Source organism: Lentzea sp. NPDC004789, assembly GCF_053601075.1.
The window spans coordinates 1-55,106 of record NZ_JBSGBE010000037.1 but is presented as its reverse complement, the minus strand read 5'-3'; the positions used below and the strand labels follow the sequence as shown (position 1 = coordinate 55,106).

At 69.8% G+C, this 55,106-nt stretch carries 48 protein-coding genes and 3 tRNA genes; 20 read left to right on the top strand and 31 right to left on the bottom strand.

The window, feature by feature from the left end; translation table 11 throughout:
• The first annotated feature begins 124 nt into the window (after window positions 1-124).
• A complete protein-coding gene (locus ACWEIJ_RS44485; RefSeq protein WP_449843336.1) occupies window positions 125-1,240 on the top strand; it encodes a tyrosine-type recombinase/integrase in 1,116 nt (371 codons plus the stop codon).
• Here the strand turns inward: ACWEIJ_RS44485 and ACWEIJ_RS44480 are convergent.
• Window positions 1,202-1,275: transfer RNA gene (locus tag ACWEIJ_RS44480), tRNA-Lys, on the bottom strand. The genes ACWEIJ_RS44485 and ACWEIJ_RS44480 overlap by 39 nt on opposite strands.
• Window positions 1,276-1,556: 281 nt before the next feature.
• Here ACWEIJ_RS44480 and ACWEIJ_RS44475 point away from each other — a divergent pair.
• Complete coding sequence (locus ACWEIJ_RS44475; protein ID WP_449843331.1) at window positions 1,557-2,690, top strand: L,D-transpeptidase; 1,134 nt, start codon at window positions 1,557-1,559, stop codon at window positions 2,688-2,690.
• A 72-nt stretch (window positions 2,691-2,762) separates the two neighbouring features.
• Entirely contained in the window at window positions 2,763-4,763 is a 2,001-nt protein-coding gene (locus tag ACWEIJ_RS44470; RefSeq protein WP_449843330.1) for a PQQ-dependent sugar dehydrogenase, read from the top strand.
• A gap of 1 nt (window position 4,764) precedes the next feature.
• Here the strand turns inward: ACWEIJ_RS44470 and ACWEIJ_RS44465 are convergent, their stop codons facing one another.
• From ACWEIJ_RS44465 to orn, 3 genes are all read right to left on the bottom strand, one after another.
• Window positions 4,765-6,390 (bottom strand): ABC-F family ATP-binding cassette domain-containing protein, encoded by a 1,626-nt coding sequence (locus tag ACWEIJ_RS44465; protein ID WP_449843329.1) that lies wholly within the window; start codon window positions 6,388-6,390, stop codon window positions 4,765-4,767.
• A gap of 152 nt (window positions 6,391-6,542) precedes the next feature.
• A tRNA-His gene (locus ACWEIJ_RS44460) sits at window positions 6,543-6,615 on the bottom strand.
• Window positions 6,616-6,681: 66 nt separating this feature from the next.
• The gene (gene orn, locus ACWEIJ_RS44455) at window positions 6,682-7,287 is read right to left on the bottom strand and encodes an oligoribonuclease (RefSeq protein WP_355442337.1); all 606 of its coding nucleotides are present in this window, start codon (window positions 7,285-7,287) and stop codon (window positions 6,682-6,684) included.
• A 72-nt stretch (window positions 7,288-7,359) separates the two neighbouring features.
• On the opposite strand from orn, the gene ACWEIJ_RS44450 reads away from it, so the two are divergent.
• Complete coding sequence (locus ACWEIJ_RS44450; protein WP_449843328.1) at window positions 7,360-8,877, top strand: helicase HerA-like domain-containing protein; 1,518 nt, start codon at window positions 7,360-7,362, stop codon at window positions 8,875-8,877.
• Here the strand turns inward: ACWEIJ_RS44450 and ACWEIJ_RS44445 are convergent.
• A complete protein-coding gene (locus tag ACWEIJ_RS44445) occupies window positions 8,809-10,074 on the bottom strand; it encodes an MFS transporter (protein WP_449843327.1) in 1,266 nt (421 codons plus the stop codon). The genes ACWEIJ_RS44450 and ACWEIJ_RS44445 overlap by 69 nt on opposite strands.
• A 71-nt stretch (window positions 10,075-10,145) precedes the next feature.
• On the opposite strand from ACWEIJ_RS44445, the gene ACWEIJ_RS44440 reads away from it, so the two are divergent.
• Window positions 10,146-11,087, top strand: coding sequence for a GlxA family transcriptional regulator (locus tag ACWEIJ_RS44440; protein WP_449843326.1), 942 nt, complete (start codon window positions 10,146-10,148; stop codon window positions 11,085-11,087).
• Here ACWEIJ_RS44440 and ACWEIJ_RS44435 read toward each other — a convergent pair.
• Window positions 11,066-12,607, bottom strand: a complete 1,542-nt coding sequence (locus tag ACWEIJ_RS44435; protein ID WP_449843325.1) for a PH domain-containing protein — start codon at window positions 12,605-12,607, stop codon at window positions 11,066-11,068. The genes ACWEIJ_RS44440 and ACWEIJ_RS44435 overlap by 22 nt on opposite strands.
• Window positions 12,604-13,086 (bottom strand): PH domain-containing protein, encoded by a 483-nt coding sequence (locus ACWEIJ_RS44430; RefSeq protein ID WP_449843335.1) that lies wholly within the window; start codon window positions 13,084-13,086, stop codon window positions 12,604-12,606. The genes ACWEIJ_RS44435 and ACWEIJ_RS44430 overlap by 4 nt, the downstream gene beginning before the upstream one ends.
• A 284-nt stretch (window positions 13,087-13,370) precedes the next feature.
• Between ACWEIJ_RS44430 and ACWEIJ_RS44425 the strand changes: the two genes are divergently transcribed.
• Window positions 13,371-14,609: a helix-turn-helix domain-containing protein gene (locus ACWEIJ_RS44425; protein WP_449843324.1), complete on the top strand. Its 1,239-nt coding sequence runs from the start codon at window positions 13,371-13,373 to the stop codon at window positions 14,607-14,609.
• 213 nt (window positions 14,610-14,822) lie between these two features.
• Here the strand turns inward: ACWEIJ_RS44425 and ACWEIJ_RS44420 are convergent, their stop codons facing one another.
• The 3 genes from ACWEIJ_RS44420 to ACWEIJ_RS44410 all read right to left on the bottom strand — a co-directional run bounded on the left by ACWEIJ_RS44420 (window position 14,823) and on the right by ACWEIJ_RS44410 (window position 18,061).
• The gene (locus ACWEIJ_RS44420) at window positions 14,823-16,151 is read right to left on the bottom strand and encodes a response regulator transcription factor (protein WP_449843323.1); all 1,329 of its coding nucleotides are present in this window, start codon (window positions 16,149-16,151) and stop codon (window positions 14,823-14,825) included.
• A 156-nt stretch (window positions 16,152-16,307) separates the two neighbouring features.
• Window positions 16,308-17,807 (bottom strand): AMP-binding protein, encoded by a 1,500-nt coding sequence (locus ACWEIJ_RS44415; protein WP_449843334.1) that lies wholly within the window; start codon window positions 17,805-17,807, stop codon window positions 16,308-16,310.
• A gap of 53 nt (window positions 17,808-17,860) precedes the next feature.
• Window positions 17,861-18,061 (bottom strand): hypothetical protein, encoded by a 201-nt coding sequence (locus ACWEIJ_RS44410; RefSeq protein WP_045317853.1) that lies wholly within the window; start codon window positions 18,059-18,061, stop codon window positions 17,861-17,863.
• A 189-nt stretch (window positions 18,062-18,250) separates the two neighbouring features.
• Here ACWEIJ_RS44410 and ACWEIJ_RS44405 point away from each other — a divergent pair, with 189 nt between their 5' ends.
• Window positions 18,251-19,438 carry an NAD(P)/FAD-dependent oxidoreductase gene (locus ACWEIJ_RS44405; protein ID WP_449843322.1) on the top strand — a complete coding sequence of 396 codons (1,188 nt, stop codon included), beginning with the start codon at window positions 18,251-18,253 and terminating at the stop codon, window positions 19,436-19,438.
• On the opposite strand, the gene ACWEIJ_RS44400 is transcribed toward ACWEIJ_RS44405, so the two are convergent.
• On the bottom strand, window positions 19,435-19,917 hold the full coding sequence (locus ACWEIJ_RS44400) for a MarR family winged helix-turn-helix transcriptional regulator (protein WP_449843321.1): 483 nt from the start codon (window positions 19,915-19,917) through the stop codon (window positions 19,435-19,437). The genes ACWEIJ_RS44405 and ACWEIJ_RS44400 overlap by 4 nt on opposite strands.
• A 73-nt stretch (window positions 19,918-19,990) precedes the next feature.
• Between ACWEIJ_RS44400 and ACWEIJ_RS44395 the strand changes: the two genes are divergently transcribed.
• From ACWEIJ_RS44395 to ACWEIJ_RS44385, 3 genes are all read left to right on the top strand, one after another.
• Complete coding sequence (locus ACWEIJ_RS44395; RefSeq protein WP_449843320.1) at window positions 19,991-20,572, top strand: FMN-dependent NADH-azoreductase; 582 nt, start codon at window positions 19,991-19,993, stop codon at window positions 20,570-20,572.
• A 10-nt stretch (window positions 20,573-20,582) separates the two neighbouring features.
• Window positions 20,583-20,969, top strand: coding sequence for an NUDIX hydrolase (locus ACWEIJ_RS44390; RefSeq protein ID WP_449843319.1), 387 nt, complete (start codon window positions 20,583-20,585; stop codon window positions 20,967-20,969).
• A 62-nt stretch (window positions 20,970-21,031) separates the two neighbouring features.
• Window positions 21,032-22,882, top strand: a complete 1,851-nt coding sequence (locus ACWEIJ_RS44385) for a glycoside hydrolase family 97 catalytic domain-containing protein (protein WP_449843318.1) — start codon at window positions 21,032-21,034, stop codon at window positions 22,880-22,882.
• Here the strand turns inward: ACWEIJ_RS44385 and ACWEIJ_RS44380 are convergent, their stop codons facing one another.
• Window positions 22,883-24,076: an MFS transporter gene (locus ACWEIJ_RS44380; protein WP_449843317.1), complete on the bottom strand. Its 1,194-nt coding sequence runs from the start codon at window positions 24,074-24,076 to the stop codon at window positions 22,883-22,885.
• A gap of 89 nt (window positions 24,077-24,165) precedes the next feature.
• Here ACWEIJ_RS44380 and rox point away from each other — a divergent pair, with 89 nt between their 5' ends.
• The 6 genes from rox (at window position 24,166) to ACWEIJ_RS44350 (ending at window position 30,667) form a co-directional block, all read left to right on the top strand.
• Window positions 24,166-25,587 carry a rifampin monooxygenase gene (gene rox, locus ACWEIJ_RS44375; RefSeq protein WP_449843316.1) on the top strand — a complete coding sequence of 474 codons (1,422 nt, stop codon included), beginning with the start codon at window positions 24,166-24,168 and terminating at the stop codon, window positions 25,585-25,587.
• Window positions 25,588-25,632: 45 nt separating this feature from the next.
• Window positions 25,633-26,586 (top strand): tetratricopeptide repeat protein, encoded by a 954-nt coding sequence (locus ACWEIJ_RS44370; RefSeq protein WP_449843315.1) that lies wholly within the window; start codon window positions 25,633-25,635, stop codon window positions 26,584-26,586.
• A complete protein-coding gene (locus ACWEIJ_RS44365) occupies window positions 26,586-26,909 on the top strand; it encodes a hypothetical protein (protein WP_449843314.1) in 324 nt (107 codons plus the stop codon). Before ACWEIJ_RS44370 ends, ACWEIJ_RS44365 begins: the two co-directional genes overlap by 1 nt.
• 81 nt (window positions 26,910-26,990) lie before the next feature.
• Window positions 26,991-29,111, top strand: a complete 2,121-nt coding sequence (gene secD / locus ACWEIJ_RS44360; protein ID WP_449843313.1) for a protein translocase subunit SecD — start codon at window positions 26,991-26,993, stop codon at window positions 29,109-29,111.
• 10 nt (window positions 29,112-29,121) lie between these two features.
• The gene (locus tag ACWEIJ_RS44355; protein WP_449843312.1) at window positions 29,122-29,493 is read left to right on the top strand and encodes a VOC family protein; all 372 of its coding nucleotides are present in this window, start codon (window positions 29,122-29,124) and stop codon (window positions 29,491-29,493) included.
• Window positions 29,494-29,506: 13 nt separating this feature from the next.
• Window positions 29,507-30,667 (top strand): lactate 2-monooxygenase, encoded by a 1,161-nt coding sequence (locus tag ACWEIJ_RS44350; protein WP_449843311.1) that lies wholly within the window; start codon window positions 29,507-29,509, stop codon window positions 30,665-30,667.
• A 57-nt stretch (window positions 30,668-30,724) separates the two neighbouring features.
• On the opposite strand, the gene ACWEIJ_RS44345 is transcribed toward ACWEIJ_RS44350, so the two are convergent.
• The 4 genes from ACWEIJ_RS44345 to ACWEIJ_RS44330 are packed head-to-tail and all read right to left on the bottom strand — an operon-like array spanning window position 30,725 to window position 33,805.
• Entirely contained in the window at window positions 30,725-31,501 is a 777-nt protein-coding gene (locus ACWEIJ_RS44345) for an ESX secretion-associated protein EspG (protein ID WP_449843310.1), read from the bottom strand.
• Window positions 31,502-31,510: 9 nt separating this feature from the next.
• Window positions 31,511-32,806 carry a PPE domain-containing protein gene (locus ACWEIJ_RS44340; RefSeq protein WP_449843309.1) on the bottom strand — a complete coding sequence of 432 codons (1,296 nt, stop codon included), beginning with the start codon at window positions 32,804-32,806 and terminating at the stop codon, window positions 31,511-31,513.
• 5 nt (window positions 32,807-32,811) lie between these two features.
• The gene (locus ACWEIJ_RS44335; protein WP_449843308.1) at window positions 32,812-33,372 is read right to left on the bottom strand and encodes a DUF3558 domain-containing protein; all 561 of its coding nucleotides are present in this window, start codon (window positions 33,370-33,372) and stop codon (window positions 32,812-32,814) included.
• 28 nt (window positions 33,373-33,400) lie between these two features.
• Complete coding sequence (locus ACWEIJ_RS44330) at window positions 33,401-33,805, bottom strand: hypothetical protein (protein WP_449843307.1); 405 nt, start codon at window positions 33,803-33,805, stop codon at window positions 33,401-33,403.
• 148 nt (window positions 33,806-33,953) lie between these two features.
• Between ACWEIJ_RS44330 and ACWEIJ_RS44325 the strand changes: the two genes are divergently transcribed.
• Complete coding sequence (locus ACWEIJ_RS44325; protein ID WP_449843306.1) at window positions 33,954-34,775, top strand: hypothetical protein; 822 nt, start codon at window positions 33,954-33,956, stop codon at window positions 34,773-34,775.
• Here ACWEIJ_RS44325 and ACWEIJ_RS44320 read toward each other — a convergent pair.
• From ACWEIJ_RS44320 to ACWEIJ_RS44305, 4 genes are all read right to left on the bottom strand, one after another.
• Entirely contained in the window at window positions 34,757-35,398 is a 642-nt protein-coding gene (locus ACWEIJ_RS44320; protein WP_449843305.1) for a helix-turn-helix domain-containing protein, read from the bottom strand. The genes ACWEIJ_RS44325 and ACWEIJ_RS44320 overlap by 19 nt on opposite strands.
• A gap of 175 nt (window positions 35,399-35,573) precedes the next feature.
• A tRNA-Val gene (locus ACWEIJ_RS44315) sits at window positions 35,574-35,645 on the bottom strand.
• A 51-nt stretch (window positions 35,646-35,696) separates the two neighbouring features.
• Window positions 35,697-37,067, bottom strand: a complete 1,371-nt coding sequence (locus tag ACWEIJ_RS44310) for a carbohydrate-binding protein (protein ID WP_449843304.1) — start codon at window positions 37,065-37,067, stop codon at window positions 35,697-35,699.
• Between the two features lie 124 nt (window positions 37,068-37,191).
• Window positions 37,192-38,832: a bifunctional 3'-5' exonuclease/DNA polymerase gene (locus ACWEIJ_RS44305; protein ID WP_449843333.1), complete on the bottom strand. Its 1,641-nt coding sequence runs from the start codon at window positions 38,830-38,832 to the stop codon at window positions 37,192-37,194.
• Window positions 38,833-39,005: 173 nt separating this feature from the next.
• Between ACWEIJ_RS44305 and ACWEIJ_RS44300 the strand changes: the two genes are divergently transcribed.
• Window positions 39,006-41,429: a hypothetical protein gene (locus ACWEIJ_RS44300; protein WP_449843303.1), complete on the top strand. Its 2,424-nt coding sequence runs from the start codon at window positions 39,006-39,008 to the stop codon at window positions 41,427-41,429.
• On the opposite strand, the gene ACWEIJ_RS44295 is transcribed toward ACWEIJ_RS44300, so the two are convergent.
• Both ACWEIJ_RS44295 and pruA read right to left on the bottom strand, forming a co-directional pair.
• A complete protein-coding gene (locus ACWEIJ_RS44295; protein WP_449843302.1) occupies window positions 41,416-42,339 on the bottom strand; it encodes a proline dehydrogenase family protein in 924 nt (307 codons plus the stop codon). The genes ACWEIJ_RS44300 and ACWEIJ_RS44295 overlap by 14 nt on opposite strands.
• Before the next feature lie 15 nt (window positions 42,340-42,354).
• Window positions 42,355-43,980 carry an L-glutamate gamma-semialdehyde dehydrogenase gene (pruA, locus tag ACWEIJ_RS44290; protein WP_449843301.1) on the bottom strand — a complete coding sequence of 542 codons (1,626 nt, stop codon included), beginning with the start codon at window positions 43,978-43,980 and terminating at the stop codon, window positions 42,355-42,357.
• Window positions 43,981-44,165: 185 nt separating this feature from the next.
• On the opposite strand from pruA, the gene ACWEIJ_RS44285 reads away from it, so the two are divergent.
• Window positions 44,166-45,674 (top strand): PucR family transcriptional regulator, encoded by a 1,509-nt coding sequence (locus ACWEIJ_RS44285; RefSeq protein WP_449843332.1) that lies wholly within the window; start codon window positions 44,166-44,168, stop codon window positions 45,672-45,674.
• On the opposite strand, the gene ACWEIJ_RS44280 is transcribed toward ACWEIJ_RS44285, so the two are convergent.
• The 8 genes from ACWEIJ_RS44280 to ACWEIJ_RS44245 form a co-directional block, all read right to left on the bottom strand.
• Window positions 45,656-46,273: a YidC/Oxa1 family membrane protein insertase gene (locus ACWEIJ_RS44280; protein WP_449843300.1), complete on the bottom strand. Its 618-nt coding sequence runs from the start codon at window positions 46,271-46,273 to the stop codon at window positions 45,656-45,658. The two genes, ACWEIJ_RS44285 and ACWEIJ_RS44280, sit on opposite strands and share 19 nt — an antisense overlap.
• A 40-nt stretch (window positions 46,274-46,313) precedes the next feature.
• On the bottom strand, window positions 46,314-46,625 hold the full coding sequence (locus ACWEIJ_RS44275) for a DUF6412 domain-containing protein (RefSeq protein ID WP_449843299.1): 312 nt from the start codon (window positions 46,623-46,625) through the stop codon (window positions 46,314-46,316).
• 10 nt (window positions 46,626-46,635) lie between these two features.
• A complete protein-coding gene (locus ACWEIJ_RS44270; RefSeq protein WP_449843298.1) occupies window positions 46,636-47,352 on the bottom strand; it encodes a hypothetical protein in 717 nt (238 codons plus the stop codon).
• Window positions 47,349-47,894: an RNA polymerase sigma factor gene (locus ACWEIJ_RS44265; RefSeq protein ID WP_449843297.1), complete on the bottom strand. Its 546-nt coding sequence runs from the start codon at window positions 47,892-47,894 to the stop codon at window positions 47,349-47,351. The genes ACWEIJ_RS44270 and ACWEIJ_RS44265 overlap by 4 nt, the downstream gene beginning before the upstream one ends.
• A 62-nt stretch (window positions 47,895-47,956) precedes the next feature.
• The gene (locus ACWEIJ_RS44260; RefSeq protein WP_449843296.1) at window positions 47,957-48,544 is read right to left on the bottom strand and encodes a uridine kinase; all 588 of its coding nucleotides are present in this window, start codon (window positions 48,542-48,544) and stop codon (window positions 47,957-47,959) included.
• A complete protein-coding gene (locus tag ACWEIJ_RS44255) occupies window positions 48,541-49,083 on the bottom strand; it encodes a DUF402 domain-containing protein (protein ID WP_449843295.1) in 543 nt (180 codons plus the stop codon). Before ACWEIJ_RS44255 ends, ACWEIJ_RS44260 begins: the two co-directional genes overlap by 4 nt.
• The gene (locus ACWEIJ_RS44250; protein ID WP_449843294.1) at window positions 49,061-50,335 is read right to left on the bottom strand and encodes an FAD-dependent oxidoreductase; all 1,275 of its coding nucleotides are present in this window, start codon (window positions 50,333-50,335) and stop codon (window positions 49,061-49,063) included. The genes ACWEIJ_RS44255 and ACWEIJ_RS44250 overlap by 23 nt, the downstream gene beginning before the upstream one ends.
• A gap of 57 nt (window positions 50,336-50,392) precedes the next feature.
• Window positions 50,393-51,787 carry a GAF domain-containing protein gene (locus ACWEIJ_RS44245; protein WP_449843293.1) on the bottom strand — a complete coding sequence of 465 codons (1,395 nt, stop codon included), beginning with the start codon at window positions 51,785-51,787 and terminating at the stop codon, window positions 50,393-50,395.
• A gap of 158 nt (window positions 51,788-51,945) precedes the next feature.
• Here ACWEIJ_RS44245 and ACWEIJ_RS44240 point away from each other — a divergent pair, with 158 nt between their 5' ends.
• The gene (locus ACWEIJ_RS44240) at window positions 51,946-53,283 is read left to right on the top strand and encodes an aldehyde dehydrogenase family protein (protein WP_449843292.1); all 1,338 of its coding nucleotides are present in this window, start codon (window positions 51,946-51,948) and stop codon (window positions 53,281-53,283) included.
• Here the strand turns inward: ACWEIJ_RS44240 and ACWEIJ_RS44235 are convergent, their stop codons facing one another.
• Window positions 53,284-54,783 carry a beta-N-acetylhexosaminidase gene (locus tag ACWEIJ_RS44235; protein ID WP_449843291.1) on the bottom strand — a complete coding sequence of 500 codons (1,500 nt, stop codon included), beginning with the start codon at window positions 54,781-54,783 and terminating at the stop codon, window positions 53,284-53,286.
• Window positions 54,784-55,106: the final 323 nt, after the last annotated feature.

Sequence of the window (55,106 nt, the reverse complement as noted above, 5' to 3'; positions counted from 1 at the left end):
GGCCATGACCGGCTGAACGTCCACCGGTCGCAAGTGACACCACTGTCACCCCCTTGCCCCGCCAATACTCTTGATCATTACGGGACAACCTTTAGACGAGTTGGAACGCGGCGACTTCAAGTTCATGTTCGAGCGGATCGAGGAGTTCAACGACCGGATCGAAGAGATGCGCAACAGCCGTGACCCTGAGCAGCGGGCGTTGGTGAGGTACCGGCGTCCGGTCGGCATCGCGTCGATGCACCGGATCATGGCCACGGCACGGAAAGCACTCAACGACGCGGTCCACATCGATGGCCTGATCCCCGTCAACCCTGCGGTGAAGGTGGAGCTGCCCCCTGAGGTGCGGCCCAAGCCGCTCGTGTGGACCGACGCGCGTGTCGCGCGCTGGCTGGAGACGGGGGAGATCCCCGGCAAGGTGATGGTCTGGACGCCGGAGCAGACCGGCACGTTCCTCGACTTCGTTGCTCACCACCGGCTGTACGCGTACTTCCACCTGCTCGCCCACTCCGCGCTGCGCCGGGGCGAGGGCCTTGGCCAGCACTGGACTGACCTCGACGATGACACCGGGGCACTCGCCATCCGGTTCCAGTTGCTGCAAGTCGGCTGGGAAACCGAGTTCGACACCCCGAAGACCGACAGCAGCGTGGCGATCATCACGCTCGACCGGGGGACAGTTCTCGAACTCGGTGCCCACCGCTCTCGTCAGCAGCGGGAGCGTGAAGCGGCCGGAGACGCATGGGCTGACCTCGGTCTGATGTTCACCGAGCCCGACGGCTCACCGCTGCACCCCGCGGCCGTGACCGACCTGTTCAACGCACTCGTTGCGGAGGCGGGGCTGCCTCCGATCCGCCTGCACGACTTGCGGCACGGTGCGGCGACCCTGGCACTCGCGTCCGGAGCGGACATCAAGGTCGTGTCCAGCATGCTGCGGCACTCCTCAATCACCATCACCGCGGACACCTACACCGGCGTGCTGCCCCAGGTTGCACAGGCCACGGCGGAGGGCATTGCCCGCTTGGTGCCGCGCAAGGTCGCCTCGTACCGGGTGATGCCGGAGCGTCCGGCGATCGAAGATCATCCGCGTCTCGGGCTCGTCTCGGGCTCGCAATCCATGATCCACAGCGAAGAAACGGAGAATGAAGATGAGTACGGAAAATGCAAAGAAGCAGGTAGATACGAATCTCTACCTGCTTCTCTGGAGTACGCCGCCAGGGACTCGAACCCCGGACCCGCTGATTAAGAGTCAGCTGCTCTAACCAACTGAGCTAGCGGCGCCTGTTTGTGTGCCGGTCACTTGCCGTTCCGACGTGAAGAACGTTAGCACAGCGGATCGGCACACTCCCAATCGGCTGGTCAACGGCCGTTTGAGCGACACCGTCCACGTAACGATCCGGCCACTCGCGCAACTTCGGGGTACCCCGTGTCGTCACCTTGTCGGGGGACGCCAAAACGACTTCGTGCAGGCAGTCTCGGGAGCGGGCGACAAGTAGATCGGAAGTACGTCGATGGGGATGTGGAGCAGGCGCGGTCGTGGGGTGGTCACGGCGGGACTCGCTGTGATTCTGATCGCAGGCTGTTCAAGTGGCGGCGGGGACTCGAAGGGGGCCGCGGGCACGTCGTCGAGTGCGCCGCCGCCGCCGAAGCCCGTCACGTTGACGCTGGCGTTGAACAACGGCGCGGTCGACGTGTCGCCCGGGCTGCCGGTCATCGCCACGGCGGCGGACGGGAAGCTGACCGAGGTCAAGCTGACCAACCCCGACGGCAAGGTCGTCGAGGGCAAGATGAACGCCGAGTCGACGCAGTGGACCAACACCGAGCCGCTCGGGTACGCGAAGACGTACAAGCTCACCGCCACGGCGACCGGTGAGGACGGCAAGCCGCAGACCAAGGAGTCGTCCTTCACCACGGTGAAGCCGCGGACGTTGACGTACGTGTCGACGAACCCCATGGACGGCACCACGATCGGCGTGGGCCAGCCGCTCGCCTTCTACTTCGACGAGCCGGTGGCCGACAAGGCCGCGGCCGAGAAGATGCTGGAGATCACCACCGAGCCCAAGGTCGAGGGCGCCTTCTACTGGTTCAACAAGAAGGAGGTGCACTGGCGGCCGGAGAAGTTCTGGAAGCCGGGCACCAAGATCACGATGAACATCAAGGTCTACGGCAAGCACATCGGTGACGGCATCTACGGCCAGGAAGACCGCACGATCACCACGACGGTCGGCGACGAGGTCATCTACGAGGCCGACGGTCAGACGCACCAGGTCAACGTCAAGGTCAACGGTCAGGTCGTGCGGACCATGCCGACCTCGATGGGCAACGCGGCCAACACCACGCCCACCGGCACGTACGTGCTGATGGAGAAGCACGACCGCATGATCATGGACTCGACCACGTACGGCCTGGCGCTGGAGAACGGCGGCTACAAGGTGCCGGTCAGCTGGGCGTTCCGGATGTCGAACAGCGGCATCTTCTTCCATCAGGCCGAGTGGTCCATCGGTGACCAGGGCCGTCGCAACGTGAGCCACGGCTGCCTCAACCTCTCGCCGGAGAACGCCAAGTGGGTGTACGACAACAGCAAGCAGGGTGACGTCGTCATCGTCACCAACTCCGGTGGGCCCGCGCTGGAGCCGTGGGACGGCTTCGGCGACTGGCAGGTGCCGTGGACCCAGTGGGTGCAGGGCAACCGCTGAGCCCTGGCGGGCTGAAAACGTTTGTGAAAGGCTGAACGCCGCCACCGCCGCCCGACCTACCTGGGAGGCATCGTGGCTCCGCTGCGAAGACTGATCGCGGTCATCAGCGCCCTGGCGCTCACGGCGGTGGCGGCACCACCAGCACACGCGGACGACGTGCTGCTCTCGTTCGCCCGACCGGCGACGGCGTCGAGCGAGAGCGACGCGAGGCACGTCGCATCGAAAGCAACCGACCTCGACCGCCGGACCACCTGGCGCAGCGAGGGCGGAGACCGGCAGTGGATCTCCATCGACCTCGGTTCGATGTCCACGATCAACCGGGTCGTGCTGCGCTGGGGTTTCCTCTGCGCGAGGAGCTACACCGTCCAGACCTCGCCGGAAGGCGTGTACTGGCGCGACGTCTACCACACCGAGAAGGGCGACGGCGGCGACGACAACCTCGAACTCACCGGCTTCGGCCGGTGGGTCAGGGTCTCGCTGACCAGGCCGTGCTTCCGCGACTACGAGCTGCGGGAGTTCGAGGTCCACGGCACGCCCGGCGTCGTCGACACGGCACCGCCCTCGGCTCCCGGCACCCTGAGCGTCAAAGCCTTCACCGCCACCTCGGTGAACCTGCAGTGGGGCCCGGCGAGCGACAACGTGGCCGTCGCGAGCTACGAGATCTACCAGTCCGGCCAGTTCGTGAAGTCGGTCGCCGGTGACGCGCTCTCCAACAACGTCACGCGCCTGAGCCCGAACACCACGTACTCCTTCTACGTCAACGCGAAGGACGCCGCGGGCAACCTCTCGCAGGCCGGCAACACGGTCACGGTCACCACGCCTGCCGCGGTCGTGGACGTCGAACCGCCTTCCACGCCCTCCAACGCCGTAGTCACCAAGATCAGTGCGAACAGCGTCTCGCTCGCGTGGGACGCGTCGAGCGACAACGTCGGTGTCGTGAGCTACGCGGTGTTCTCGAACAACGTCCAGGTCGGCACCACCACCGGCCGGCAGACGACCATCTCGGGCCTCGAAGCGCGGACGCCGCACCAGTTCCAGATCAGGGCGATCGACGCCGCGGGCAACGTCTCGCCGTTCACCGCCCCGCTCGCCGCCACCACCCGCCCGGGCCGTGACGCCGTCGGTGAGGTCACCAAGGTGACCGACGACAAGGACGTGCCGTGGGGACTCGAATTCCTCAGGGACGGCACGGCTTTCTACGCGCAGCGCGACACCGGCGACATCATCCGCATCGCACCCGACGGCACCAGAACCGTTGCGGGGCACGTCCCGAACGTCGTCAGCACCGACGGCGAGGGCGGTCTCCTCGGCATCGAGTACCGCGACGGCTGGCTCTACGCCTACCACACCAGCCCGGTCGACAACCGGCTCGTCCGGTTCCGGCTGGTCGACGGCAAGATCGACGTGAGCACGCACCAGGTGCTGCTCACCGGTGCCCCGCGCAACAAGTTCCACAACGGCGGCCGGCTGCGGTTCGGCCCGGACGGCAAGCTCTACATCGCGACCGGCGACGGTCAGGTCGGCTCGAACGCCCAGGACCTGAACTCGTTGGGCGGCAAGGTGTTGCGGGTCAACCCGGACGGCAGCGTGCCGCGCGACAACCCGTTCCCCGGCAAGTACGTCTACAGCTACGGCCACCGCAACGTGCAGGGCCTGGCGTTCGACTCGCGCGGGCGGCTGTGGGAGGCCGAGCTCGGCAACTCGGTGATGGACGAGATCAACCTGATCAGGCCGGGCGGCAACTACGGCTGGCCCGCCTGCGAGGGCACGTCCGGTGCGTGCGGCGACCCGACCTTCCGGAAGCCTCAGCACACCTGGCCGGTGTCGGAGGCCTCGCCGAGCGGCCTGGCCGTCGTGGACGACGTGCTGTACCTGGCGGCGTTGCGCGGCCAGCGGCTCTACCGGATCCCGATCGGCGGTGAGCCGCAGGTGTTCTTCGAGGGCGCCTACGGTCGCTTGAGGACGGTCGAGAAGACGCCGGATGGCGACCTTTGGCTCACGACGTCCAACGGTGACAAGGACTCCATCCCCAACAACAGCAACACCCAGATCTACCGGGTGGAGCTGAGGTAGCTCAGGAAACCGTCACCTGGCCGTTCGCGACGGTCAGGTGACGGTTCACCTGCACCGCCTCCAGCATCCGCCGGTCGTGGGTCACCAGCAGCAACGTGCCGGGGTAGTTCTCCAGCGCCTGCTCCAGCTGCTCGATCGCGGCCAGGTCGAGGTGGTTGGTCGGCTCGTCCAGCACCAGCAGGTTCACCCCGCGCCCCTGCAGCAACGCGAGCGCCGCCCGCGTCCGTTCGCCGGGGGACAGCGACGCCGCCGGCCGCAGCACGTGCGCCGCCTTCAGCCCGAACTTCGCGAGCAACGTCCGCACGTCGGCGGGCGTCAGGTCCGGCACGGCCTCCTGGAAGGCGTCCACCAGCGGCAGGTCGCCCAGGAACAGCCCGCGCGCCTGGTCCACCTCGCCGACCACGACCCCGGAGCCCAGCGTCGCGTAGCCCGAGGTCAGCTCTGCCCTTCCGAGCAGTGCGGCGAGCAGCGTCGACTTGCCCGCGCCGTTCGCGCCGGTGATCGCGACCCGGTCCGCCCAGTCGATCTGCAGGTCCACCGGGCCGAGCCGGAACGAGCCGCGTTCGACGACCGCCGCGCGCAACGACGCCACGACGGCACCGGAACGCGGGGCCGCGGCGATCTCCATCCGCAGCTCCCACTCCTTGCGCGGCTCCTCGACGACCTCCAGCCGTTCGATCATGCGGTCGGTCTGGCGGGCCTTCGACGCCTGCTTCTCGGTGGCGTCGGCGCGGAACTTGCGAGCGTTCTTGTCGTTGTCGCCCGCCTTGCGCCGGGCGTTCTTCACGCCCTTCTCCATCCACGCGCGCTGCATGCGCGCACGGGCCTCCAGCGAGGCCTTGGTGTCGGCGTACTCGTCGTAGTCGTCTCGCGCGTGCTGACGGGCCCGTGCGCGTTCTTCGAGGTACGACTCGTAGCCGCCGCCGTAGAGGTGCACGGCGTTCTGGTGCAGGTCGAGCTCCAGCACGCCGGTGACCGTGCGGGCGAGGAACTCGCGGTCGTGCGACACCAGCACCGTGCCCGCGCGCAGCCCGGTGACGAACTTCTCCAGCCGCTCCAGACCGTCGAGGTCGAGGTCGTTGGTCGGCTCGTCCAGCAGGAAGATGTCGTACCGGCTGAGCAGCAACGACGCCATGCCCGCCCGCGCGGCCTGACCACCCGACAGCGACGTCATCAACGCGTCCAGGCCCACGCTCAGTCCGAGCTCGCCGATGACCTCCTCGGAGCGTTCCTCCAGGTCGGCACCGCCCAGCGCGAGCCACTGGTCCAGCGCGTCGGAGTAGCCCTCGTCGTTGCCGGCGGTCAACGCCTCGGTGGCGGCGTCCAGCGCACTTTGAGCCGCGGCGACACCGGTCCGGCGGGCCAGGAAGTCGCGGACGGTCTCGCCCGCACGCCGTTCCGGCTCCTGGGGGAGGTGCCCGACGTTGGCCGACGGCGGGTTCAGCGACACGCGGCCCTCTTCGGCGGGGATCAGCCCGGCCAGCGTCCGCAGCAACGTCGACTTGCCCGCGCCGTTCACGCCGACGAGCCCGATGACGTCGCCGGGCGCCACCACCAGGTCCAGTCCGGAGAACAGGACGCGGTCACCGTGCCCGGCGGCGAGGTCCTTGGCGACGAGCGTGGTCATGAACACTCCCGAAACACACAGGGAAAGGCCGCCAAGGCAGGCCGGGGGTCCGGGGGCTTGCCCCCGGCGTGGGGTCTGGGGGCTCGGCCCCCAGGAAACACAACGAAGCCGGATTATGTCTGCGCTTTTTGCAGACATAATCCGGCTGTCAGGGTGAGTGACGGGACTTGAACCCGCGACACCTGGGATCACAACCCAGTGCTCTGCCAGCTGAGCTACACCCACCATCACCGGTCCGTGACCGGCGAGGAAAGCATAGCAACGGCAGCTACCGATATTGAAATCGGGGGTCTACTCAGCCTTCTTGAGCAGCTCAGCGGCCACGGCCTGGGCCTGTTCGGTCGTCGGGCCGGGCTGCGGCACGAACGCCGTGCGCCGGTAGTACGCGAGCTCCCGGATCGACTCGACGATGTCGGCGAGCGCCCGGTGCGCGAGGCCCTTGCCCGGCTGCGCGTAGTAGATGCGCGGGTACCAGCGCCGGCACAGCTCCTTGATCGACGACACGTCGACCATGCGGTAGTGCAGGTGGGCGTCGAGCGCCGGCATGTCGCGGGCGATGAACCCGCGGTCGGTGGCGATGGAGTTGCCGGCCAGCGGCGCGGTCCTGGGGTCCGGGACCCACTCCTTGATGTACGCCAGCACGGCCGCCTCGGCCTCTTCCAGCGACACCGAGGAGGCGCGCACCTCCTCGGTCAGGCCCGACTTGGCGTGCATCTCCATGACGACTTCCGGCATCGAGGCGAGCACGTCGTCGGAGGCGTGGATCACTATGTCCACGCCGTCGCCGAGCACGTTCAGCTCGGCGTCCGTGACCAGTGCCGCGATCTCGATCAGAGCGTCCTTGCCCAGGTCGAGTCCGGTCATCTCGCAGTCGATCCACACCAGACGATCCATCACGCCCGGAACATTACTGCGCGGAGCGTCAACTTCGAGTGGCGGCGTGCAGCAACCTGGTTACGCTCCCCGTGCATGACGGCTCAAGCTGAGATCGCTGCCGGGTACGCGTCCGAGAGCGCGGCCATCGAGCTCGGCGCTGTGCTGGTCGACGGAACCGTGGAGTCGACGGCGCACGTCCGCATCCCGTTGTCCATGGTCAACCGGCACGGACTCGTCGCGGGGGCAACGGGTACCGGCAAGACGAAGACGCTGCAGCTGCTCGCCGAACAGCTGTCGAACAACGGCGTGCCGGTGCTGATGGCCGACGTCAAGGGCGACTTGTCCGGTCTGTCGCGTGAAGGCGAGCGCAGCGACCGCACGGACACCCGTGCCAAGGAGACCGGCGACGACTGGCAGCCGCGGGCGTACCCGACGCAGTTCCTGTCGATCGGCACGGGAGGCCTCGGTGTGCCGCTGCGGGCCACGGTCACGAGCTTCGGGCCGATCCTGCTGTCGAAGGTGCTGGGCCTGAACGACACCCAGGAGTCGACGCTCGGCCTGATCTTCCACTGGGCCGACTCGAAGGGGCTGCCGCTGCTCGACACCAAGGACCTGCGCAGCGTCATCCAGCACCTGACCAGCGACGAGGGCAAGGAGGACCTGAAGGGCATCGGCGGGGTGTCGAGCTCGACGGCGGGGGTGATCCTGCGGGCGCTGGTCAACCTGGAGGCGCAGGGCGGCGACCGGTTCTTCGGCGAACCGGAACTGGACCCGGCCGACCTGATGCGCGAACGCGACGGCAAGGGCGTCGTCAGCCTGCTCGAACTGGCCGAGCTGCAGGGCAACCCGCAGCTGTTCTCCACGTTCCTGATGTGGCTGCTGGCGGAGCTGTTCCAGACGCTGCCGGAAGAGGGTGACGTCGAGAAGCCCAAGCTCGTCTTCTTCTTCGACGAGGCGCACCTGCTCTTCGCGAACGCGTCGAAGGCGTTCCTCGACCAGATCACCCAGACCGTGAAGCTCATCCGGTCCAAGGGAATCGGCGTGTTCTTCTGCACGCAGCTGCCGACCGACATCCCGAACGACGTGTTGTCGCAGCTCGGCGCGCGCGTTCAGCACGCACTGCGCGCGTTCACGCCCGACGACCAGAAGGCGTTGTCCCGCACGGTGAAGACGTACCCGAACACGCCGCACTACGACCTGGAGAAGGCGCTCACGTCGCTCGGCATCGGCGAGGCGATCATCACCGTGCTGAGTGAGAAGGGCGCGCCGACACCGGTCGCGTGGACCCGGCTGCGGGCGCCGCGGTCGTTGATGGACACCATCGGCAACGACGCGATCAAGCAGGCCGCACAGGCGTCAGATCTCCACGGCAAGTACGCGGAGACCGTCGACCGGGAGTCGGCCTACGAGCAGCTGATGCAGAAAGTCGCCCCGCCCCAACAGGAACAGCAACAAGCCCCGGAGCCTCAACGGCACGAGAAGGAGGAACCGGGGCTCGTCGAGAAGGTGCTCGGCAACAGCGCCGTGAAGTCGTTCCTGCGGTCAGCCGGCAGCGCCCTGGCGCGCGAGATCACGCGGGGCATCTTCGGCACTTCGCGCAAGCGACGCTGACAGCACCGCCGCACCGAGGCAGAGCGCGCCCGCGACGTACCAGGCCAGGTCGTAGCTGCCCAGGTGGTCGCGGGTGAGCCCGGCCGCGGACGCGGCGATCGCCGCGCCGAACTGGTGCGACGCGAACACCCAGCCGAACACGACCGGGCCGGACACGCCGAAGTACTGGCGGCACAACGCCACCGTAGGCGGCACGGTGGCGACCCAGTCCAGGCCGTAGAAGATGATGAACACCAGCATGGACGGGTGCGCCGACGCGCCGAACAGCTGCGGCAGCAGCATCAGCGACAGCCCGCGCAGCGCGTAGTAGGACGCGAGCAGCAACCGCGAGTCGATCTTGTCGGTCAGCCAGCCGGACACGATCGTGCCCACGATGTCGAACACACCGACCAGCGCCAGCAACCCGGCCGCGGTCGTCGTCGGCATGCCGTGGTCGTGCGCCGCGGGGATGAAGTGCGTGCCCACCAGACCGTTCGTCGAGGCACCGCAGATCGCGAAGCCGCCCGCCAGCAACCAGAACGGCTTCGTGCGCGCCGCCGAGCCCAACGCCGTCAGCGCCCGGCGAGCCGCGCCACCGGACGGCGGCGGGGGAGTGTCCTCCACGGCTCCGAGCGGCAGCAGGCCGACGTCGCGCGGGTACTCGCGCAGGAAGAACGCCGCCAGCGGCACCACGGCCAGCGCGGCGATGCAGATGACCAGCGACGCCGGCCGCCAGCCGTAGGTCGCCGACAGCCACGCCACCAGCGGCAGGAACACCAGCTGCCCGGCCGCGCCGCCCGCCGTCAGCACGCCCGTGACCAGGCCGCGGTGCCGCACGAACCACCGTCCGGTGATCGTCGCGACGAACGCCAGCGCCATCGAGCCCGTGCCGAGCCCGACGACGACACCCCAGAGCAGCACCAGCTGCCACGACGCGGTCATGAACACCGTCAGCCCGCTGCCGATCGCGACCATCGTCAGCGCGTACGTCACCACGACCCGCACGCCGAACCGGTCCATCAGCGCGGCCGCGAACGGCGCGGTCAACCCGTACAGCAACAGGTTGATCGAGATGGCGAGCGAGATCGTGCCGGTCGACCAGCCGAACTCCGCCCGCAACGGCTCGATCAACGCGCCGGGTGCCGCGCGGAACGACGCGGCACCGACCAACGCGATGAAGGACACCCCAGCGACCACCCAGGCCCAATGCAGTCTCACGGCGACAAGGTTCGGTGATGGTGGACCCGACAACCAGTGGCCGAGAAGCCAACATGTGAAAGAATCGGGCCATGGCCCACCGGATCGCCGTGCTCGCGCTGGAGGAGTCGGTCGCCTTCGACCTCGGCACCGCGACGCACATGTTCAACCGCCTGAACGACCGCTACGAGGTGCTGGTCTGCTCGCCGGACCGCCGGCCGATCGCCACGAGCGGCGGCTACTCGATCACGCCGGACCACGGGCTGGAGGTGATCCGCGACGCCGACACGGTGCTCGTCCCCGGCACGCGTTACGTGCCCGCGCGAAAGGCGGGGACGCTGGAACCCGCGGTGCACGAGGCACTCACCACCACTCGTGCCGAACGGATCATGTCGATCTGCACCGGCGCGTTCGTGCTCGCGGCCGCGGGCATCCTCGACGGGCGGCCCGCGACGACGCACTGGGGCACGACCGAGGAGTTCCGGGCGCTCTACCCGAAGGTCAGGCTCAACCCGGACGTGCTGTGGGTCGACGACGGCGACGTGCTCACCTCGGCGGGGGTCGCGGCGGGCATCGACCTGTGCCTGCACGTGATCAGGTCCGACCACGGCAGCGAGGTCGCGAACCGGGTGGCGCGCTACTGCGTCGTCCCGGCGTGGCGGCAGGGCGGCCAGTCGCAGTTCATCGACCGGCCGGTGCCGCACGACCCAGATTCCTCCACCGCGCCCGCCCGCGCGTGGGCGCTGGACCGGCTGGACGAGCCGCTGGAACTCGCCGCGCTGGCCGGGCAGGCCAGCATGAGCGTGCGCACGTTCACCCGGCGGTTCCGCGCGGAGACCGGCATGTCGCCCGGCCGGTGGCTGACCCAGCAGCGCGTCGAACGGGCCAGGCACCTGCTGGAGTCCACCGACCTGCCGATCGACCAGGTGGCGCGGCACGCCGGGTTCGGGACGGGGGCGGCGCTGCGGCAGCAGCTGGCGGCGTCGATCGGGGTGTCGCCGTCCGCCTACCGTCAGACGTTCCGCTCGGCTTGACCCTCCACAGTGGACGTATCAATCAGGAACGGCCGCAGCAGGTCCGGCACCGCCGCATCGGCCAGCGCCAGCCCGTCGGCCTCACCGACGTCCGTCACGTGGTAGACGCCGGCGCCCGCCGCGGTGGTCGCGCCGATCGTCATCAACCCGCTGCGGCGCTGGAAGAACGACCGCCGGATGCGCCAGCCGATGATCCCGGTGCGCTGCAACGCCACCGTGCTGCGGACGAGGGAGTTGTTGCGCGTAACCAGATAGCGCTCGTCGAGCGCGTTGCCGAGCGAGCGGTAGTTGTCCCAGCCGACCAGCGCCGCGAACGGGATGATCACCGCCGGGACGGGCCACGCCCACGACGGCGCCCAGATCGCGAGCCCGAGAGTGATCACCGCCCACGGCAGCACGTGCCGGACCACGCTGCGGCGCAACGCGGCGAACGGGTGCCTGCGCAGCTTGCGCGTGGTCGGGTCGTCCTCGACCTTCAGCACGTCCCGCGCGACCTGGTGCGCCACGGACAGCGGCGCGGGCGGCAGCAGCAGGTTGCTCTCGCCCTTCGTGCCCAGACCTGTCGTCACCGCAACGGTTTTCGCGCCGCGGCCGGCCCGCACGAGCAGCGGTTCCTGGATGTCGACACCGCGCAGGCGCTGCTCCTCGACCGTCACCGAGCGGGTGGTGAGCAGGCCGCGCTGCACGTGCAGCGTGCCGTTGGGCTCGCGGGTCAGCCGGTAGTTCCAGAACTGCAGCACGTAGAGCGGCACCGACAGCACCAGGCTGAGCACGGCCAGTGCGAGCACGGCGCCACCGATGAACGTGACGCTCGGGTGCGAGAACACCCACTCCCACAGGTCCTGGACCGGGTGCAGGCCGAGGTCGTCGGCGTAGTTGGACAGCACACCGAACACGGCGCCGATCGCGACCAGCCCGGACAGCGACAGCGGCGCGAACCTCAGCCACCTCAGGTCCAGCTGGGAGATCACCTGGGACGGCTGCTCCACCGCCGCGCTCGGCTCGCCCGCCGCCCGTGGCGCGACCACCTTCCGCAGCAACAACTGCCGTAGCCGGGCCGCCTCCTCGGACGTGACGGCGTCGAGCGTGAGGCCGTCCGTGCCCTCCGTGTGCTGCTGCCCGGTGCCGATGCGCACCGCGGACAGCCCGAAGATGCGGTGACCCGGCTTGGAGGTCAGGTCGACCGTCCTGATGCGATCGCGCGGCACGGCGAGCTGCTTGCGGGTCAACAGGCCCGTGTGCAGCTCGACCTTCTCGTCGGTGATGCGGTACTTCGTGGTGCGCCAGGCGAAGTAGCTCACCGAGAGGATCAGCGCGACGGTCACGCCGCTGGCGCCGAGACGCCACGGTTCGCCGTTGCCGGTGAAGAGCAGCACCGCGATCGGCACCAGCAGGGCGATGCCCTCGTTGAGCGGGCGCACGAGCAGCATCCGCACGTTCAGCCGGTGCCACTCCGGCACGGGCTCGGTGAGCTCCGGTGCGGCGGGGAGGCCGGTGGGCACTTCCGGGGGAGTGCTCACGTGGCATCACCCGGCGTGGCCTGGGTGGTGTTGGTCAGTTCCACCACGAGTTGCTGCGCCACCTCGTGGTCCAGGCCCTCGATCTCGACCGGACCCGCGGCCGACGCGGTCGTCACCGTGACCGTCGCGAGGCCGAGCAACTGCTGGAACGGCCCGCGTTTGGTGTCGATGGTCTGAATGCGCGACACGGGCGCCACCCGCCACTCCTGGTTCAGCCAGCCGGAGAGGGTGTACACCGCGTCCGGCGTGGTCTCCCAGCGGTGGACGCGGTAGCGCCAGCTCGGCTCGACCGCGGTGTGCACGACACCGACGACCAGCGTCGCGATCAGGAGCGCCAGCTCCCAGGCAGGAGGCGAGGGCACCAGCAGGAACACCACGAGCTGTGGCACGAAGAGCACCAGCCAGAACGCGGCCGCCTGCATCGTCCACAGCAGGACCGACCTGGAACTCACCTGGTGACGAGGCGTGCGCAGTTGCAGAGTCACCCCACAAGGGTGCCTCACGCACCTCTGGCGATGTGGCCAGGTGTGCCAATTGATGCGGAGGTGGCGAGGCGGTCTTGCTTGCGAGGGAGGCAAGACCACCTCAACCGGGCATAACGATCAAGGCTTGGCGCAGTACGGCGGGAGGAAGGTGTCAGGTGTGTCCGCCGCGGCCGCACCGGCCGCCGTCGTCAGGACCCCCAAACTGAGGATCACTGCTGCGACGATTCGAGCGATAGTGTTCAACTTCATTGAGGGGCTCCGTTCGATTGGTGGCGGCCGTGGATGAGGGCAGGAAGTCGTTGACGAGGTTCGGGGCGCGGTTGCGTGCGGTCCGGTTGCAACGCGGCTTGTCGCAAAAGGACCTCGCGTGCCCCGGCGTCTCCATGAGCTACGTGTCCCGGCTGGAGTCCGGCGAACGGGTGCCGTCGCCCGCCGTGGTGCGCAGGCTGGCCGAGGTGCTCGGCGTCGACCCGTCCGAGCTCGTGGTCGACGAGGACCGCACCGCGATGCAGGACGAGGCGCTGGCGTGGTGCGAGGCGCTGCTCGCCTACCACGACGGCGACCTGGTGATGGCCGTCGACCTGCTGGAAACGCTGGGAAAGCGGTCCGATGAGGAGATGTTCGGCTGGTGCGTGCGGTGGACGCGCCTGGTGATGCTCGCGCGGCAGCGGGACCACGAGGGTCTGCTGCTGGCGGCGGCGAAGCTGCGCAAGTCGTGGTCTCCCGGTCCGGCGGTGGACGCGTTGGTGGAGATCCTGCGCGCATCCTCGTTGCGGCGCCTCGGCCGGACGGCCGAATCCGTGCGGGCCGCGAGCGAGGCCGTTGAGCTGGCCAGCGGTGACGGTGAACGGGTGCGCCGGGTCAACACGCGCGCGCTCATCTCGTTGTGCGCGGAGCTCACTTCGGCCGGGCGGCTGGCCGACGCCGAACAGGTGGTGGACCAGCTTTCCGCGCGGCTGCCCGAACTCGGCCGCGACCGGCTCGCGATCTCCACGTGGTGGGCGCGGGCCAAGGTCGCCGACCGGCTGGGCGACCGCACCGAGGCAGCGCACTGCATCCGCCAGGCCGTCGGCATGCTCGACGACTTCGACGGCGATCCCGAGTACCGCTGCCGTGTTCGCCTTGCGGGAGCGTCGATCGCGCTGCGCACGCCCGGTGCGAACCTCGACGAGGTGGTGGCGTTGCTGGACAACGTGGAGACGACCGTCGCCGCGATGCGCCGGCAGGACGGTCTGCTCGCGCACGCACGGGCGTTGCGCGCGGAGCTCGCGTTGCGCGACGGCGAGGTCGACCGGGCGCGTGAGCTCGCGGAGCAGGCCATCGCGACCGGGCAGCTCGACGCCGAGCAGCAGCTGCGGTGCCACCTGCTGCTCGTGCGGGCGGCGGACGAGGTCGACCCGGAGGGCAGCGCCGGCGCGCGCACGGCACTGGCCGCGCTGCTGGAGCACATCAACCCCGAGGGCGTCGACCCGCTCCTGTGGCGCGACGTGGCGCGGATCGCCCTGCGCAAGCACTGACGGGGCGAGCAGGCGACGTTGCCCGGTCATGACCGCCCCTCGCTCGTTAACTGGACATGTTGTTAACGGAGCATGACACAGACCAGTTACCCGTCACATCACCTAATTCCACGCCGCCGACATGGGTAAATCACCCAAGAACCGCGACCACCCCGTAGGCGGCAAGCGGCCGAACGGGCGATCGCACCTCGGTCTGCTCGGACTATTTGTCAATCACTTGACAATAGATGACTGCTCGGCCGTCAGGCTCATCCACCACACGACGGCACCGGCGCGGTCGTTGACGTCAAGGGTCGTGTAGATGCGCTGGAGGTGGTTCTGCACGGTCTTGGGCGACAGACCGAGCGACTCCGCGATCATCGCCGTGCTCGCCCCGGCCGCCAGCAGCCGCAGCACCTCGATGCCGCGTTTGGTGAGCCCGGCCCGCAGCGCGCGGGCGATCCGGGTGTTCGTGTGCTCCGCGGTGCCCGTCTCGTGCAGCTCGCCCGCGTGCGGGACCCGCACCACGGCGTCCTCGCGCTTGGGCTCGAAACGCCTGTGCGCCAACTGTTCCACGAGTCGTGACGACAGGTCGTGCTCGCGCATCCTGAGCAGGTCGCGGCCCTCCTGCAGTTCCCACAGGCGGTACTGCTCCAGCTGGAGCCGGGCGTGCCGCAGCGCCCGCTCGAAGTCACCGGACCGTTCGTAGGCCTCGCTCAGCTGCTGGTGCGCGTGCACCGCGACTTCCCGGGCCAGACAGCTCATCGCGAGCTCCGCGGCCTGGGTCAGCTGGCTGATCTGGTCCGGGTACCGCTTGCGCGCACCCGACAACCTGGCGCGCGCCATCAACGCCTCCGCCCGCGCCACCGGCCGGTTCCTTCCGGCAAGCAACTGGTCAGCGCGCTGCCAGCTGCGGTGCGCGCGGTCAAGTTCACCCAGATCGATGCGCACGTGTGTCAGCAGCACGTTGACCATCGCCATCCGCACCGGGTCGCCGACCTGCTTCCACCGGTCGCGCACCTGTGCGCACAAGGATTCCGCGCGCCGCAGCTTGCGCACGCACGGTTCGCCGTCGAGGCTGCAGCGGCTCTCCTCGGTGCGGATCATGCAGTGCTCGTGGTACTGCATGCGCATCACGCGGGCCTGTTCGAACAGCACCGAGCCGATCAGCTCGTTGTCCCCGGTGAGCTCGGCCAGCCCGAGCGCGCGAGCGAACGAGTTGAAGCTGCGTTCGCGCGAGTCGAGCCGCAGTTCCACGACGGCACGGGAAAAGCTGCACCGGGCCTGCAGTCCGATGTGGCGGTTCGCCGCCGCGATCTCCTGCACCCGGTCGATCGTGTCGAGCGCGCTCGGCCACAGCCCGCGCTTGCCGAGCGCCACGGACTGCGCCAGCACGCCCTCCGCGACGCCCTCGGCGTCGTCCAGCCAGGCGAACGCGGCAACCGCTTTCTCCGCGTACTCCAGCGCCTCGCCCGGTCGGCCCTCGTCCAGTGCGATGCGGGCCTCGCGCAGGTTGTGCACGGCGTTGGACCGGGGATCTGCGGTCCGGCCGGGAACCGTCATGTCGGATCAAGCCCCCTCTTCCGGGGGTGAGCTTAGTGCCGTGACCGGCAGCCTTTGCCCGGTATTTCGACGGCCGGACGGGCACCTCGCGGTGCCGGTGCGGCGAGGTGTCCTGCTGAGCGCCGGAAGACGCGGTGAAGGTTGCCGGTCACGGCACTAACACTGTTCGCGCAGCTGGCGTTTGAGCACTTTCCCGGCCGCGTTGCGGGGCAACTCGTTGACGAAGAAAACATCCCGCGGCACGGAGAACCGGGCGAGGTGCGCCCGCACGTGTTCACGTACGTGTTCGGCCGTCAGGGTTTCGTCGCCGACGACGAACGCCGCGAGCCGCTGCCCGAACTCCTCGTCCTCCACGCCGACCACCGCGACCTCGGTGACGCCGTCGAGGTTCGAGAGCAGGTCCTCGACCTCGCGCGGGTAGACGTTCTCGCCGCCCGACACGATCATCTCGTCGTCGCGGCCGGCGACGAACAGCAGGCCGTTGCGCACGTAGCCGAGATCGCCGGTGGACATGAGGCCGTTCAACGACTCCTTGCTCGTGCCGTTGGTGTAGCCGTCGAAGAGCATCTCGTTGCCGACGAAGATCCGGCCGGTCTCGCCGGGCGCCACCGGGTTGCCCTGGTCGTCCACAATGGCCAGCCGGGTGCCGAGCGGCGGCCGGCCCGCCGTTCCCGGCTCGGCCAGCATCTCCTCCGGTGTCGCGATGCTCGCCCAGCTCACTTCCGTTGAGCCGTAGAGGTTGTAGAGCACCGGACCGAACTCCCGCAGGGTGCGCGTGGCGACGCGGGGCGGCAGCGCGGACCCGCTGGAGGCGATGACCCGCAGCTTCGGCCGGTGCGGGGTCTCCAGCATGCGTTGCAGCATCACGGGAACGACGAACATGGCCGTGCACTGCTCCGCGTCCTTCAGCGTCTGCGCCGGGTCGAACCTGCGGCGCAGCACCAGCGTGGCGCCGAGCACGAGCCCCAGCTGGAACGCGGCGAGGCCCCAGGCGTGGAAGAGCGGCGAGGTGATGGCGATGACGTCACCGTGCCGCAGCGGGATCCGCGACAGCAGCGCGGCGGCGGGGGCGAGGCTCGCGGGTTCCGGCCGGCGCGCGCCCTTGGGGGTGCCGGTGGTGCCGGAGGTGAGCAGCGTCAGCCGGCCGCGCGGAGGCCTGCGGGGCAGCCGCTCGTCCGGTCCGTTGAGGATCAACGACTCCAGCTCGTCGCTGAAGTAGGTGGGGACGTCGGGCAGCACGTCGGCGAACTCGCGGTCGGCCACGATCCGGTCGAGCTTCTGGTCCTGCGCGACCTGGGCCAGTTGTCCTTTGCTCAGGCCGGTGTTGAGCAGGACGGCGTCGGCGCCGATCTTCGTGCACGCCGTCATCGTCTCGATGAAACCGCGGTGGTTGCGGCACAGCAGGCCGACGCGCTCCCCGACGCGGAACGCGTGCGCGAGCCGGCTGGTGCGCTCGTTCACCTCGGCGTAGGTGAGCACGCCGTCGTCGTCGACGATCGCCGCGCGGTCCGGGTGTCGTCCCGCGCCGGTCTGGTAACCCCACGCGAGCGTGATGTCCCACTGCAGATACCCGCGCGCGGTCGCGGAGAGGCCCTGCGGGCCCAACGGCCGGATCACTCCGGCTTTGACCAGGGTCAGCAGCACGCGGGTCACCATGGCGACCACTCTGCCACCTACCTACTTGCGAGTAGGTAACGCTGTGACGGCGGTCACAGCTCCGTGTCGGACGCGGCGACGACGGCTTCCCTCAGCGCGGCGCGCAGACGACCGACTTCCAGCGGTGTCAGCACGGCGGCCTCCCCCGGTGGCACGTTGATCACGATGTGCCCCTGGCTGACGAACACCGTCAAGTCCCGTCGGCGCGAAGCGATGTCGCGGCAGCTCACCTGCCACTCCTCTTTGGCTCCCACGGGTTTCTTCCTCCAGCTCACTCGGCGCGCCGGGCCCGGTGGTTCCGGCGCTCGCGTGGGTGGGACGCGTGCGGCCGCCGGTCATGACGAAGGTTCCGCGATTCTCGGTGATGTCTCCGTCAAGCGACCGTGCCGAGCTGCGGATAGCGTCGCACGAGAGATGAGAGTTGGTCACCAGGAGGGGTGAAAATGGCGGAACCGCAACGCATCATCATCGTCGGCACGGGTCTGGCCGGTGCCTCCGCGGCGGGCGCGCTCCGAGACCGCGGCTACGGCGGCAAGATCACCATGTTCGGCACGGAACACCATCGTCCGTACGAGCTTCCCGCGCTGTCCAAGGACGTTCTGCTCGGCAAAGCCGCTGAACCGCACTGGGTGCACGAGCCTTCCTTCTACACCGACAACGAGATCGAGCTGAAGCTCGGCGTCTCGGTGCTGGAGCTGCGCCCCGGTGAGCACGCGGTGGTCGACTCGGATGGAGCAGTGAGTTCCTACGATCGGCTCTTGCTCGCGACGGGTTCACGCCCCCGCGTTCTGCCTGGCGCGCAAGGACATGTGCTGCGGACGATCGACGACTCGCTCGCGCTGAAGTCGGCGCTGCGCGAGGGCAGGCACGTCGTGATCATCGGCGCGGGCTGGATCGGCTGCGAGGTCGCCTCCGCCGCCCGCACGCACGGCTGCCGCGTCACGGTGGTCGACCCGTTGGCCGAACCGCTGGTGCGCGTGCTCGGCACGGAGATGGGTCTGATGTTCCGCGGCCTGCACGAGGAACACGGCGTCGAGTTCAGGCTCGGCACCGGGGTGGCGGGCTTCTCACCGTCCGGCGTGATCCTCGACGACGGCACCGAGCTGCTGCCGGACGTGACGCTGCTGGCCGTGGGTGCCACCCCGCGTCTGGAGCTCGCCGAGGCCGCCGGGCTGGAACTGGCCAACGGCGGCGTGGCGGTCGACGCGGCGTTGCGCACGTCCGCACCGGACGTCTTCGCGGCCGGTGACATCGCCGCGCACGACCACCCGCGGTACGGCGGGCGGGTCCGCGTCGAGCACTGGGCGAACGCGAAGAACCAGGGCACGCACGTGGCGGGCTCGCTGCTCGGGCTGGGCGAGCCGTACCAGAGGTCGCCGTACTTCTTCACCGACCAGTACGACCTGGGCATGGAGTACCGGGGACTCGCCGATCCCGCGGACGAGGTGGTGGTGCGCGGCGACCTGACCGCGCGTCGGTTCATCGCGTTCTGGTTGCGCGACGGACGGGTGCGGGCGGCCATGAACGTCAACGTCTGGGACCAGGGCAAGGCGCTGGGCGCGCTGGTGGACGCGCAGGCGACCGCGACACCGGAACAGCTGCGCGAGGCGGACTTGGCGACTCTCGTCTAGATGCAGGAACCGTGCACCGGGCCCTCGCCGGTGGCGAGGTCGCTCAGGGCCCTGCGGATGACCGCCATCTCCTGATCGGTGAAGCGGGCGCGGAAGCCGCGTTCGACCTCGGCGAGCGCGTCACGCGCCTGCTTCTGCAGCTCACGGCCCTCATCGGTGATCACCGGCGTGCGCACCCTGCGGTCGTTGGGGTCGGGCACCCGCACGATCAGGCCGGCTCGTTCCAGCTTGTCGAGCTCGCTCATCAGCGTGGTCTTGTCGAGGCCGAGCATCGCGCCGAGCTTGAGCTGGGTGCGCGCGGCCTCCTCGTCGCTGACGAGCGCCTGCAGGACGAGCTGTCCGCGCAACGAGATGCCGAACTTCGTGACCTCGTCGGCGAACGCGGCCCCGACGCGCTGGGCCGCGCGGTGCAGCAGCCAGTTGAAGTCCCACTTCTCCACGCACGCGGCGATGGGTTGCTGCACCTCCATGTCGTTCATCCTACCTCCCGGGAGAGATATTCTCGACTAAGAACATCTTGACTCGGAACTTCTCCACTCGTATGTTCTTGGTATGACCAATCTGCTGCACATCGACTCGAGCATCCGCCACGAAGGTTCTGTCACCCGCGAGATCACCGGCGCGTTCGCCGACGTCTGGCGGTCGGTGAACCCCGAGGGCGGCTACACCTACCGCGACCTGAACGCGGCACCGGTCCCGCACGTGGACGGCACCGAGCACGACGTCAGGGCCGATCTCGTCGCCGAGGTCAGGGCCGCGGACGTGATCCTCATCGGAGCGCCGATGTACAACTTCTCGATCCCGTCGACGCTGAAGGCCTGGATCGACCAGGTCGCCACGCGCGAGTTCTTCCCGCGCGAGGACGGCACGTTCGAGCTGGGCGGCAAGCGCGTCGTCGTGGTGACCGCGCGGGGCGGCTCGTACAAGCCCGGCACGCCGCGCGAGGGCTTCGACTTCCAGGAGCCGTACCTGCGGGCCGTGCTGTCGATGATCGGCCTCGACCAGCGCCTGGAGTTCGTGCACGCCGAGCTGACCATGGCCGAGGTCAACCCGCAGCTGCACCAGTTCCGCGAGCTCGCGGTCGAGTCGCTGGCCGACGCGCACCGCGTGGTCAAGGAGCTCGCCTCGGCCTAGTGTCGGTCGAATGATCGACAAGGTGGCGTGGGTGCACGTCGTGGACGGCCGGGTGCTCGTCGCCCGCTCGCACGGCAAGGACACCTTCTACGTGCCCGGTGGCAAGCGCGAACCGGGGGAGTCCGACGTCGAGACGCTCGTGCGCGAGATCCGCGAGGAGCTGTCCGTCGACGTGTCCGGGCCTGAGCTCATGGGTGTGTTCGAGGCGCAGGCGCACGGTCGTGCCGAGGGGGAGACCGTGCGAATGACCTGCTACACGGCGTCGTTCGCCGGGGAGCTGACGCCGGCGAGCGAGATCGCCGAGCTGGCGTGGTTCGGCGCCGCCGACGCGGACCGGGTCTCGCCGGTCACGCGAGTCATCTTCCGTCATCTGGAGTCGGCGGGACGGCTGTCCTAAGCTGGTAAGCGCTTTCCCAATCCTGTCCACCTACCGCCGCCACGCAGTAGGGAGTGACACGCATGGGGTTTCGCAACAGGCCGGTGCTGCTGGCGGCGGTGTGTGCGACCGTCGCCGGCGCGCTGGCCGGCACGACTCCCGCCGTCGCAGAATCCGGAGAATGGCGCGTTGCCGCGCCCGTCGGGGTGCAGTCCGTTGCACCGGAAGCACTGGTACGGCTCGACCGGGGGAAGTTGAGCCTCTCGGTCCGGCGCGGCGGCACCACGGTGCTGGAGCCGTCCGCGCTGGGCATTCGCACCGCCGACGCCGACCTGACGTCGGGGCTGAAGTTCGTCGGGTCGTCGTCGCGGCTCGTCCAGGACTCGTACACGACCGTTTCCGGCAGGAAGCACGACCACACCTACGTCGGCACGGAGACGACGTTCCACCTCCAGCGGCTGGCCGAACGGCTGGACGTCGTGGTGCGCACGTCCGCGGACGGAGTGGCGTACCGGTACGTGCTGCCGTCCGGCAAGTGGGCGACCGTGCTCGGCGAGGCGTCCGAGTTCGCGGTGCCGTCGTCCGCCGAGAAGTTCCTGCTGCCGTACGACAACGGGCGCAGCGACTACGAGTCCCTGCACGTCCGCGTCGCCGAGAAGGGCGTCGAGTACGGGTATCCGGCGCTGTTCAAGGTCGGGGACTCGTGGCTGCTGCTGGCGGAGTCCGACCTCGACGGCCGCTACGGCGGTTCGCGGGTCGTCTACGACGGCTCCCGCTACCGGCTCGTGCTGCCCGATCCCGCCGAGACCTCCGCCGGCCCGCTGGCGACGCCGTGGCGGGTGCTGGGCGTCGGCTCGCTGCCGGACCTGGTGGAGAGCTCGCTGATCACGTCGCTGGCGCCGCCGTCGAAGATCGCCGACACGTCGTGGATCAAGCCCGGCACCGCGGTGTGGTCGTGGTGGGGTGACGGCACCGGCGACCTGGCTCTGCAGAAGCGGTACGCGGACTACGCGGCGAAGCAGGGCTATCGGTACAACCTCGTCGACTCCGGCTGGAGCGCCGACTGGATCCCCGAGCTGATCTCGTACTCGCAGGCGCGCGGTGTCGGCACGTGGCTGTGGGTGCGCTGGCAGACCATCGACACCGACAGCGAACGCGAGCGGCTCTTCGCCCAGTACAGCTCCTGGGGCGCGGTCGGTCTGAAGATCGACTTCATCGAGTCCGACGGCCAGGACCGCATGCGCTGGTACGACGCCGTGTACGCGGCGGCCGCGAAGTACCACCTGATGCTGAACTTCCACGGCGCACCGATCCCGCGCGGCGTCGAACGGACCTGGCCGCACGTGCTGTCGGCCGAGGCGGTGAAGGGCGCGGAGGGCACGAAGCCGCGTCCCGGCCGGGAACCGTTCCCGATCGAGCACTACCTGACGCTGCCGTTCACCCGGAACCTGATCGGTCCGATGGACTTCACGCCGGTGACGTTCTCGGGCGTGCGTCCCGACTCCGACGCGTTCGAGCTGGCGCTGAGCGTGCTGTACGAGTCCGGCGTCCAGCACTTCGCGGACAAGATCTCCAGCTACGAGGCCTACCCGGTGGCCGAGCAGTTCCTGCGCACGGTGCCGGCCGCCTGGGACGAAACGCGTTTGCTGGCAGGGGATCCGGGCAGCCTCGCGGTGCTGGCCCGGCGGTCCGGTGCGACGTGGTTCCTCGGCGCCGGCACCGCGGGTGATCCGCGTGACCTTTCGGTCGGAACGGGATTCCTCGGCTCCGGCTCGTGGTTGGTCGAGCTGTACCACGACGGTCCTACGGGCAAGACCACGTTCGACACCAAACGTGTCACGGCGGGAGACTCCCTGACGGTGCCAGTGGCGCACAACGGCGGTTACGCGGCCCGGCTCTGCCAGGTGCCGCCGACCGCGACCACCTGCGGCTGATCACTCCATCTGGTCAGCCGCTTCGCGCGAGGGCCTGGTGCGCAGTGAAGCGGCGCGCCCGGCCCTCGCGTGCCAGAACGCCATCGCGGCGGTGAGCACGGCGATGATCACGTAGATGGCCTCGAAGCTCAGGTGCGCGACGAGCGCCGCGCCGACCGCGAGACCGAGCGGGCCACCTCCGAACACGATGCTGATCGCGGTCGCGCCGACCCTGCCCATCACGGCCGGTGGGGTGCGTTGCTGCACGAGCGTGGCCACCGCGATCACGGCCCAGGCGAGCCCGATGCCGTGCACGAACCCCGCCGCGAGCACCGCGGGCAGCCATGCCGTCGTGCGCGCCAGCGCGGCGACCGCGATCAGGATCAGCCCGGCCGTGACGTTGGCGCGTTTCCCCGCGAGGCCCGCGAGCACCGATCCGGCCCCTTGGGCGGCTGAGAGCACGCCGAGGAACTCCGGTCCGTAATGCAACCCGTTCTCCACGAGAGAGAACGACGCTGCGGTGTGCAGCGAGGCCGCGAACAGCGCGGTCGTCGCGCCCACGATCGGCCAGGTGAGCGCCTTCAGATGTGGCCAGCTCGGGGTCTCGCGCGGCGCGGGCGCCGGTTCGTCGACCTTGATCATGCTGGTGGCCGCGGCGGCGAGCACGAACGACAGCGCGTCGATCGCAACGACCGGCCACGCGCCGTACCCGGCGAACAGCGCTGCGGCCGCCAACGGCGCGACGAGCTTCATGCCCTCCTGCAACGACATGCGCAGGCCGTTGATCTTCGCCAGCCGGTCCGGCGGCAGCATCGCGACCAGCAACGCCGGTTCGGCGGCACTCACCAGCACCGCTTTCGCGCCGTAGACCAGCAGCACCGTGAAGATCACCCAGATCTCGTCGGTGAAGAACAGCACGGCCAGCGCGGGGACGATCGCGAGGTCGGTCCAGATGAGCAGCGGTTTCTTGCGGAAGGTGTCCGCGAACCGGCCGATCCACGGCGACAGCACACCTGGCGCGTACACGCACAGCAGAGCCAGCGTCGCGAGGGCATCGCTGCCCGTCAGCGACTTCACCCACACACCGGCGACCAGGTACATGGCGCTCGTCCCGAAGAACGACAGCGTCAGCCCCGCGAAGTACCACCGCACCACGTCGCGACTCCCCCAGAAACGACGAAAGGAGGCGAGCACGCTCTCCTCCCACTTCAACATATAGCGCACCCCACCTCTTGCGGCAAGACCCCGGGCATGCTTCATCATTGCCCGGCCAACGGGATCTACCTGGGGAAATGGGGAACTCCATGATCGACGTCATCATCGCCGGCGGTGGGCCGACCGGCATGATGCTGGCCGGCGAACTGCGGTTGCACGGCGTTGGCGTGGTGCTGCTGGAGCGGGACCTGGAACCGACGAAGGTCGTCCGGGCACTCGGCGTGCACGCGCGCAGTCTCGAGATCCTCGACCAGCGCGGCCTGGTCGACCGGTTCCTGGCACTGGGCACGAAGCACCCGCTCGCCGGGTTCTTCGCCGGCATCGACAAGCCCGCGCCGGAACGGCTCGACACCAAGTACCCGCACGCGCTCGGTCTGCCGCAACCGATCACCGAGCGGCTGCTCACCGAGCACGCCGCCGAGGCCGGCGTGGACATCCGGCGCGGCTGCACGGTGACGGGGCTGGAACAGGACGACGAGGGGGTGACCGTCGAGCTGGCCGACGGCACGTCGTTGCGGGCGCGCTACCTGGTGGGCTGCGACGGGGGCCGCAGCACCGTGCGCAAGCTGGCCGGCATCGGCTTCCCCGGCGAGCCCACGCGGGTGGAGACGCTGCTCGGCGAGATGGAGATCGGCATGCCGTGGGAGGAAGCGATGCCGATCATGCTGGAGGTCCGCAAGACGCGGAAGCTGTTCGGCATCGGCCCGTTCGGGGACGGGGTGTACCGGGTCGTCGTGCCCGCCGACGGCGTGTCGGAGGACCGTTCGGTGCTGCCGACGCTGGACGACTTCAAGGCGCGGCTGCGGCACTTCGCGGGCACCGACTTCGGCGTGCACTCGCCGCGCTGGATGTCCCGGTTCGGCGACGCCACCCGGCAGGCCGAGCGGTACCGGTCCGGCCGGGTGTTCCTCGCGGGCGACGCGGCGCACATCCACCCGCCGACCGGTGGCCAGGGCCTCAACCTGGGCATCCAGGACGCGTTCAACCTGGGCTGGAAGCTCGCCGCCGCTGTGCACGGCCGGGCGCCGGAGGGGTTGCTCGACACCTACGAGGCCGAACGGCACCCGGTGGCCGAGGAGGTGCTGAACAACACCCGCGCCCAGATCGAGCTGATGAAGGTCGAGCCCGGACCGCAGTCGGTGCGGCGGCTGCTCACCGAGCTGGTGCAGTTCGAGGAGGTCAACCGGTACCTGATCGAGAAGATCATCGCGGTCTCGGTCCGGTACGACCTCGGGTCCGGCGACGACCTGGTGGGCCGGCGGATCGGGGACCTCGCGCTCAAGGGCGGTGGACTCTACGACCGGATGCACTCCGGGCGCGGGATCCTGCTCGACCAGACCGGCGCGTTGTCCGTCGGCGGCTGGGCGGACCGGGTCGACCACCTCGTCGACGTCAGCGAGGAGCTGGACGTGCCCGCGGTGCTGCTGCGGCCCGACGGGCACGTGGCGTGGGCCGGCGACGACCAGCAGGACCTGGACGGGCAGCTGGCGCGCTGGTTCGGCGAAGGCTGAGGTCACCCGTTCGGGCGCTGAGGGCGCGCTGTCACACTGTGCGGCGTGTCCGAGCCGATGACCGCGGTGCTCCTGCGTGCCGCCGAGCTCACCGCCTCGGGGAAACCGCGGCAGGCCATCGACCTGCTGCGGCCCCTGGTGGCGGCGAACCCTCGGCACGCCGAGGCGTGGTGCCGGCTCGCCGCGGCGTACCTGGACGCCGGTGAGGCGGACCAGGCGCTCGACTCGGCCAAGCGGGCGATGGTGCTCGACGGCGAGCCCGCCTGGCCGCAGCGGCTCGCGGCGCTGGCGTTGAGCGACCTCGGCCGGCACCAGGAGGCGGCGGTCGCGGCACGGGAGTCCGTGCGGCGCAAACCGGGCGACTGGCGCTGCTACGTCGTGCTGGCCGAGGTGCTCGCGGACCTGCCGGACGGCGCGGTCGAGGCGTTCGACTCGGCCCTGCACGCCTCCCAGCTCGCGCCCACCGAGGCACGGGCGTTCCAGGTGCTCGGCGACGCGGCCCTGCGCCTGCGCGACTGGGGCACCGCGGAGCACGCCTACCGCACGGCGATCAAGCTCGACCCGTCCGACGCGGACTCCAAGGCGAACCTCGCGACCGTGCAGCGGCGTCGTTCCGCGAAACCGCCCGCGCCGTCGCAGTTGAACAAGGTCCAGGTGTGGCGCGCGCTGCGCATGCTGTCGTTGCTGCTGGTCGGCGGAGGTTTACTCGCGCTGGTCGCCGGCATGCCCCGTCCCACGCCGTACCTGGGGTTCTTCAGCGGTGCGCTGGTGCTGTGCTGCCTGGTCGTGGCGCTGCGGCTGCGGCCGTTCAAGCTGCTGTTCGGGCTGCGCAAGCTCGCCGTGACGGTGTCCCTGCTCGCGGCCTCGGCACTGATTCTCTCCGGATGGACCATCGCGTTGTGGTTCGGAGCAACTACGATGCAACCTCTTGTGCTTTCCTGGCTGTGCGCGGTCGTGGGGGGAGCGCTCGTCTACGTCGGGGGAGGCCGGAAGCGGTGATGCGTCGCAACGCGGTCGCACTGGCGTTCCTGCTGTTCCTCGGGCAGCTGTTCATCGTCGCCGCGCCCGCGCCGACGCCCGCCGAGGGCTCGGTCATCCGGTACGCCCACAGCGTCGCCAACCTGCCGAGCGCCGCGCCCAGGCCGCACAACCACCACGCCGCGCAGGTGCCGCAGGCGAAGCTGCCGATGCACGTGCCGCCGGTCGCGAAGCCCGCGCTGCCGTTGCGGTTCGTCGTCTCCTTCGCCCGCCGCGTCCACCGCACGCCCGACGGCATCCGCTCGACGCCGCATCGGGACCGCTCTCCGCCTTCCGGTCGCTGAAACCCCTTTCTCAGCAACCACTTTCTTCCCGGAAGGCTTCTCTCACCCATGTCGCGCGACCATGCGCGGCGGGGTCTCCTCGTGCGCGGTCTGATAGCGCTCGGGGTCCTCGTCGCATCCGCATTTCTGCTGCTCACCACCGATCCCCGCCTCGGACTCGACCTCCGCGGCGGCACCCAGATCGTCCTGGAGGCCAAGGGCGACTCCGACGCCGCCGACCGTTCGCTCGAAGTCCTGCGCCGCCGGGTCGACGCGCTCGGCGTCGCCGAACCGGTCATCGCCCGCTCCGGCGAGAACCGCATCGTCGTGGAGCTCCCCGGCGTGCAGGACCCGGCCGAAGCGGTGCAGGTCCTCGGCCGCACCGCCCAGCTCACCGTGCAGCACAACGACCAGACCGTCCTGACCGGCGAAGGCATCTCGGACGCGTCCGCCGTCCGCAACCCGCAGGGCGCGGGCTTCGTCGTGAACATCCAGTTCCGCGGCGACGCCCCCGGCAAGTGGCAGAAGGTGACCGGCGCGGCGGCCTGCGAGCCGTCCGGTACCCCCGGCCGCCAGATCGCGTTCGTGCTGGACGGCAAGCCGATCTCGTCCCCGGAGGTCAGCCTCGACACGCCCTGCGGAGGAGGCCAGGCAGGTGGCGCCACCACCATCACCGGCCGGTTCTCCCAGGCAGAGGCCAAGGAACTGGCCCTGGTCATCCGTTCCGGCGCGTTGCCGGTGCCGGTCCAGGTGATCGAACAGCGCACCGTCGGCGCCACGCTGGGCGCGGAGGCCATCGAGGCCAGCTCCCAGGCCGCGATCATCGGCATCGCGCTGACCTCGGTGTTCCTCGTCGTCGCGTACCGGTTGGCCGGGTTCCTCGCCGTGGTCGCCCTGGCCGGCTACGCGGGCGTCGCCTACGCGGGCCTGCTGGCGGTGGGCGCGACGCTGACGTTGCCCGGTCTCGCGGGGTTCGTGCTCGCGATCGGCATGGCGGTCGACGCGAACGTCCTGATCTTCGAACGGGCCCGCGAGGAGTACGCGCGGAAACCGAACCTGCGCCGTGCCGCGGAGAACGGCTTCCGCGGGGCGTTGAGCGCGATCGCCGACTCGAACGTCACGACCCTGCTGGCGGCGGGACTGCTGTTCTGGCTGGCCACCGGCCCGGTGCGAGGCTTCGGTGTCACGCTCACGATCGGTGTGCTGGCGTCGATGTTCAGCGCTCTGGTGCTGTCACGCGTGCTGGTGCTGTGGGTGCTGGGCACGCGGTTCGTGGCCGAGCGCCCGCGGTTGAGCGGCCTGCACACGTTGGGCTGGGTGCGGCAGCGGCTGTCCGTCGTCCTCTACCGGCGGCCGTCGTGGTGGCTGGTCAGCGCCGGTGCCGTGGTGCTCGTCGCCGTCACCGGCCTGTTCGTGCGCGGCCTGAACCTGGGCGTCGAGTTCACCGGCGGCCGCATGCTCGACTTCACCACCGGCGGCGCCGTCGACCCAGGTCGCGTGCGCACGGCGTTGGCCGACGCGGGCTTCCCGGACGTCGTCGTGTCGTCGTCGGGCCACGAGGTCTCGCTGCGCACCGGCCCGATCGACGACGCCCAGTCGTCCCGGATCGGCGCGGTCGTGAACGCGGCCGTCGACGGCGGCGCCCGCCAGTCCAGCAACGAGCTGATCGGCCCGTCGCTGTCGTCGGAACTGCGCCGCAACGCGGTGATCGGCCTGGCCATCGCCGTGGCCGCGCAACTGGCGTACCTGGCGGTGCGGTTCGACTGGCGCCTCGGCGTGGCGACCGTGGCCGCGCTGCTCAGCGACGTCCTGGTGCTGATCGGCGTGTTCGCGTGGCTGGGCAACACCGCGGACGGCGTCTTCCTCGCCGCACTGCTGACCGTGGTCGGCTACTCGGTCAACGACTCCGTGGTGGTCTTCGACCGGCTGCGCTCGCTGCGCGGCTCCCGGCTCAAGGCGCCGTACCCGGACGTGGTGTCCGACGCGGTCGTGGAAACCGTGCCGCGCACCGTGAACACCGGCATCGGCGTGCTCTTCGTGCTGTCGGCCCTGCTGGTGCTGGGCGACGGGTCGCTGGCGAACTTCGCCACGGCGTTGCTGATCGGCCTGGTCGCGGGCACCGCGTCCACGGTGGTCACGGCCGCACCGGTGGCGATCTGGCTGGAGTCGCGCTGGCCGCGTCGAGCAGTTTCGAAGAAGCGGCAAGTGGCCGCGCGGGCCTAGCGTTGCCCGCATGATCACTCACACGCACTCGATCACGATCAACGTCCACGACCTCGACGAGGCGGTCGCGTTCTACGTCGGCGTGCTGGGCTGGGAGAAGCGGCAGGACAGCAACGAGGCGGGCATGCGCTGGCTGACCGTCGCCCCTCCCGGCGCGCAGACGGCGTTCGCGCTGTCGTTGAACGACTCGCCCAACATCTCGTTCGCGACGGGCTGCGGCATCTCGCTGATCACCGACGACATCGACGGTGACGTCACCTCGTTCGAACAGAAGGGGGTACAGGTCAAGGCGGCACCGGAGACCATGCCGTGGGGTGACCGGGCCACCTGGTTCAGCGACCCGTTCGGCAACGAGTTCTTCCTCGTGCAGCCCGCTTCGTAGCAAGCTGGGCGGCATGACCTCCTTCGCCGCGTACCAGAACGAGATCTACCTGCAGGGGCTCGGCGGCGCGGTGCCGCCGTTCACCACCGACCCGGACGCGCTGGAGCAGTCCGCGCGCGACCGGCTGGGACCGGGACCGTTCTGGTACGTGGCGGGAGGTGCCGGCTCCGGCGCCACCGTGCGGGCCAACCGCGAGGCGTTCGACCGGGTGCGAATCGTGCCGCGGATGCTCACCAACGCGACCGAACGGCACCTCGGCGTCTCCGTGCTGGGCACCGACCTGCCGGCCCCGGTGCTGCTCGCACCCGTTGGCGTGCAATCGATCCTGCACCCGGACGGCGAACTGGCGACCGCACGTGCCGCCGCCGAGCTCGGCCTGCCGATGGTGCTGTCGACGGCGTCCTCGCACACCATCGAGGAGGTCGCCGAAGCCTCGGGCGACGGCCCGCGCTGGTACCAGCTGTACTGGCCGAACGACCCGGACGTGTGCGCGTCACTGCTGGAACGGGCGCGCAAGGCCGGCTACACCGCGCTGGTCGTCACCCTCGACACGTGGACGCTGGCGTGGCGCCCGCACGACCTCGACCAGGCGTATCTGCCGATCCTGCGCGGGGTGGGCACCGCGATCCCGTTCAGCGACCCGGTTTTCCGCGCGGGCCTGCAGAAGTCGCCGGAGGAGGACCTGCCGATGGCGATCCTGCGGTGGGTGCAGCTGTTCACCGGCACCGACAAGTCGTGGGAGCAGCTGGCCTTCCTGCGCGAGCACTGGGACGGCCCGATCGTCCTCAAAGGAATCCAGCACGCCGACGACGCGCGCAAGGCCGTCGAGTCCGGAATGGACGGAGTCGTCGTGTCGAACCACGGCGGCCGCCAGGTCGACGGCGCGATCGGGGCGCTGGACGCGCTGCCGTCGATCGTCGAGGCGGTGGGGGAGCAGGTCGACGTGCTGTTCGACTCCGGCATCCGCACCGGCGCGGACATCGTGAAGGCGCTGGCGCTGGGCGCCAAGGCGGTGATGGTGGGCCGCCCGTACGCGTACGGGCTGGCGCACGGCGGTCAGGTCGGGGTGCGGCACGTGCTGCGCAGCCTGCTCGCGGACTTCGACCTGACGATCGGGCTGTCCGGGCACCGCAGCCCGGCCGAGCTGGGCCCGGACGCGCTGCGGTTCACGTGACCCTGAGGCGCGGTTGGCCGGGCTGCGTGCGCGGCTCGGCCACCGTGTCCGCCACTGCTAGGGCATCGTCGCGGTCATCCGCGCGAGCGTGCCGAAGTCGGCCGGCTGCACCCGCAGCCAGCCCTGGTCCTTCGCCGCGAGGTAGCGCCCGCTCGGCGTGTCGATGAACGTGAGCGGGTTGGCGCAGCGCTGCTTGCGGCCGAGGTGGTCGCGCTTGGCCGAGTAGACCTGCCCACCGCCGGTGCGCGGCTCGCTCATGATCTGCTTGAGCTGCGCGACCAGCTGGTCGTTCGGCGTGCTGGTCGGACGGCTCTGCTGCAGGAAGGAGCCGGTGTCCTCGTAGGACTGCGGCTTCTGCTTCAACGCGTCCTCAGGCAGCGTGATCGGGCTGCCCTTGCCGGCCGGCACCGGCGGCAGCGCGCCGACCAGTGCCTGCGGTGCCTCGTCCGGCCGCACCGGCTCCAGCACGAACTGCTGGTCCGGCGTCAGCACGATCCGCAACGCGTCCTGACCGTTCGACACGACCAGAACGCTCTGCTGCGGGCCGTCCTTCAGGCTGAAGAACGCCCAGTACTCCACACCGGCCTCGACCACGAGCCGCAGCGCGGCGGCCAGGTCCGGGTGGATCTGGTTGCCGCGCGCCAGCCCGTACTGCTCCAGCTGCGCCCACGCCGTGCGCTGCAACCGTTCGAGCTCGCTCAGGTCACCCGACTCGAGGAGGTCCTCGTCGAAGTCGACCTGCGTGAGCAACGCCCGGTGCAACGACGGCAAGCCCGCCGCCTGCCACGCCTGGTAAAGCGCCGTGACGGGAATGGCGACCTTGGTTCTCAGCACCATTCCCCCTTATCCGCCGATGACCGGCGGAGCCACCATCGTGCCGTCACCGAAGATGTCCTCGGTCTCCTGCAGGTAGGACGCGGACTTGTGCTCCTTGTCCTCGTCCCCCTCGCCCTTGCCGCCGTGACCCATGCCGCCGCCACCCATACCGGCAGCGCCACCACGTCCGGCCGCACCCCCGGCCCCCGCGGGCCCGAAGCCGCCGGCACCGCCGCGCCCCTGCTCACTGACACCGGCCGCGCCACCGAACCCGCTGCCACTGCCCATGCCACCGGGCCCACCGGCCCGAGCCGCCGCGGCCCCACCGAGGCCACCGGCACCGCCGCCGATGCCACCACCACGACCGCCTGCGGCACCACCGCCACCGCCACCGCCGCCGGGCCCCCGCCCACCGGACCCGCCCGGCCCGCCGGGACGGTTGCGCGGGTCGTTGGGGTTGAACCGGCCGCGGTTGCGCGGGTCGTTCGGGTTGTTCGGATCCCACCGGCCACCGGGCGGGATGCCGGTGTCCGTCGGAGGCCGGTTGCGCGGGTCGCCCGGGTCACTGCCGGGAGGCGGGTTGCCGGGCGACGGGGCACCTGGCTCCAGCCACGTCGGGTTGGTGTTGTCGCTCGGCGGCTTCCACCCGGACAGGTTGGTGCTGTCACCCGGCTTGCTCGTGCCGGGAGGCTGGCTGGTGCCGGGCGGCGTGTAGCTGTCCGACGTGCCCGGCCGGTGGACCTTGTCGATGTTCTTCTGACCGGTGCCCTGCTCCTGCATGCCCGCGTCGCTCGCGTCTGGCGAGATGAATGTCGGCATGTTGCTGGTGCTCGCGGTGACGGCGTCCCCGTATTGGGTGAACGCCCGCATGTTGGCCTCGTTGACCTTCTGGTTCTTCTCGACCGCCTCGTCGTAGTCGGTGTCCCAGGGCCACACGTCGTTGAGGAACGGCTTGTCGGGGACCTCGGGCGGCTTCTGCATCGCGTACTTGGCGTTGACGTACGCCTCACCGACCGAGTCCGACGTCGAGGCCACGGAACTCGCAGAGGTTCCGGTGACGTCCGCCCAGGTGGAGAGCGGCGAGGTCGCGCTGCGTGCCGCGTCTCCCGCCTGGCCCTCCCAAGCGGCACCGGAGTCGCTCACCGCCTTGTTGATCAGCTGAGCGACATCGGCGTGGCCGCTGGAGAGATCACGCCAGGCCTGTGCGGCCGGCGAGGTGCTCTGAGCCGGCCCCTTGCCCTTCTCGAACCACTTGTAAACCGTGTCGCCACCTGCGAAGGGCAGCAACATGAAGCCGCCGATGTTCGGCTCATCCCCAGCCATTTCCGCTACCCCTTCAGTGTCTCGATGACCATCGTCGCGAAGGACTCGACCTCGGTGCAGGCAGGCTTCGTCGGCCGCTCGTCCTTGGCGATGGAGGCGTCAAGGGTCACGGAGTCGGTCTTGCTGACCTCGATCAGCGCCCTGCAGTGCATGACTCCGTCGGTCGAGTCGTTGACGACGACACGCACATCGCCGACCTTCTTGTCCTTGAAGATCGGACTCGACTTGAGGGCGCTGACCATGTCCTCCACGTCCTTGTCCGCGGTGATCACCACCGAGTACGTGGAGTTCTTGATGACGTCCTGGCCCTTCCACACGCACTCCGGGCCGAGAACGGTCGTGCCGGTCGTGGGCGCCTTGACCTGTCCGAGCTTCGCCACCTGCGCAGCGGTGAGAACGTCGCACGGCTTGCTGACGAACTTGGCGATGCTGAGACCCGAGGACGAACCGCCGGTCGTGGGTGAGGAGCTCGTCTGGTCGCTCGCGGTGGGCCCCGTGGTGTTCGCGTTGCCGGGGGTCTTCTCAGAACAGCCGGCGAGCACGCTGATGGCGACTACGGCGGTCAAGAGAGCGGTCGTGCGCTTCAAGATCGTGTCAGCCCTTCACTGCGGTCTTCGCCGCTTCGTCGGTGCCCCGGTATTCCGCCAGAGCCTTCTCGATGTTCTCGATCGTCTTCTCGAGCGCCGCGACGGCTTTGTCGTTGGCCCAGCTGTAACCGCCGGCATCGGTTCCAGCAACCTTGCGCATCGAGAGGGTCGCAAGGCCGCTGTAGGGATCAGGGCCGGGAGCCCCCGCCTGCGTCAGCAGGTCCGCGTTTCTGCGCAGCTCCTGCAGCTTGTCGATGGACGCGCGCAGGCCGTCGATCATCTTCTGGGCCTGGTCGGGGTCGACGCTGAACTTCGCGGTACCCGCGCCACCGGCTCCAGCAGCGGCCGCACCCGCCGCGGCACCCACTGCCGCACTCGCCATCACCGGCACCACTGCGTCGAACATCAGCATCTCGGCCAGCTCCCCTCAGAACTCCACACCCCTGTTGGAGGATTTTCGCATAGGACCGGTTCCATCCGCGGGTGAACGAGTGACCCCGACCTGGTCACATGGCCGTTTCGTGCAAGACCGCGCACAGTCACCGGCCTAGGTTCGAGGCATGATCGAACGAGCGCGGAACTTCATCTGGCACAACGCCCGCACGCTGGAACAACGCTGGTTCGAGCACGCCTTCGACGGCGGCTCGGCCCAGGCCGTGGTCCAGGCCGTGCTGGCCTACCGCAACGACGACGGCGGCTACGGGTACGCCCTCGAACCCGATCACCGCGGGCCCACCAGCCAGCCGTTGCACGCCCTGCGCGCGCTGCAGATGTTCGGTGAGGCCGGCGCACCCCAGGCCGCCGAGTCCGTCCTGACCTGGCTCGAGAACACCTGCCCGGACGGGTTGGTGCCGTTCGGCCTGTCCACCTCGAAGGACCACCCCAAGGCGCCGTGGGTCGAAGCCGACGACCAGGGCGGACTGCTCCTCACCGCGCAGATCGCCGCCGCCCTCTACGCGCTGGGTATCAGCGACCGGTGGCTCGACAAGGCCACCGGCCACTGCTGGCGGATGATCGACGAGCTCACCGAGACGCACCCGTACGAGCTCCGCGCCGCGGTGATGTTCCTGGACGAGGTGCCGGACCGGAAGCGCGCGGAACTGGCCGCCGAGAAGCTCAGGCACCTGACCCCGCACACGTACGAGGAGGACGAGGGCCTGGCGATGCACCACTACGCGGCCAAGCCCACCAGCCTCGCCCGCGCCTGGTACACCGACGACGAGTTCGACAAGGGCCTCGACGAGCTCCAGCACGGTCAGCAGCAGGACGGCGGCTGGAACTTCGGCTTCCCCGCCTTCACCCCGATCACGCACTTCGAGTGGCGGTCCATCTTCACCATCGACGCGTTGTTGACGTTGCGGCGTTACGGTCGGATCAGCTGACCCAGCGGCACCCCGGCGAGCGACCGCACCTCGCGGGCCAGATGTGCCTGGTCCGCGTAGCCGGCCTCGGCGGCGACGGTGGCGAACGGCAGGCCGTCCCACGCCAGGCGCACCGCGGTGTCGAAGCGCAGCACCCGCTGCAGCACCTTCGGCGGATACCCGAACGCGTCCAGGCACCGGCGGCGCAGCTGCCGTGAGCTCAGGCCGATCTCCCAGGCCGCGGACGTCACGTCACCGGACCGCAGCAGTGAGGCCGTCGCGGCCAGCGCCGGGTCGACGACCACCCGCGAGGCGCAGAACGACACCATGTCCGAGAACGACGTGAGCCGGACGCCGGGCACCAGCTCGGACAACGGCACCCGCAGGTCCCGGACGGCGTGCGCGGGCACCCCGAACACCGACGGGAACGCGCCGGGCGGCAGCCGCACGCCGTACAACGTGCCGGGCGCGACGGTGGCGAGCTGACCCTGTGTGTCCGGTCCGGCCACGAACAGGGCGCCGGTGGCCGGAGTCCACATCAGATCTGTGCACCCGTCCGGCACCACGCGCTGCACGGTCGGTGAACTGACCGTGCGCGTCCACAGGCAAGCCAGGCCTGCGGGTGCGGGACGTTCGACGTACACGAACCCATCATCTCAGGAAACGCGGAAGCCCTGCCCCCGTTGCTTGCTCAACGCAACCACGGTCGGGGGTTCCGGGGGCTTGCCCCCGGCTGGGGTCTGGGGGCTTGGCCCCCAGAAAACACCACGAGGCGAGGAGGTCGGCGCTTTTTGCCGACACACCTCGCCTCGAGAATCGTGGACGATACTGGGATTGAACCAGTGACCCCTACCGTGTCAAGGTAGTGCTCTCCCGCTGAGCTAATCGTCCGCGTGGGACGAGATTCTAGCCCAGACGCTCACACCACCGCTCACCCCGGGGTCAGGTTCCGAACTTCACCCAGTTCACGCTCACGTACGGCGCCGGCTGCCCCGAAGTGAACGTCACGTACACGTCGTGCACCCCGCTGATGTCGGAGATGTTGGCGGGCACGGTTCTCCACGCGTCCCACCCGCCGGTGCTGGCGACCGCGAACGTGCCCGCCGGGGCTGCCGTCCGCGAGTCCAGCCGGACCTCGACCAGCCCGCTCACGCCGCCCGCGGCCCCGGACGCCACGCGGGCGTAGAACTGCCGCGCCGGACCGGAGCCGAAGTCGACGCCGGAGAACTTCAGGTAGCCGCCGTTCGCGATCTGGTGCACGCCCGAACCGCCCTCGGCCGGTCCCACCGTGCCGCCGGAACGGTCGGACGCGTTCTCCGCCTGCAGCTCGGAGTAGGCCGAACCGCCACCAGGCGGGGGAGTAGTAGTGGTGGTGGTCGGGGGCGTGCCACCGGCCGTGTAGACGGCCACGTAGTCCACGACCAGCGAGTGGCCGGACTGGGTGGCCGCGACAGGGGTCGGCTGGTTGTTGTTGAGCGCGTTCGGGAACGCGCCGCCCATCGCCAGGTTCAGCAGGAGGAAGTACCCGGCGTGCGACGTCATCTGGTTCCACACGGTGGTGCCGACGCGGGCCTGGGTGACCTGGTGGAACGACTGGCCGTCGACGAACCACGTGAACGTCTTCGCGGCGTCGTCCCACTCGAAGCGGTACGTGTGGAAGGCGGACTGGCAGGACGCGCCGGGGCACGCCCGCGAGTTGCCGATGCCGGTGAACTCGCCGCAGGCACCGCCGGGCGCGACGTCGCAGTGCAGCACGCCCCACACGCTGTTGATGCCGTTGACGTTCTCCATGATGTCGAACTCGCCGATGCCCGGCCAGTTCCAGTAGTTGCCGCGGAACGGCGAACCCAGCGCCCAGAACGCGGGCCAGTAGCCCAGGGCGGCCTCGCCGGTGACGTTCGGCATCTGGATGCGGCCCTCGATGGCGAGCTTGCCGCCCGGCGCCGGCTTGAAGTTCGAGCGCTGGGTCTCGATGCGCGACGACGTCCAGTTGCCCGCGCTGTCCTTCAGCGCGGTGATGCGCAGGTTGCCCGCGCCGTCGAGGCGGATGTTCTGCGTGCTGTTCGTGTAGTTCTGGATCTCGCCGGTGCCCCAGTTCGCGGGGCCGCCGGGGTAGGCGTGACCGAGGTCGAAGATCCAGTTGGAGCTCGACGGCAGCGATCCGTTCGGGCCGTTGAAGTCGTCACCCCACACCTGCGTCCATCCCGCTGCAGGGGGTGGGATCGAAGCGTTGGCGGACATGGCGGCGATCGCCAGGGGTACTGCGGCAAGAAGAGCTGTCGTGGCCGCGAGCACGCGGCGGCTTGGCTTCATGCGCGAGTGACCTCCTTGTCACGGGTGCAGTCCATTTATGAGAGCGCTCTCACAAGGTCTGGACAAGCGGCCAATCGGAGCAACGGTCCACAACGCTGCTGGTCGTGCTACGTCTCGTTTGGACTTATTTCGCGTCGGCGTAGCACGTGACGGGCACGGCGTTCATCGGGAACCGCACGGCGGTCTCGCCGAACAGCAGCCGCGTGGCCTCGCGCCCGGCGTCCGCGATGGCCTCGATCACGGCGTCGGCGTCCTCGCGCGGGCAGTGCACGAGCACCTCGTCGTGCTGGAAGAACACCAGGTGCGCGTCGGCCGGCAACCGGTTGCGCAGCACGCCCAGCAACGCCGCCGTCCAGTCCGCCGCGCTGCCCTGCACGACGAAGTTGCGCGTGAACCTGCCCCAGTTCCGCGCCGCCTGCCGCGACGAGCTCGACACCTCACCCGAGTCGTCCGCGCCGCCGGTCAGCTCGCGCCACGCCTCGGACGGCGAGGGCGAGGTGCGGCCGAGCCGCGTGCGCACCATCCGGCCCTGCTCACCCGCCTGCGCCGCCGCCTCGACGTAGCCGACGGCCTGGGGGAACCTCTTGCGCAGCACGGCGAGCAGCGGCCCGGCCTCGCCGGAAGTGCCGCCGTACATGGCCGACAGCATCGCGATCTTCGCGCGCGGCCGCTCACCTTTGAACGAGTCCGCGGCCAGCGCCGAGTACAGGTCGTCGTCCCCGCACACCTCGATCAACCGCTGATCTCCCGACAGCGCGGCCAGAATCCGCGGTTCGAGCTGCGAGGCGTCCGCCGCCACGAGACACCAGCCGTCGTCCGCGAGCACGGCCTTGCGCATCAGCCGCGGGATCTGCAGGGCCGCACCGCCTCGCGACGCCCACCGCCCCGACACCACGCCACCCACGACGTAGTCCGGCCGGAACCGCCCGTCCCGCACCCACGCGTCGAGCCACGTCCAGCCGTGCGCCACCCACAGCCGCGCGCGCTCTTTGTACTCCAGCAACGGTTCCACGGCCGGGTGGTCGATCTTCTTCAACACCCACCGCCGCGCCGACGGCACGTCGATGCCTTCGCGCGCGAAGGCCCGCACGATGCTCGCGGGCGCGTCCGGGTTGACCTCCTTGCCGCCGAACGCCTCCCGGATCTGGTCCGCCAGCGCCTGCAACAGCTTCGGCCGCACGCCCGGCGCCGTGCGCGGCCCGAGCATCTCCTCCAGGATCTCGTTGTGCACGTCCGCCCGCCACGGCAGACCGTGAAACGTCATCTCCGCCGCCACCAGCGCCGACGCCGACTCGGCCGCGATCAGCAGGCCCAGCGCCGGATTCCGTTGCTGCGCCCGGTGAACCAGCGACAGCGCCGCCAGCTCGTCGGTGCCGCCGGGCAGCCGCGTGGGCTCCGGCTCGAACAACGTCAGCTCGGCGTCCTTCTTGCGCGGCCCCAGATCCGCGGGCGCGGGCAGCCCCAGCTCGCGCGCCACCGCGGCCGCGAGCTCGCGCGGCTCGCGGTGCCGGCCGTCGGCGCCGAGCAGCAACGCCTCGGTCAGGTGCAGGTCCCAGCACCGGTCGACCCGCACCCCGGCGGCCAGCAGTGCGGGGTAGACCTCGGCCGTGTCCGCCCACACCCAGCGCGGTTTGTGGGCGCGCTCCAGCGACGCGACGGCGGAGGCCAGTGACGGAGCCGCCATCGGCGGGCCCGCGGGCGTCCCGTCGTCGTGCAGCTTCTGCCACCGCCCGGCACCGTCCGCTTCCGGGACGAGGGCGACCAGCACCCCCTGATTGTGCCCGCGAGGTCCGACACTTTCAGTCCAGGCTGAAGACGAACCCCTAACGGTTGGAGGATCTCCAAGCCAGTCAGCAAAGGAGTGAAGGAAAAACGGGAAAACTCCCCGATGGTGTGGTCTTCCTACCCCTCGCCGGACCATACGCCGACTATGAGGCTGTGGACCGAGCACTCAGCGTCGCTGCACTGCTGGACCCCACCCGTCAGGTGGTCCCCTTTCACGGCAGAGAATCCGAACTGCACGCACTCGCGCAGTGGCGCGACAGCCCAGCACCCCGGGCGTCTCTGCTGCTGCACGCACCCGCCGGCGCGGGCAAGACCCGGCTGCTCCAGCACTTCCACGCCGAGCACTGGGACGACGACGCCCACGGCAGGCTGCTGCTGATCGACGACGCCGACCGCCTCCCCTGGAACGACGTCTTCGTGCGCCTGCAGGACACGCTCCGGCACGGACCGGAGCGCACGCGCGTGCTGCTGGCGGCGAGGACCACGGGCTGGTGGTGGTCCTCGACCCGCCAGCGCATCGCCGACTTCGACCACGAGGTCACCGCGCTGGAGCTCGCCCCGACCCTCGCCGACCGCGCCGAGTCGTTCACCCTGGCCTGCCAGCACTTCGCCAAGCAGCTCAACGTCACCGCACCGGACGAGCCACCGCCGAACATCGCCGGCGAGACCGTCCTCGACCTGCACCTGGCCGCGCTGACCGCGGTGCACGGCGACCCGTGCGACGTGAACCGCACCCAGCTCGTCCGCCAGCTCCTCAACCGCGACCACGGCCCGCAGACCGGCCGGTTCGCCGAGGACCACCTCGCCGTCGCCACCCCGGACACGCCCGACCCCGACCTGCTGGCCCGCGCCGCGCAACGGTGGCCGCACCTGCGCCCGAAGCTCGACGAGCTGATCGACGCCAACCCGGAGGTCGTGCTCGGCATGGCCCGCGACAGCCTCCGCATCGCCGCCGAGCTCGGCTCGTTCACCACCCTGGAGCACATCGCCCGGCAGGTCTTCCGCGACGAGCGGTTCGCCACCGACGCGATCCCCGCCATGCTCACCAGGCGTCTCATCGACCGCGCCCAGGACACGCTCGAACGCGCCGAGATGTACGGGATGCTCAGCGCCCGCACGGCGCTCTGCGGCCTGCGCGAGGAAGCCGTCGAAGCCTCGCGCGACGAGGTCGAGTGCTACCGCGAGCTGGCCGAGCAGGACCAGGAGAACCGCCCGCTGCTCGCGGACTCGCTGGGAGACCTCGGCCTGCGGCTCATCGCCGTGCACCGGACCGCGGACGTGCTGAGGGTCTCCGAGGAGGCGATCCGGCTCTGGCACGAGATCGCGATCGACGACCCGGAGACCATCCCGCAGCTCGCCTCGGCGCTGGAGCAGATCAGCTACCGCTACCAGGCCCTCGGCATGGCCGAGGCGTCGATGGACGCCATCAGCCGCGCGACCCTGATGTACCAGGAGCTCGCGAAGACGCACCCGGCGTTGTTCCGCGTGGACTTCGCCAGGGTCGCGGCCACGGTGGCCCGCCGGTACCACGCGGAGGGCGAGCACACCTGCGCCGCCGACTCCATGCAGCTCTCGATCGCGAACTGGCGCATCCTCTCCCAGGAGGACCCGCGCTACGAACCGGAGCTGGCCCGCAACCTCGCCGCGGCGGGCAGCATGCTCGTCGAGCTGCGCCGGGCCGAGGCCGCGAACGAGACCCTCAAGGAGGCCGTCGAGGTCTTCCGCCGGCTCGCGGTGGTGAACCCGCAGACGTTCCAGCCGGAGCTGGCGGACGCGTTGATGCGGCACAGCCAGGCGTTGCACGAGCTGTGCGAGGACCCGGACGCCAAGCACACCGCGCAGGAAGCCGTGATGCTGTGGCGGGAGAACGGAGACAAGAAGGGGCTCGGCACGGCGTTGCTCAACGTCGTCAAGGTCGCCCACGACTTCGACGCCGAACTGCTCGCCGCGCGGGAAGCCGTTGAGGTCTACCGGGAACTGGCCGCGGAGAACACCGTGTGGCACCAGGCGGACCTGGCGATCGCCCTCGCGACGCTCACCGAGCAACAGCTGATCTCCGACGAGGTCGACCAGGCGCTCACCAGCGCGGCGGAGGTGTTCGACATCGTGCGGCGGCTGCCGTCGCAGCTCGTCGACTTCTTCGGTGCCAAGCTCGCGGTCGCCATGCAGCCCATGACGTCCACGCTGTCCGAAATGGAGTACCACGCGCACGCGCTGGAGGCGTCCGAGCTGATGGTCGACATCTGGCGGGCGCTCAAGGACAAGGCGCCGGCCTCGTACATCAGTGCCGTGCAGCACCACGCGTGCAAGCTCCGCGGTGCGGAACGACGGGTGGAGGCCAGGAACACCGCGCACACCGCCGTCGTCCTGTGGCACCTGACGGGCACGGACCTCGACCGGGAGGTCGGGTACGCCGACGCGCTCACGATCTACGCACGCCTCTGCGCGGAGACCAAGCACGAGCTGCAGAAAGCACTCCGGCTCACCCACCGCGCGGTGCAGATCATGCGCGAGGCGGGTGAGCCGGTGAAGCTGGAGTTCGCCCTCGAAACGGTCGAGGCGCTCAGCTCGTCGTGAGCAGCGACCGCACGAAGAACGCCACGTTGGCCGGACGCTCAGCCAGGCGGCGCATGAAGTAGCCGTACCACTCGTCGCCGTACGGGACGTACACGCGCATCCGGTTGCCCTCGGCCGCGATCCGGCGCTGCTCCTCGGGCCGGATGCCGTACAGCATCTGGAACTCGTAGGAGTCCTTCGACCGGGCCGAGGCCAGGTCCGCGGCGATCGCGATCAGGCGCGGGTCGTGCGAGGCCACCATCGGGTAGCCGGCCCCCTCCATGAGCACCTTGAGGCACCGCACGTACGACAGGTCGACGTCGTGCTTGTCCTGGTACGCAACGGAAGCAGGTTCCTGGTACGCGCCCTTGCACAGCCGCACGCGCGAACCGGCGTACGCGAGGTCGCGGCAGTCCTGCTCGGTGCGGCGCAGGTAGGCCTGCAGCACCGCGCCGACCCACGGGAAGTCCACCCGCAGCTCCCGCAGGATGTCCAGCGTGGAGTCGGTGGTGGTGTGGTCCTCCATGTCCAGCGTCACGGTCGTGCCGACGACCGCGGCCGCCGAGCAGATGCGCCGGGCGTTCTCCAGCGCGATCTTCTCGCCGTCCACCGGCAGCGACTGGCCGACGGCCGACAGCTTGACCGACACCTCGGCGCCCTCGGTGAGCCCGTGCGACTCCAGCCGCCCCAGCAGCGTCAGGTACGCCTCGACGGTGTCGTTGGCCTGCGACTCCTCGACCGTGTCCTCACCGAGGTGGTCCAACGTCACGAGCCGGCCGTCGCCCAGAACTTCGGCGGTCGCGCGGATCGCGGCGTCGACGTCGTCACCGGCGACGAACCGCTCGACGACGGGCCGGGTCAGCGGCGTCGACTCGACGAGCTTGCGCGCGCCCTTGGAACGAGACGCGAGAAGAAGGCTGTTACGAAGCATGACGCCCCCCAAAAATTAGAACTGGTGCGGGTGGAGGTGGTCGGTGGGCGCCGCGAACGTCTCCTTGATGGAGCGCGGGCTGACCCAGCGGAGCAGGTTGTGCACCGACCCCGCCTTGTCGTTCGTGCCGGACGCGCGGCCGCCGCCGAACGGCTGCTGGCCCACGACGGCACCGGTCGGCTTGTCGTTGACGTAGAAGTTGCCGGCGGCGAACCGCAGCTCCTCCATCGCGTGCGCGACGGCGGTGCGGTCACGGGCGATGATCGAGCCGGTCAGCCCGTACGGCGCCGCGCTCTCCATCTGCTTCAGAACCGTGTCGTAGTCGGCGTCCTCGAAGACGTGGACCGCGAGCACCGGGCCGAAGAACTCGGTGGTGAACACGGAGTTCGACGGGTCGGTGCCGAGCAGCACGGTCGGGCGGACGAAGAAGCCGTCCGAGTCGTCCGCGGTGCCACCGGCCGCGATCTCCAGCGAGGAGTCGGCCCGCGCGGCCTGCAGCACGCCCGACAGCTTGTCGAACGAGCGGCGGTCGATCACCGCGCCACCGAAGTTCGAGAAGTCGGTGACGTCGCCGTAGGTCAGCGCCTCGACCTCGGCCAGGAACCGGTCCTTGATCTTGTTCCACACCGAGCGCGGCACGTAGGCGCGCGACGCGGCGGAGCACTTCTGGCCCTGGTACTCGAACGCACCGCGGATCAGCGCGACGCGCAGCACGTCCGGGTCGGCGGACGGGTGCGCCAGCACGAAGTCCTTGCCGCCGGTCTCGCCGACGATCCGCGGGTAGGAGCGGTAGTTCGCGATGTTCGCGCCGACCTGAGCCCACAGCTTCTGGAACGTCGCGGTGGAGCCGGTGAAGTGGATGCCCGCGAGGTCGGGGGAGCTCAGCGCCACCTCGGACACGGCGAGGCCGTCACCGGGCAGCAGGTTGATCACGCCGGGCGGCATGCCCGCCTCTTCCAGCAGCCGCATGGTGAGGTGCGCGGCGAACGACTGGGTCGGCGACGGCTTCCACAGCACCACGTTGCCCATCAGCGCGGGCGCGGTCGGCAGGTTGCCGGCGATGGCGGTGAAGTTGAACGGCGTGATCGCGTAGACGAAACCCTCCAGCGGACGGTGGTCCGTGCGGTTCCACACGCCGGGGGAGGAGATCGGCTGCTCGGCCAGCAGGTTGCGGGCGAACTGCACGTTGAAGCGCCAGAAGTCGATCAGCTCGCACGCGGAGTCGATCTCGGCCTGGATCGCGGTCTTCGACTGGCCGAGCATCGTCGCGGCGTTGAGCGTCTGCCGCCACGGTCCGGCGAGCAGGTCGGCGGCACGCAGGAGGATCGCCGCGCGGTCGTCGAACGACATCGCGCGCCACGCCGGGGCGGCCTCGCGGGCCGCGCGCAGGGCGTCCTGGGTGTCCTGCTGAGTCGCGCTGGCCAGGGTGCCGAGGACCGAGCGGTGGTTGTGCGGCTGGACGACGTCGAACCGCGCGCCGCCACCCATGCGCTGCTCGCCACCGATGGTCAGCGTCAGCTCAAGCGGCTCCTTCTGCAGTTCGGCCAGCTTGGCCTGCAGTTCGGCGCGCTCCGGGGTACCGGGGGCGTACTGCAGCACCGGCTCGTTGACCGGGGCGGGAACCTGCGTGACCGCGTCCACTCGCAACTCCTCTTCGAATTGTGGGGTTCCCACACCGTAAGTCCGCACGACCTGGCCTCCTTTGTGCAAAAGGTCAAAATTACTTACTCCAGATGTACGATCGCCCAAACCGGAAGGGCACGCGGGGAGCTTTCGTACTCCAGGAGAGGACGCGGGGTCCCCGCGTGGCGGAAAGGCAGGGGGCGGTGGCGCTTCGGCACATCCTGATCGCGCTCGGTGATCCACTCGTCGAACTGCAGGTCGCCCCCAACGGCCTGGAGGTCGACGTGCGTGACGTTGTGATCATGGATCCGGACGACCCGCCGGACGTGGCGGCCGGCGATCTCGCGTTGCTCATCGGCGCTCGTGGACGGGCCGCACTGCCGTTGATCAGGGCTGCCGGCCGCGCGAAGGCCGCCGCGGTGGCCGTCAAGGAGTCGTCCCAGGCCCTCGAACAGGCGGCGACCGACGCCGGGGTGGCGTTGCTGGAGGTCCGGCCAGAGGTCCGCTGGGGACACCTGGAGTCGCTGGCCAAGAGCGTGCTGACGACCAGCACCGACGACGGCGAGGTGCTCGGCGACCTGTTCGCGTTGGCGCAAACGATTGCGACCCTGACCGGCGGCATCGTCAGCATCGAGGACACCGCGAGCCGCGTGCTCGCCTACTCCCGTTCGTCCGACGAGGTCGACGAGCTGCGCCGGTTGTCGATCCTCGGCCGTCAGGGACCGGAGCCGTACCTCAAGATGCTGCGCGAGTGGGGCGTCTACAACCTGCTGCGGTCGTCGGAAGAGGTCGTCCGCATCGACGAACGGCCTGAGCTCGGCATCCGGCGCCGCATCGCCGTCGGCATCCACGCCGGCTCCCAGCCGCTCGGCGCGATCTGGGTGCAGGAGGGCGACCAGCCGCTGACCGAGCAGGCCGAACGCGCGTTGCTCGGCGCCGCCCGCGTCACCGCGCCGCACCTGATCCAGCAGCGCAACCAGCCGACGTCGCGGTTCCGGGAGAACCTGCTGGCCGCGCTGCTGACCGGCCGGATGGACGCCGCCACCGTGGCCGGGCAGATCGGCGCCGACCCGGCCAAGCCCGCCGCCGTCGTGGTGTTCGCCCTGCGCGGCGGCGAGGGCGACCGCAGCGAGCACGAACTCCGCCGTGCCGAGATGACCGGGTTGATCTCGGTGCACGCGGCGGCGTACCGGCGCAGCGCGCTGGTGAGCGAGTCGGGCGGTCGGACGTACGTGCTGCTGCCGGATCTCGCCCCGAACGCGCAGCTGCTGAGCCTGACGCGGGAGATCGTGCACACCGCCCGGCGGCACCTGCACACGTCCGTCCAGGCCGCGGTCGGCTCGACCGTGTCCACGTTGGACGAGGCGCGGATCTCCCGGCAGGAGGCCGAACGCGTGCTGGACGCCATGGCGCGTGACCTCGACGCCGAGGTCGCGACGTTGGCCGACGTCCGCTCACAGGTGCTGGTGAGCGAGATCCTGGCGCTGCTGCAGGACAATCCCCGGATCCGCGATCCGCGGATCGACGCGCTCGACCCGGAGCTCGCGAAGTCGTTGCTCGCCTATCTCGACGCGCTGGGCGACGTGCGCGCCGCCGCGGAACGGCTGCACGTCCACCCCAACACGTTGCGGTACCGGTTGAAGCGGATCGACCTCGATCTGGACGACCCGCTCGTCCGGCTCATCGCGCAGCTTCAGCTCAGGATGCGGTAGAGCAGCGCGCGTTCCGCGATCGTCCACGTCGTCGTGGTGAGCAGGTACAGCCCGGCGGCCAGCGGCAGGTAGGCCGCGACCAGGATCGTCCCGAACGGCAGCACCTTGATCAGCCCGGCCATGAAGCCAGGGGCGGGAGTCGTCGTCATCCGCGACTGCTGCCACCGCACGGTCAGGTAGGCGACCACGGCCAGCAGTCCGAACAGCACGAAGAACACCCACGACAAACTGCTCATGAAATGACTACTTAGTGAAACCCCGAAAATCGTGCCGTCCAGAAGTGGGTTGGGGGTCGTGACGATCCGGTACATGACCATGAAGAACGGCATCGTCGCGAGCATCGGCAGCATGCCCGCGAACATCGAGACGCCGTTGGCCTTGTAGACCTTCTGCGACTCCTCCGAGAACCGCATCAGGTCCTTGCCGTACTTCTTCTGCAGCTTCTGGATCTCCGGGGCGAGTGCGGCCTTGGCCTTCTCGCCGCGCACGGCCGCGCGGGCCAGCGGGTGCAGCAGCAACCGCACCGCCATGGTGAACAGGACGATGGCGAGCGCGGGCATGCCGAAGCTCGCCAGGGCAGCGCCCAGGTCAGCGAACAAGGGTTGTTTCTCCGTATCGAGTTGGGGATCTTGCGGGACGTCAGAACGTCCCGCATCCCGGTGCTCGAGGACGGGGCCTGCCCGCGGCGTCAGGATTGCGCAACCGCAGCTGAGCTGATCGTTGGGCTCGTTCCCGGAGCGCGAGCGACCGCGCCGGTGCCACCGAGAGCGGCACCAGCGCGACCACCACGATCAACGCGAGGGCGAGCGCCGTCACCGTTGCGGTCACAGTCGCGACGGCGTCGGTCGGTGAGGAGAACAACGTGAAGGCGTAGAGGGCGGGCAGGAAGACCGCGAGCACCAACAGGCTGTGCTTCACGAGCCTGGGGTTCCTGGTCTCCGGCCGCCACATGCCCACGAGGTTACCGAACCCCGCCCGGTTCCGTCCCGAGTTCGTGACCGGCCCGGTCGTACAGGGTCACGGTCGTCACGTCGGCCTCTCCCGGCCACCACGCGGCCAGCCAGCCGTCCTTCCCGAGGGTGGCGGCGACGTGCCTGCCGTCCTCCGTGTTCACCCGGACCCTGGCGACCTCGGGGCTCGCCCTGGCGATCAGGGTCCGCCTGGACTCCTGGCCGGCCCCGTCCCCGGTCTCGGCGCCGTACGTCATGGCCCGGTACCGATCGGCACCCAGCGGGGCGATGCCGCCACCTCCGCCGCCGTACGACCCCTTCCGGCCGCGCAGGCAGTCGTGCACGGCTTCCGGCCCGGTGAACACGATGAGGGTCAGGTCCCCGCGCTGGTCGATCACCGACACCTCGGTCGGCGTCGCCGGCCAGTTCGGGAAGTACGTCCGGGTGTTCCTGTCCGCCTTGGCCAGCTGCTCCCGGCAGTCCGCGATCATGGCGTCCACGTCCGGGCCGGGTGCGCGCGGCTCGGCGGTCCACGACGCGTAGGCCGATGGGTTCGTGGGCGTCCACAGCACCAGCGTCGTCACGACCGCGGCGACGAGAGCTGTCGCGGGCACGGTGAACCGCCACCAGCGGCGGGACGGCTTCGCACTGATCTCGTTCACCAGCGCGTGCTTGCGGACCTGCAGCCGCATCGGGTCGAGCTGCGGGATGTCAGGGCTGATGTTCACAACGCCTCCTCAACCAATGCGCCGCGGACCGTCCGTTGCGCACGAGCGAGTCGGGACTTCACCGTGCCGACCGGGATGCCGAGCACCTGGGCGATCTGCGCCTGGCTCAGGTCCGACCACGCGGACATCTCCAGCACCTCCCGGTCTCCCGCCGGCAACTTCTCCAGCTCGGCGATCACCGCCCTGGTCCTGGCCTCCGCGTCCACCCGGCGGGCCACGTCGTCCGCGTGGTCACCGTCCGGATCAGGCAGCGGCACCCTGCCGAGCGCAGCCCGGTACCGCGTCCTGGAGCGCTGGTGGTTGCGGGTGACACCGAGCGCGACGCTGTACAACCACGGCAGCAGCGACCCCTCGACGGCCACTGACGTGCGTTTGCGCCACGTCTCCATGAACACCACGGACACCAGGTCCTCGGCCACCGCCCACGTGCCGGTGCGGCGCAGGCAGTAGGCGAACACGGCCTGGGCGTGGCGCTCGAACAGCTGCCCGAACGCCTCCGCCTCACCGGCCCGGACCTGCCCCCAGAGCTCTTCGTCGGTCACGGACCCTCCTCTCTGCCCCGTCTATGTCCGCGGCGGGAGAAGTGGTTCATCAAAAGCCGGGTTCACGACTCGACCAGGCCTGGCCGATCCGGGTGGTCGTAGCGCACGAAGAGGTCGGCTTGCGGCTCGTAGTCGTCGAACGCGGGCAGCGTCCACTGCTCGGTGGTCTTGCGCTTCAGCGCGCCGGGGGAGAGCCACAGGTGCACGGTCAGCTCGGCCGGCAGCCAGCGGTCCAGCAGCAGCGTGCCGTCCACGAGCACCACGCCGTTCTCCGGCACGTCCACGTACTCGGCGCGGCTGGCGCGGTCGGTGGCGGCGTTCCACAACGACGGCAGCACCTTGCCGTCCAGGGCGGGATCGAGCACCTCGCGTTGCAGGCCGTGGAAGTCGAACCAGTCGTGCCGGTACGAGTACGGGTCGGTGCGGCCGTGTTCCAGCCGCACCGACGCCGGCCGCAGGAAGTCCTCAGTGGACACCCGCTGCACCGCGCGGCCCAAGGCGCGCAACGGTTCCACGAGCGCGTGCGCGAGCTTGCCCGGTTCGGCGGCGGGTGCGCCGTCGATCAGCACGCGCACCCGGCCGTCCATCGCGCTGACGCGCGACACGATCTCGGCGACGAGCGTGTCGAACGTCAGCGGTCGCACCTTCACGGCTGCCAGTCCGCCCAGGCGGTGTCCCACCAGATGTCACCGGACGCCAGCATCTTCTCGATCTTGACGCCCTCGGCGCGGATCGCCTCGGCCTCCTGCGCGGAGTACTTGCCCGACGCCACCTGCTCCTCGAACTCGTCGAGGTCGCGCTGCTCCCACGTGCCGTCCGGCGCCAGCGTGTAGTCCAGCGCGTGGTCGAGCGTCTCGAACCCGTCGCCGGTGCGGCGGTAGGGCGCCTGCAGATTCAGGTAGTAGTTGCCGAACACCCGGTCGTCGCCCTTCCAGAAGAGGTCGACGGAGTAGGCGTCCTGCGGCCGGTGCAGCATCAGCTTGCCGTGGCCGCGCCAGAACCCGCGGTCGGGCTTGTCCCACGGGTGCGGGTGGTGGTGGTCGGGATAGGTGAGCCGGGTGCCCGGTTCCACGAACACGGCGAGCAGTCCCGGCTCGTCGACGACCACCCTGGTCGGCATCTCCGACCAGACCTTGCCGTGCAGCACTTCCCGCCGCACGATCACCTCACCCGGCGTGAACCACCTCATGCGCCGAATCTACGTGATCACGACGCGCGGCGTCGGTGGCCAGCATCTTCCGCTTGAGCGCGGGCACGGCGTTCGTGACGCGCAGGAACGTCCGCAGGAACGCCAGCACGATCCGGCCGATCACGGGCTTGTGGATCGCGCCGTTGCCGTCCATCTGCTCCCGTGAGGCCAGCACCGCCTCGAAGCCGTACTTGACCATCTCCTGCTCGTACTCGGAGATCGCCTGCACGACCTCCTTGCCCTGGTGGGCCTCGGTGAGCTTGCGGCACAGCAACTCCGCGTCGCGCAGTGCGGTGTTCGCGCCGATGCCGCGGCCCGGCGTCATCAGGTGCACCGAGTCGCCGATCAACGTGACGTTGCTCGACTTCCACGGCTGCAGCGGCTCGGACGTGCGGACCTTGATCTCGAACACCGTCTCCGGGTCGGCCAGCCGGAAGAGCTCGCGCAGGTTCGGGTGGAACTTCGGGGTCATGTCCAGCACGACCTGCTTGAGCTGCTCCTGGTTCAGGCCCTTCAGGTCCGGGAACTTGTCGTGCGAGGCCGCGTAGCCCCACATGATGTAGTCGTCCTCGACGCCTTCGCCGTCGAACCGCATCACGTGGATGATCACGAACGCGCCCTTGGGTCCGTACAGCAGCGTGATCCCGCCATCGGCCTTCGGGGGCAGCAGCTTCACGCTCTCCGGGGTGAGCGGCAGCTTGCCCGCGATCGTGGTGATGCCGGTGTCCACGATCTTGGCGTGCGGCAGGTACTGCCTGCGCACCCTGGACTGCGCGCCGTCCGCGCCGACCAGCACGTCGCCGGTCTCGGACGTGCCGTCGTCGAAGTGCGCGGTGACCGAGCCGTCGTCGTTGCGGCTGAAGCGCGTGAAGGTCTTGTCGAACTGGACGACGTCCTCCAGGCCGTTCAGCAACGCCGTGCGCATCGCGATCCGGCTGACGGACTTCTCGCTGCGGGTCTCGTCCACACCCGGCGGGATCTCGCCGACCAGCAGCTCCTCGTACTTCTCGGTGCGCATGTTGATGAAACGCGGCGGCCTGGCGGTGGTGCGGACGAACTCGGCGAACACGTCCGGCGGTAAGCAACTGTGCAGCGCCTTGCTGCCGTCCGGGCTGATCCCGACCCGGTAGCCGATCAGCATGCTGCGCGGCGTGCGGTCGCGTTCGAACAACGCCACGTCGACGCCGGCCTTCTTCAGCCCGTGCGCCAGGCACAGGCCACCGGTGCCCGCTCCGATGATGAGTACGCGCATGATTCCCCCTCAACTAAGTCTCTTAGTGAGGAAGATATTCAGCTGGCGAGACTCTTGTCAATCGTCTTGGTTGAGCCTCCTCAGGCGCGCGGAGCCGATCGCGCGCCTGACATCGTCCGGAGGAAGCAGCCTGACCAGCTGTTCCAGCGCCTCGGCGTCGTGCTCGCCCGAGTCGGTCTGGGTGAACGTCCACAGCGCGTTCGCGTCGCCGCGCGACAGGACGGCCTTGCGCACCCCGGTCGCGAGGTCGTCCCGCTCGGCCAGCACGACGGGCGCTTCGGAGCGGCGCAGCAGTGAGCCGCGGTACCGGCCGGCGGCCAGCGGCACGTCACCGTCCCTGAGCGCGGCCCGCACCGCCAGGAAGTCGGCCTCGACGTCGGCGGTGAGCCGGTAGGGCCTGGTCGACAGCACGTCGGCGCCCAGCTGGCCGCGCAACCGGTGCAGCTCGGCGCGCACGGTCGTGGGGTTGCCGCGCTCGCCGTAGAGCCGCAGCGCGAGCTGGTCGGCGGACAGCCTGCCGTGCAACGCCAGCGCGCACAGGATCTCCGCGTGCCGCAACGAGATCGGCACCTCGCGCCCGTCCAGCACGACCTTGGGCTCCGGCAGCAGGAACGACAGCGACAGCACGGACCGCCGCACGTGCCGCTGCCGCGGGACCCTCAGCAGATAGCCCTGGGCGAGGGTCTCCAGCACCGCTTCGCGGCCGTCCGGCAGCAGCAGGCGGTCGCGGGACACGTCGACGCGGGAGGGCAGCAGCCCGTACGGCTCGACCGCGACGACCCGCCCGGTCGAGCTGAGCAACGCGCCCGGCTCGCCGCGCAGCGCGATCAGGTGCCGCATGTTGCGCGCCCGCAGCTCCTCGTCGTGCGCGTGCATCCTGGCGAGCATCTCCGACTCGGCGAGCCGGGCCGACGCCGACACCAGCGCCACCATCGACGGGTGCACGGTCTCGATCGGGCCGCTCAGGTCGACCACCCCGATCGTCGTGCCGGTGTCGGGGTCGCGGATCGGGCTCGCCGCGCAGGTCCAGTGGTGGTAGGTCCGCACGAGGTGCTCGGCCGAGTGAACCGTGACGGGTGAGTTGGTCGCCAGCGCGGTGCCCATGCCGTTCGTGCCGGCCGCGTCCTCCGACCAGCGCGTTCCCTCGGCCAGGCCGACGTGCTCCGCGCTGGTGCGGGTGCGGTGGTCGCCCTCGCACCAGAGGATGTGGCCCTGCGCGTCGGCGACGATCATGATGTGCTCGGCCTCCTGCGCGAAGCCGAGCAGGGTCTCGCGCAGCAAGGGCAGCGTCGGGTGCAGCGGATGCCGTTCCCGCAGGTCGGGCAGCTCGTCGGCGCCGAACACCGTGGGGGCGGTGTGCAGGTCCGGATCCACGTTGGCCGCGAGTGACCGTTGCCACGACGCGGAGATGACTGAGCGTGGCGAATCCGCCGTGCGAGTACCACTCAACACGGCATCTCTTACGCGACTCAGCAACAGTGCGTGTTGCACGGGGTCGTGGGTCACTGATCCATCCACGGCTTGCAACGAGCATGCAACGTTCTGCCGCTTACTTTCTCATTTCCCCCACCAGGGCGAGTAGGCGGGCCAGTCAGCAACAGGAGTCGAGAATGACGCAGTACGCGGCACCGGGTCAGCCCGGCAGCGTGGTCGCGTACCGGCCGAGGTACGACCACTTCATCGGCGGCGACCACGTGCCGCCCGTCTCCGGCGACTACGTCGAGAACGTCACGCCGGTGACCGGTGAGGTGTTCACCGAGGTCGCGCGGGGCACGGACGCCGATCGGGCGCGTGCCCTGCACGCGGCCAGCGGCGCCGCACGCTCGTGGGGGAGCACCACGGCACGAGAGCGCGCCACGGTTCTGGGCGAGATCGCCGACCGGGTGGAGGAGCACGCGACCGAGCTCGCGGTCGCCGAGACGTGGGACAACGGCAAGCCGGTCCGCGAGGCCCTGGTCGCCGACGTCCCGTTGCTGATCGAGCAGTTCCGCCAGTTCGCCGCGGTCATCCGCGCCGAGGCCGGCGAGGTCGAGCAGCTCGGCCGCAACACCTGCGACTACCGCTCGTTCCAGCCGCTCGGCGTGGTGCACGAACGGCTCCCGTGGACGTTCCCGCTGCTGAACGCGGGCCGCGTGCTCGCACCCGCGCTGGCCGCCGGCAACGCCGTGGTGCTGGAGCCCGCCCTGCAGACGCCCGCGTCGATCCACGTGCTGCTCGACGTGATCGCCGACCTGCTGCCGCCCGGTGTGGTGAACGTGGTCACCGGATGCGACGACCACCCGGTCCGTTCGGGCCGTTGCCCCAACATCTTCTTCGATGACGTCACCGCGCAACGCGACGGCTTCCTGGACAAGGCCCTCGAAGGCTTCGCGATGTTCGCGGCCAACCAGGGCCAGGTCGCCACGGCCCCGTCCCGCGCGTTGATCCAGACCGCGATCTACGAGGAGCTGCTGCACCTGGCGACCGAGCGCACCCGGCAGCTGCGGCTGGGCGACCCGCTCGACACGGACACGATGGTCGGCGCGGTGGTGTCGCTGGAGCAGCGGGACCGGGTGCTCGCGTACGTCGAGCGCGGCAAGGCCGAGGGCGCGCGGCTGGTGACCGGCGGCGAGGCCTCCGGCCACTACGTCCAGCCCACGATCTTCGAGGGCGATCACCGCTCCGCCGTGTTCGCCGACGACGTGCTCGGCCCGATCGTCTCCGTGACCAGGTTCGACGACCGCGCCGACGCGGTGAAGATCGCCAACGAGGCCACCGCCCAGCTCGGCGCCGGCGTCTGGTGCCGCAACGTCGCCGTGGCGCACAACGTCGGCCAGGAACTGCGCGCCGAACGGGTGTGGGTCAACAACTACTACGCCTACTCGGCGAACACCGCGGTGCTCGCCGAGTACCGGCGCGTGAAGCACCTGCTGGTCAGCTACTCCGACCGCGCGCAGGGCTACTTCTGATCACTTCTTCCAGGGCACCTGACTGCTCGCGTAGTAGTTGATGCCCTGGACCTTCCAGCGCGGGGCCTGCGCGCCCAGGCGCGGCGCGAACCGGTCCCAGTTGTGCGTGGCGGCCGGCGCCCAGCCGAGCTCGGCGGCCACCGCGAGGCGCGGGAACGCCATGTACTCGATGTCGGCGGACGTTCTGATGGTCTCGGTCCACAGTGGAGCCTCGACCCCGCGGACGCTGCCCTCGGTCACGCCGTCGAGGTACGCGCCGGGATTCCAGTTGTAGGAGTCCTTGACCTCGATGAGCCCTGCCCAGTCCTGACCGAGCTTGGTGTTCTTGTTGTACTTCATGTCGAGGTAGATCCGGTTGGCCGGCGACATGAGGATCTTGTTGCCCCGCTGCGCCGCCGCGGCCACGTTGGCGTCGGACGTCTCCGTGCCCCAGAACTGCGGGACGAGCGAGGTGTCCTTGGTGGTCTTGATGAACTCGTGCCAGCCGGTGGTCGTCTTGCCGTACTTCTTCACGATCGGCAGCACCCGGTTCATGAACTTCACGAAGTCCGCGTCCGGCGTGGAGTGGGCCTCGTCACCGCCGATGTGGAAGTACGGCCCCGGCGTGATCGCCGAGACCTCCCTGACCACGTCGTCGATGAACTTGTAGGTGACGTCCTTGCTGATGCAGAGGCTGGAGAAACCCACGTCGGTGCCGGTGTAGAGCGGGCGCTTCTTGCCGTCGCAGTTCAGCTCGCCGTAGCTCGCGAGCGCGGCGTTGGTGTGGCCCGGCATGTCGAACTCGGGGATCACCGTGATGCCGCGGTTCGCCGCGTAAGCGACCAGGTCCCGGTACTGGTCCTGGGTGTAGTACAGCTGCCCCTTGCGGCCGCCCACCTCGGTGCTGCCGCCGATCCTGGTCAGGTCCGGCCAGCTGTTGATCTCCAGCCGCCAGCCCTGGTCGTCGCTCAGGTGGAGGTGGAAGTAGTTGATCTTGTAGGCGGCGATCTGGTCGATGTAGCGCTTGACCTGGTCCGGGGTGAAGAAGTGCCGTGCCACGTCGAGCATCGCGCCCCGGTGCTGGTACCTCGGGTGGTCGAGGATGCTGACGCCTGGGGCGGTCCACGGCCCCGGCTGCTTCGTCCTGGCCTCCGCCTTGGGCGGCAGGAGCTGGCGGAGGGTCGCGATGCCGTTGAAGTGGCCCGCGGCGGAGTTGGCCCGGATGATCACCTGCTTCGGGGTCACGTCCAGCTGGTAGCCCTCCTGGCCGGTCTTCGGGTCGGCGTTGTTCAGCAGGACGATGCCGTCGCCGGTCACCTCGTCGGCGATGGGGAGCGCGTAACCCGTGGACGGGCGGAGGATCGACGCCAGCAGTTCCGCGGGCTCGCGGGCGGTGCCCGTGCCGAGCTGGATCCTGGCGTTCGCGGTGAGACTGAACGTGATGTCGCTGTGGGGCTGGACCTGGACCGGTTGGGGGAGCAGGTCCGGCAGGGAGGGTGCGGCTTCGGCTGGTCCGGTCACCAGTACTCCCGATGTGGCGATCAGCAGCGCGGTGAGTGCTGAGCGCACTCGTTGTGGTGTCACGCCATCCTCCAGGCAAGGGGGAACCTCGTGGTGGCGGCGAGGGTTCACGGTGTCAGCGGGTGGTCTCGGCTGTCAAGGTTCAGACCAATGTGCGGGTGCGCGCCGGTCCGTGGGTGGGCGCGCCGGCACCTTGCGCCGCGGTTGCGAGACGTGGGTTTTCGGGTGGTCACCTTGCGTTGGGCGGCCGCCGGTCGCGTAGGTGCTCGCGGTGTGTGGGGTGGTCCCGTCACGAGCCGCGCGTGAGCGAGCCTCGTGACGGG

Bases quoted from the DNA above. Each gene is read 5' to 3' on its own strand.
- ACWEIJ_RS44485 (WP_449843336.1), top strand. From the start codon at position 125: ATGTTCGAGCGGATCGAGGAGTTCAACGACCGGATCGAAGAGATGCGC.
- ACWEIJ_RS44365 (WP_449843314.1), top strand. From the start codon at position 26,586: ATGCGTCGCAACGCGGTCGCACTGGCGTTCCTGCTGTTCCTCGGGCAG.
- ACWEIJ_RS44385 (WP_449843318.1), top strand. From the start codon at position 21,032: ATGGGGTTTCGCAACAGGCCGGTGCTGCTGGCGGCGGTGTGTGCGACC.
- ACWEIJ_RS44465 (WP_449843329.1), bottom strand. From the start codon at position 6,390: ATGACCACGCTCGTCGCCAAGGACCTCGCCGCCGGGCACGGTGACCGC.
- ACWEIJ_RS44240 (WP_449843292.1), top strand. From the start codon at position 51,946: ATGACGCAGTACGCGGCACCGGGTCAGCCCGGCAGCGTGGTCGCGTAC.
- ACWEIJ_RS44350 (WP_449843311.1), top strand. From the start codon at position 29,507: ATGACCTCCTTCGCCGCGTACCAGAACGAGATCTACCTGCAGGGGCTC.
- ACWEIJ_RS44250 (WP_449843294.1), bottom strand. From the start codon at position 50,335: ATGCGCGTACTCATCATCGGAGCGGGCACCGGTGGCCTGTGCCTGGCG.
- ACWEIJ_RS44395 (WP_449843320.1), top strand. From the start codon at position 19,991: ATGACCAATCTGCTGCACATCGACTCGAGCATCCGCCACGAAGGTTCT.
- ACWEIJ_RS44380 (WP_449843317.1), bottom strand. From the start codon at position 24,076: ATGTTGAAGTGGGAGGAGAGCGTGCTCGCCTCCTTTCGTCGTTTCTGG.
- rox (WP_449843316.1), top strand. From the start codon at position 24,166: ATGATCGACGTCATCATCGCCGGCGGTGGGCCGACCGGCATGATGCTG.
- ACWEIJ_RS44325 (WP_449843306.1), top strand. From the start codon at position 33,954: ATGATCGAACGAGCGCGGAACTTCATCTGGCACAACGCCCGCACGCTG.
- ACWEIJ_RS44255 (WP_449843295.1), bottom strand. From the start codon at position 49,083: ATGAGGTGGTTCACGCCGGGTGAGGTGATCGTGCGGCGGGAAGTGCTG.
- ACWEIJ_RS44400 (WP_449843321.1), bottom strand. From the start codon at position 19,917: ATGAACGACATGGAGGTGCAGCAACCCATCGCCGCGTGCGTGGAGAAG.
- ACWEIJ_RS44340 (WP_449843309.1), bottom strand. From the start codon at position 32,806: ATGGCTGGGGATGAGCCGAACATCGGCGGCTTCATGTTGCTGCCCTTC.
- ACWEIJ_RS44275 (WP_449843299.1), bottom strand. From the start codon at position 46,625: ATGTGGCGGCCGGAGACCAGGAACCCCAGGCTCGTGAAGCACAGCCTG.
- ACWEIJ_RS44440 (WP_449843326.1), top strand. From the start codon at position 10,146: ATGGCCCACCGGATCGCCGTGCTCGCGCTGGAGGAGTCGGTCGCCTTC.
- ACWEIJ_RS44420 (WP_449843323.1), bottom strand. From the start codon at position 16,151: ATGACGGTTCCCGGCCGGACCGCAGATCCCCGGTCCAACGCCGTGCAC.
- ACWEIJ_RS44450 (WP_449843328.1), top strand. From the start codon at position 7,360: ATGACGGCTCAAGCTGAGATCGCTGCCGGGTACGCGTCCGAGAGCGCG.
- ACWEIJ_RS44415 (WP_449843334.1), bottom strand. From the start codon at position 17,807: ATGGTGACCCGCGTGCTGCTGACCCTGGTCAAAGCCGGAGTGATCCGG.
- ACWEIJ_RS44390 (WP_449843319.1), top strand. From the start codon at position 20,583: ATGATCGACAAGGTGGCGTGGGTGCACGTCGTGGACGGCCGGGTGCTC.
- ACWEIJ_RS44310 (WP_449843304.1), bottom strand. From the start codon at position 37,067: ATGAAGCCAAGCCGCCGCGTGCTCGCGGCCACGACAGCTCTTCTTGCC.
- ACWEIJ_RS44405 (WP_449843322.1), top strand. From the start codon at position 18,251: ATGGCGGAACCGCAACGCATCATCATCGTCGGCACGGGTCTGGCCGGT.
- ACWEIJ_RS44355 (WP_449843312.1), top strand. From the start codon at position 29,122: ATGATCACTCACACGCACTCGATCACGATCAACGTCCACGACCTCGAC.
- ACWEIJ_RS44295 (WP_449843302.1), bottom strand. From the start codon at position 42,339: ATGCTTCGTAACAGCCTTCTTCTCGCGTCTCGTTCCAAGGGCGCGCGC.
- ACWEIJ_RS44330 (WP_449843307.1), bottom strand. From the start codon at position 33,805: ATGCTGATGTTCGACGCAGTGGTGCCGGTGATGGCGAGTGCGGCAGTG.